Source organism: Bradyrhizobium sp. RP6, assembly GCF_003837805.1.
In the GTDB taxonomy this organism is placed as follows: domain Bacteria; phylum Pseudomonadota; class Alphaproteobacteria; order Rhizobiales; family Xanthobacteraceae; genus Bradyrhizobium.
On sequence record NZ_RQIT01000031.1, the window covers coordinates 1 to 57,671 of the forward strand.

The 57,671-nt window shown below is 58.1% G+C and carries 45 protein-coding genes and 9 pseudogenes (1 of these 54 running past the window's edge); 45 read left to right on the forward strand and 9 right to left on the reverse strand.

The features are described from left to right. Positions 1 to 161: 161 nt before the first annotated feature. Both EHH60_RS33650 and gmd read right to left on the reverse strand, forming a co-directional pair. Positions 162 to 1,106, reverse strand: a complete 945-nt coding sequence (locus EHH60_RS33650) for a GDP-L-fucose synthase family protein (RefSeq protein ID WP_124163586.1) — start codon at positions 1,104 to 1,106, stop codon at positions 162 to 164. Further along, a complete protein-coding gene (gene gmd / locus EHH60_RS33655; protein WP_124163587.1) occupies positions 1,087 to 2,172 on the reverse strand; it encodes a GDP-mannose 4,6-dehydratase in 1,086 nt (361 codons plus the stop codon). Before gmd ends, EHH60_RS33650 begins: the two co-directional genes overlap by 20 nt. A 1,238-nt stretch (positions 2,173 to 3,410) precedes the next feature. On the opposite strand from gmd, the gene glmS reads away from it, so the two are divergent. The 3 genes and pseudogenes from glmS to EHH60_RS33670 all read left to right on the forward strand — a co-directional run. After that, positions 3,411 to 5,237, forward strand: a complete 1,827-nt coding sequence (gene glmS, locus EHH60_RS33660) for a glutamine--fructose-6-phosphate transaminase (isomerizing) (RefSeq protein ID WP_124163588.1) — start codon at positions 3,411 to 3,413, stop codon at positions 5,235 to 5,237. A 611-nt stretch (positions 5,238 to 5,848) separates the two neighbouring features. Then, complete coding sequence (locus EHH60_RS33665; RefSeq protein ID WP_124163589.1) at positions 5,849 to 6,673, forward strand: Effector protein NopP; 825 nt, start codon at positions 5,849 to 5,851, stop codon at positions 6,671 to 6,673. Positions 6,674 to 6,709: 36 nt separating this feature from the next. Then, positions 6,710 to 7,156: pseudogene (locus tag EHH60_RS33670) on the forward strand (kinase/pyrophosphorylase); the annotation flags it as partial. 793 nt (positions 7,157 to 7,949) lie between these two features. Here the strand turns inward: EHH60_RS33670 and EHH60_RS33675 are convergent. From EHH60_RS33675 to dctA, 4 genes are all read right to left on the reverse strand, one after another. Further along, positions 7,950 to 8,336: a response regulator transcription factor gene (locus tag EHH60_RS33675; protein ID WP_199752367.1), complete on the reverse strand. Its 387-nt coding sequence runs from the start codon at positions 8,334 to 8,336 to the stop codon at positions 7,950 to 7,952. An 87-nt stretch (positions 8,337 to 8,423) separates the two neighbouring features. Next, positions 8,424 to 9,107 carry a response regulator transcription factor gene (locus EHH60_RS33680; protein ID WP_124163590.1) on the reverse strand — a complete coding sequence of 228 codons (684 nt, stop codon included), beginning with the start codon at positions 9,105 to 9,107 and terminating at the stop codon, positions 8,424 to 8,426. Further along, complete coding sequence (locus EHH60_RS33685) at positions 9,104 to 11,776, reverse strand: PAS domain S-box protein (RefSeq protein ID WP_124163591.1); 2,673 nt, start codon at positions 11,774 to 11,776, stop codon at positions 9,104 to 9,106. Before EHH60_RS33685 ends, EHH60_RS33680 begins: the two co-directional genes overlap by 4 nt. A gap of 819 nt (positions 11,777 to 12,595) precedes the next feature. Then, positions 12,596 to 13,918 (reverse strand): C4-dicarboxylate transporter DctA, encoded by a 1,323-nt coding sequence (gene dctA, locus EHH60_RS33690; protein ID WP_050996256.1) that lies wholly within the window; start codon positions 13,916 to 13,918, stop codon positions 12,596 to 12,598. Positions 13,919 to 15,043: 1,125 nt separating this feature from the next. Here dctA and EHH60_RS33695 point away from each other — a divergent pair. From EHH60_RS33695 to EHH60_RS33850, 32 genes and pseudogenes are all read left to right on the forward strand, one after another. Further along, positions 15,044 to 15,724, forward strand: a pseudogene (locus EHH60_RS33695) (molybdate ABC transporter permease subunit). A gap of 80 nt (positions 15,725 to 15,804) precedes the next feature. After that, a pseudogene (locus tag EHH60_RS38725) lies at positions 15,805 to 17,065 on the forward strand (serine hydrolase domain-containing protein). Positions 17,066 to 17,863: 798 nt separating this feature from the next. Beyond that, positions 17,864 to 18,964 (forward strand): hydrogenase small subunit, encoded by a 1,101-nt coding sequence (locus EHH60_RS33705; protein ID WP_124163592.1) that lies wholly within the window; start codon positions 17,864 to 17,866, stop codon positions 18,962 to 18,964. 12 nt (positions 18,965 to 18,976) lie between these two features. Continuing rightward, a complete protein-coding gene (locus EHH60_RS33710; protein ID WP_124163593.1) occupies positions 18,977 to 20,767 on the forward strand; it encodes a nickel-dependent hydrogenase large subunit in 1,791 nt (596 codons plus the stop codon). Between the two features lie 4 nt (positions 20,768 to 20,771). Further along, positions 20,772 to 21,467, forward strand: a complete 696-nt coding sequence (gene cybH, locus EHH60_RS33715; protein WP_199752369.1) for a Ni/Fe-hydrogenase, b-type cytochrome subunit — start codon at positions 20,772 to 20,774, stop codon at positions 21,465 to 21,467. Positions 21,468 to 21,497: 30 nt separating this feature from the next. Next, positions 21,498 to 22,082, forward strand: coding sequence for a HyaD/HybD family hydrogenase maturation endopeptidase (locus EHH60_RS33720; RefSeq protein WP_124163595.1), 585 nt, complete (start codon positions 21,498 to 21,500; stop codon positions 22,080 to 22,082). Positions 22,083 to 22,098: 16 nt separating this feature from the next. Then, positions 22,099 to 22,389, forward strand: a complete 291-nt coding sequence (locus tag EHH60_RS33725) for a HypC/HybG/HupF family hydrogenase formation chaperone (RefSeq protein ID WP_036031272.1) — start codon at positions 22,099 to 22,101, stop codon at positions 22,387 to 22,389. A gap of 186 nt (positions 22,390 to 22,575) precedes the next feature. After that, on the forward strand, positions 22,576 to 23,010 hold the full coding sequence (locus tag EHH60_RS33730) for a hypothetical protein (RefSeq protein ID WP_036031275.1): 435 nt from the start codon (positions 22,576 to 22,578) through the stop codon (positions 23,008 to 23,010). Beyond that, positions 23,007 to 23,864 (forward strand): hydrogenase expression/formation protein, encoded by an 858-nt coding sequence (locus tag EHH60_RS33735; protein ID WP_199752371.1) that lies wholly within the window; start codon positions 23,007 to 23,009, stop codon positions 23,862 to 23,864. The genes EHH60_RS33730 and EHH60_RS33735 overlap by 4 nt, the downstream gene beginning before the upstream one ends. Before the next feature lie 85 nt (positions 23,865 to 23,949). Next, entirely contained in the window at positions 23,950 to 25,041 is a 1,092-nt protein-coding gene (locus tag EHH60_RS37295; RefSeq protein ID WP_158626802.1) for a hypothetical protein, read from the forward strand. Beyond that, the gene (gene hypA / locus EHH60_RS33750; protein WP_036031281.1) at positions 25,034 to 25,375 is read left to right on the forward strand and encodes a hydrogenase maturation nickel metallochaperone HypA; all 342 of its coding nucleotides are present in this window, start codon (positions 25,034 to 25,036) and stop codon (positions 25,373 to 25,375) included. Before EHH60_RS37295 ends, hypA begins: the two co-directional genes overlap by 8 nt. Positions 25,376 to 25,447: 72 nt before the next feature. Beyond that, positions 25,448 to 25,621, forward strand: a complete 174-nt coding sequence (locus EHH60_RS38885; RefSeq protein ID WP_158626803.1) for a hypothetical protein — start codon at positions 25,448 to 25,450, stop codon at positions 25,619 to 25,621. 11 nt (positions 25,622 to 25,632) lie between these two features. Then, positions 25,633 to 26,322 carry a hydrogenase nickel incorporation protein HypB gene (gene hypB, locus EHH60_RS33755; protein ID WP_124163597.1) on the forward strand — a complete coding sequence of 230 codons (690 nt, stop codon included), beginning with the start codon at positions 25,633 to 25,635 and terminating at the stop codon, positions 26,320 to 26,322. Beyond that, the gene (gene hypF, locus EHH60_RS33760; RefSeq protein WP_036031286.1) at positions 26,319 to 28,574 is read left to right on the forward strand and encodes a carbamoyltransferase HypF; all 2,256 of its coding nucleotides are present in this window, start codon (positions 26,319 to 26,321) and stop codon (positions 28,572 to 28,574) included. The genes hypB and hypF overlap by 4 nt, the downstream gene beginning before the upstream one ends. A gap of 1 nt (position 28,575) precedes the next feature. Further along, positions 28,576 to 28,812, forward strand: coding sequence for a HypC/HybG/HupF family hydrogenase formation chaperone (locus EHH60_RS33765; RefSeq protein WP_074448267.1), 237 nt, complete (start codon positions 28,576 to 28,578; stop codon positions 28,810 to 28,812). Beyond that, positions 28,809 to 29,951 (forward strand): hydrogenase formation protein HypD, encoded by a 1,143-nt coding sequence (hypD, locus tag EHH60_RS33770; protein ID WP_199752373.1) that lies wholly within the window; start codon positions 28,809 to 28,811, stop codon positions 29,949 to 29,951. Before EHH60_RS33765 ends, hypD begins: the two co-directional genes overlap by 4 nt. Then, positions 29,948 to 30,994 (forward strand): hydrogenase expression/formation protein HypE, encoded by a 1,047-nt coding sequence (gene hypE / locus EHH60_RS33775; protein ID WP_124163599.1) that lies wholly within the window; start codon positions 29,948 to 29,950, stop codon positions 30,992 to 30,994. Before hypD ends, hypE begins: the two co-directional genes overlap by 4 nt. Before the next feature lie 381 nt (positions 30,995 to 31,375). Further along, positions 31,376 to 32,483 (forward strand): annotated as a pseudogene (ald, locus tag EHH60_RS33780) (alanine dehydrogenase). A gap of 733 nt (positions 32,484 to 33,216) precedes the next feature. After that, entirely contained in the window at positions 33,217 to 33,420 is a 204-nt protein-coding gene (locus tag EHH60_RS33785; RefSeq protein WP_036014930.1) for a 4Fe-4S binding protein, read from the forward strand. A 328-nt stretch (positions 33,421 to 33,748) separates the two neighbouring features. Next, on the forward strand, positions 33,749 to 34,381 hold the full coding sequence (locus EHH60_RS33790) for a cupin domain-containing protein (protein WP_124163600.1): 633 nt from the start codon (positions 33,749 to 33,751) through the stop codon (positions 34,379 to 34,381). Positions 34,382 to 34,413: 32 nt separating this feature from the next. After that, a pseudogene (sufC, locus tag EHH60_RS33795) lies at positions 34,414 to 34,728 on the forward strand (Fe-S cluster assembly ATPase SufC); the annotation flags it as partial. A 59-nt stretch (positions 34,729 to 34,787) separates the two neighbouring features. Next, a pseudogene (locus EHH60_RS38890) lies at positions 34,788 to 35,444 on the forward strand (aminotransferase class V-fold PLP-dependent enzyme). A gap of 316 nt (positions 35,445 to 35,760) precedes the next feature. Next, complete coding sequence (gene nifD, locus EHH60_RS33805) at positions 35,761 to 37,263, forward strand: nitrogenase molybdenum-iron protein alpha chain (protein WP_124163601.1); 1,503 nt, start codon at positions 35,761 to 35,763, stop codon at positions 37,261 to 37,263. A gap of 65 nt (positions 37,264 to 37,328) precedes the next feature. Further along, the gene (nifK, locus tag EHH60_RS33810; protein ID WP_124163602.1) at positions 37,329 to 38,885 is read left to right on the forward strand and encodes a nitrogenase molybdenum-iron protein subunit beta; all 1,557 of its coding nucleotides are present in this window, start codon (positions 37,329 to 37,331) and stop codon (positions 38,883 to 38,885) included. 94 nt (positions 38,886 to 38,979) lie between these two features. Next, a complete protein-coding gene (nifE, locus tag EHH60_RS33815) occupies positions 38,980 to 40,623 on the forward strand; it encodes a nitrogenase iron-molybdenum cofactor biosynthesis protein NifE (protein WP_124163603.1) in 1,644 nt (547 codons plus the stop codon). Positions 40,624 to 40,632: 9 nt separating this feature from the next. Then, a complete protein-coding gene (gene nifN, locus EHH60_RS33820; RefSeq protein ID WP_124163604.1) occupies positions 40,633 to 42,042 on the forward strand; it encodes a nitrogenase iron-molybdenum cofactor biosynthesis protein NifN in 1,410 nt (469 codons plus the stop codon). Next, entirely contained in the window at positions 42,039 to 42,434 is a 396-nt protein-coding gene (nifX, locus tag EHH60_RS33825) for a nitrogen fixation protein NifX (protein WP_124163605.1), read from the forward strand. The genes nifN and nifX overlap by 4 nt, the downstream gene beginning before the upstream one ends. Positions 42,435 to 42,440: 6 nt before the next feature. Continuing rightward, the gene (locus EHH60_RS33830; protein ID WP_036032024.1) at positions 42,441 to 42,905 is read left to right on the forward strand and encodes a NifX-associated nitrogen fixation protein; all 465 of its coding nucleotides are present in this window, start codon (positions 42,441 to 42,443) and stop codon (positions 42,903 to 42,905) included. Between the two features lie 12 nt (positions 42,906 to 42,917). Continuing rightward, on the forward strand, positions 42,918 to 43,118 hold the full coding sequence (locus EHH60_RS33835) for a CCE_0567 family metalloprotein (protein WP_036014914.1): 201 nt from the start codon (positions 42,918 to 42,920) through the stop codon (positions 43,116 to 43,118). Positions 43,119 to 43,129: 11 nt separating this feature from the next. Then, complete coding sequence (gene fdxB / locus EHH60_RS33840) at positions 43,130 to 43,429, forward strand: ferredoxin III, nif-specific (RefSeq protein ID WP_124163606.1); 300 nt, start codon at positions 43,130 to 43,132, stop codon at positions 43,427 to 43,429. Continuing rightward, positions 43,426 to 43,781, forward strand: a pseudogene (locus EHH60_RS38895) (hypothetical protein). The gene fdxB and the pseudogene EHH60_RS38895 overlap by 4 nt, the downstream one beginning before the upstream one ends. 909 nt (positions 43,782 to 44,690) lie before the next feature. Then, complete coding sequence (locus EHH60_RS33850) at positions 44,691 to 45,566, forward strand: hypothetical protein (protein WP_036014963.1); 876 nt, start codon at positions 44,691 to 44,693, stop codon at positions 45,564 to 45,566. A 1,151-nt stretch (positions 45,567 to 46,717) separates the two neighbouring features. Here the strand turns inward: EHH60_RS33850 and EHH60_RS33860 are convergent. Next, a pseudogene (locus EHH60_RS33860) lies at positions 46,718 to 47,567 on the reverse strand (transposase family protein); the annotation flags it as partial. A gap of 805 nt (positions 47,568 to 48,372) precedes the next feature. Here EHH60_RS33860 and EHH60_RS33865 point away from each other — a divergent pair. Next, positions 48,373 to 48,768 (forward strand): Rieske (2Fe-2S) protein, encoded by a 396-nt coding sequence (locus tag EHH60_RS33865; protein WP_036031949.1) that lies wholly within the window; start codon positions 48,373 to 48,375, stop codon positions 48,766 to 48,768. Between the two features lie 8 nt (positions 48,769 to 48,776). On the opposite strand, the gene EHH60_RS33870 is transcribed toward EHH60_RS33865, so the two are convergent. Further along, on the reverse strand, positions 48,777 to 49,367 hold the full coding sequence (locus tag EHH60_RS33870) for a hypothetical protein (protein WP_036031952.1): 591 nt from the start codon (positions 49,365 to 49,367) through the stop codon (positions 48,777 to 48,779). A gap of 244 nt (positions 49,368 to 49,611) precedes the next feature. On the opposite strand from EHH60_RS33870, the gene EHH60_RS33875 reads away from it, so the two are divergent. The 9 genes from EHH60_RS33875 to EHH60_RS33925 all read left to right on the forward strand — a co-directional run bounded on the left by EHH60_RS33875 (position 49,612) and on the right by EHH60_RS33925 (position 57,096). Next, positions 49,612 to 49,932: a HesB/IscA family protein gene (locus EHH60_RS33875; protein ID WP_036031955.1), complete on the forward strand. Its 321-nt coding sequence runs from the start codon at positions 49,612 to 49,614 to the stop codon at positions 49,930 to 49,932. A gap of 323 nt (positions 49,933 to 50,255) precedes the next feature. Next, positions 50,256 to 51,428 carry a cysteine desulfurase NifS gene (gene nifS / locus EHH60_RS33880; protein WP_124163607.1) on the forward strand — a complete coding sequence of 391 codons (1,173 nt, stop codon included), beginning with the start codon at positions 50,256 to 50,258 and terminating at the stop codon, positions 51,426 to 51,428. A 5-nt stretch (positions 51,429 to 51,433) separates the two neighbouring features. Next, positions 51,434 to 51,655, forward strand: coding sequence for a putative nitrogen fixation protein NifT (gene nifT / locus EHH60_RS33885; protein ID WP_036031961.1), 222 nt, complete (start codon positions 51,434 to 51,436; stop codon positions 51,653 to 51,655). 690 nt (positions 51,656 to 52,345) lie between these two features. Further along, entirely contained in the window at positions 52,346 to 53,899 is a 1,554-nt protein-coding gene (nifB, locus tag EHH60_RS33890; protein WP_199752381.1) for a nitrogenase cofactor biosynthesis protein NifB, read from the forward strand. Between the two features lie 10 nt (positions 53,900 to 53,909). After that, the gene (locus tag EHH60_RS33895; RefSeq protein WP_036031964.1) at positions 53,910 to 54,134 is read left to right on the forward strand and encodes a 4Fe-4S binding protein; all 225 of its coding nucleotides are present in this window, start codon (positions 53,910 to 53,912) and stop codon (positions 54,132 to 54,134) included. A gap of 338 nt (positions 54,135 to 54,472) precedes the next feature. After that, complete coding sequence (locus tag EHH60_RS33900; protein WP_036031967.1) at positions 54,473 to 54,787, forward strand: nitrogen fixation protein NifZ; 315 nt, start codon at positions 54,473 to 54,475, stop codon at positions 54,785 to 54,787. Continuing rightward, positions 54,784 to 55,023, forward strand: coding sequence for a nitrogen fixation protein NifZ (locus EHH60_RS33905; protein WP_124163608.1), 240 nt, complete (start codon positions 54,784 to 54,786; stop codon positions 55,021 to 55,023). The genes EHH60_RS33900 and EHH60_RS33905 overlap by 4 nt, the downstream gene beginning before the upstream one ends. A gap of 14 nt (positions 55,024 to 55,037) precedes the next feature. Next, entirely contained in the window at positions 55,038 to 55,397 is a 360-nt protein-coding gene (locus EHH60_RS33910; protein WP_124163609.1) for a DUF3024 domain-containing protein, read from the forward strand. Positions 55,398 to 56,727: 1,330 nt separating this feature from the next. Further along, positions 56,728 to 57,096, forward strand: coding sequence for a (2Fe-2S) ferredoxin domain-containing protein (locus EHH60_RS33925; protein ID WP_124163611.1), 369 nt, complete (start codon positions 56,728 to 56,730; stop codon positions 57,094 to 57,096). Between the two features lie 419 nt (positions 57,097 to 57,515). Here the strand turns inward: EHH60_RS33925 and EHH60_RS33930 are convergent. Further along, positions 57,516 to 57,671: pseudogene (locus EHH60_RS33930) on the reverse strand (OmpW/AlkL family protein); it runs 587 nt beyond the window's last position.

Genomic DNA, 57,671 nt, shown 5'->3' on the forward strand with positions numbered 1-57,671 from the left:
GCGGCACATTGCCGGAACGGCGTGGTCGACCAAATGCTACATGAACATGCGACCGCTCTATCAGCCACAACTCTCTGAAACCGGAGCCGTCGCCTGATCAAAAGTGCGAAAGATTCTGGACAGTACCCCTTTTCGAGAACAAGCCGATCACTCTTGTGCCGTCAATCGCTCTCAGCGCGAAAGGCCCGGTATGCCAGCTGAATGCCGTCCTTGAGCGAGGTGGTGGCGCGCCAGCCGAGCCCGGACAGCCGACTGACGTCGAGCAGCTTGCGCGGCGTTCCGTCCGGGCGCGACGTGTCGAAGCTGATCTCTCCGCGAAAGCCGACGGCGGCCGCAACCATGAGTGATAACTCGGCGATGCTGATGTCCTCCCCGGTGCCGATATTGACCGGTTCTGGCGAGGAATAGGTCTTCATCAAATGGATGCAGGCGTCAGCGAGATCGTCGACGTAGAGAAATTCGCGGCGCGGCTTGCCGGTACCCCACACCACGACGTTGCTGCGGCCCGCAATCTTGGCCTCGTGGAAGCGGCGGATCAGCGCGGCCATGACGTGGCTGTATTGTGGGTGATAATTGTCGCCTGGGCCGTATAGATTGGTCGGCATCACGCTGATGAAATCGGCGCCGTACTGGCTGCGATAGGCCTCGGCCATCTTGATGCCCGCGATCTTGGCGATTGCATAGGGCTCGTTGGTCGGTTCCAGGGGGCCGGTCAGCATCGAATCCTCTCGCAGCGGCTGCGGCGCCAAGCGTGGATAGATGCAGGAGGAGCCGAAGAACATCAGCTTCTCGCATCTGTTGGCATGGGCCGCCTGGATCACGTTGCTCGATATTGCGAGGTTGTCGTGGAGAAACTCGGCGCGCAGCGTGTTGTTGGCGACGATGCCGCCGACCTTGGCAGCGGCGAGGAACACGGCCTGCGGCCTCTTCGCTCCAAACCAGGCAGTCACCGCGGCTTGGTCGCGCAGGTCAACCTCGCTTCGCGACACCGTCAAGAGATGGACGTGCTCGCGTGCCAGCCGGCGCATCAGCGCTGCGCCGACCATGCCGCGATGGCCGCCGACGAAAACCGTCTTGCCTTTCAGCTCAAACGCCGCGCTTGCCATTTGCTGCGTCCTGTCTGGCTTGGACGAGATCGCTGGCGACCATTTCCTTCACCATTTGCGAGAACGACGTTTTCGGCGCCCAGCCGAGTTTCGCGCGCGCCTTGCTGGCGTCCCCGATCAGGAGATCGACCTCGGTCGGACGGAAATAGGTCGGATCGACCTGTACCAGGGTCTTGCCAGAAGCCTTATCGACGCCGACCTCCTCGACGCCCTTGCCATGCCATTCGATGCTGCGCCCGACCTCGGCAAACGCCAGCTCGACGAACTCGCGGACAGACCGCGTCTGGCCGGTCGCAAGCACGAAGTCACCGGGCTCGTCCACCTGCAGGATCCTGTGCATGCCTTCGACGTAGTCGCGGGCATGGCCCCAGTCGCGCTTGGCGTCGAGATTTCCGAGATAGAGCTTGTTCTCGAGGCCGACCTCGATGCCGGCGACTGCGCGGGTGATCTTGCGGGTCACGAAAGTCTCGCCGCGGATGGGACTCTCATGGTTGAACAGGATGCCGTTGCTCGCGAACATACCGTAGGCCTCACGGTAGTTCACCGTAATCCAGTAGCCATAGAGCTTGGCGACGCCATAGGGCGAACGCGGATAAAATGGCGTGGTTTCCTTCTGTGGCACCTCTTGCACGAGGCCGTAAAGCTCGGAGGTTGAGGCTTGGTAGAAGCGCGTCTCCTTTTCCATGCCGAGGATGCGGATAGCTTCCAACAGGCGCAGCACACCGATCGCGTCGGCATTGGCGGTGTATTCCGGGCACTCGAAACCGACCTGGACGTGGCTCTGTGCGGCCAGATTATAGATTTCGGTCGGCCGAATTTGCTGCACAAGCCGGATCAGGTTGGACGAATCGGTCATGTCTCCATAGTGCATTAGGAACGGCACATCGGCGGCGTGCGGGTCCTTGTAGAGATGATCGACGCGCGCGGTGTTGAAGGAGGACGACCGGCGCTTGACCCCATGCACGGTGTAGCCGAGACCTAGCAAATGCTGGGCGAGATATGCGCCATCTTGCCCGGTGACGCCGGTGATCATCGCCACGCGCCGGTTTGGATTGTGAGCCGCCATGATCTCGCTTCGTTGCGCCGGAAAGAGTTCGCTCTGAAGAACCGTTGCCTAGTCGCTTCCCGAAAATCGAGATGCGCACGCGCGCTACAATCTTAACTAAAGGAGCGCGATCGTTAGCCCCTGTCATACACCTCATGAAGAAATACACACCATATACATTGATTTATAGGTGGACTGACTTATTCCGACACATCGATCTTAAGAGATGAAAATCAGGCCACGTCGCAACGGCGATGATCCGAGGCAGGTGAGATGAATTGTAAGCGCCGGTACGCCCGCCCGGGCGCGCTTGCCGCCTGGCTATGTCGCCAACGAGACAGATGCCGTCCATCTGTGAGCCTTATCGATCCTCACGAGCATGTATGGATCCGCGCGCTCTCATCGGGGCGCAGAGGAGCGGCGGGGTTGCGGCTTCCGAATAGAAGAACCCGTCTTATCTGTCGGCATAAAATTATAATCCACGCCGTTCCCTAATATCAGGTTTGCAGTAGGCGATGCACAGCCGACGCAAGACAAAGGACTGGCAAACGTTGGTATAGACCGTCGAACGTTTCGATATCGAAAGTTTACGTTAGTACAATGGAGCTTCGACGCCGATCTTTTAATCTTGACCGAACGTAAGTTGCCTCAGTCCGAGTATGACAAGTCTCTTAAAGTCCGCGCCGGAAATTTGTTCCCGGGAGAACTGGATAATTCAAGCTAGAGCCGCTGCGCAGGTATATCACCAGCGGACCATGTAGAGGATGTGGGCAGCGTTCTTTTTTCTGCCTGAAATGGAGAGAAGCCGAGACGAAACGTGACCCCTATCGAGGAGTCGATCCTGAGCATCGACGCAGTTGTTGCCGGATCAACTTCATCCGGTAGGCCAGTATCGCTGCTCATTTCTTTTTGGAGACTTAGAAGTGAGAGTCGTGAGATGGCTCATCAGTAAGGGGGAGGCTGTTTGTGCCAAGCTGGATGTCGCCCTGCATGCGCAACTGCACGTTTGGCTCTCGTCGAGGCGGTCACGGTGTTGGCGATCCCGTCGCAGCGTCATTCGACTAGATAGCCAAAGGGTGGAATGAAGCCGACGAACAATGATGGCTGAAAGAGATCTAAATCACGCGGGCGAATGGGGATGCGATAAAGACGGCCGCGGAAGATTCCGAACAACCCGTTGTTATCGGGCAAGCGAGTTCTATCACGGGCTCCTATAGCGCGGACGCCGGACTCCTCGAACTTGGGCTGCATGGATTAATATGTGTGGAATTATTGGCATTTTGGGACGTGGTCCGGTCGTTGGGCAGTTAGTTGCGTCGCTCAGGCGACTGGAATATCGAGGCTACGACTCAGCGGGTCTCGCGACTCTAGAAGGTCTCCGTATCGAGCGCCGCCGCGCTCAAGGTAAGCTGAGAAACCTTGAGGAGCAGTTGAGCTACAGTCCCCCTGCAGGTCAAAGCGGCATCGGTCACACCCGCTGGGCGACTCATGGAAAGCCGACCGAGAGCAATGCTCATCCGCATGCGACGGAAAATGTCGCGGTCGTGCATAACGGGATCATTGAGAATTTCCGCGAGCTGCGAGCGGAGCTGGAACGAAATGGAGCCGAGTTTTACTCAGAGACGGACACCGAGGTTGTGGTGCATCTCGTCGAATTCTACCTCAAAAATGGCTACTCACCGCAGGATGCGGTGCAGGCGTCGTTGCCGCGCTTGCGCGGTGCCTTCGCGTTGGCATTCCTTTTCAAGGGGCACGACGACCTTTTGATCGGTGCGTGCAAAGGGTCGCCCCTTGCGATCGGACATGGTAACGGTGAAGTGTACTTAGGATCTGATGCGCTCGCGCTCGCGCCTTTGACCGATACCATTACTTATCTTGAGGACGGTGACTGGGTCGTGCTTACACGCGCGACGTGCGTGATCTATGGTACAGACGGCTCTGTCGTCCCACGAGAAACATCAAAGTCTGATGTATCGTCTCTCCTTGCGGACAAGGCGAATTATCGCCACTTCATGGCTAAGGAAATCCACGAGCAGCCGACAGTTGTCGGCAAGACATTGGCGCATTATCTCGATCTGGCGGCCAAACGGGTAGCGCTGCCGTTCGCGTTGCCGTTCGACTTCAATTCCATTGAGCGCATTTCAATTACTGCGTGCGGCACGGCAAGCTACGCCGGCCACATCGCGAAATACTGGTTCGAGCGGCTGTCGCGTTTGTCTGTCGAGATAGATGTAGCCTCTGAGTTCCGCTACCGGGAGGCGCCTCTGCGCCGGGGCGATCTTGCGATCGTCATCTCGCAATCGGGCGAGACCGCCGACACACTAGCTGCGTTGCGATACGCCAAGGGCCAGGGCCTGCACACGATATCTGTCGTTAATGTCCCGACGTCGACGATTGCGCGCGAGAGCGAATCCGTTCTGCCGACGCTGGCGGGGGCAGAAATCGGCGTCGCTTCCACCAAGGCATTCCTCTGCCAGCTGATGGTACTGGCGGTGCTTGCCATCGCAGCAGGGAGAGAGCGAGGCAAGCTGTCTGAAATCGATGAATCGAAGCTCGTGCAAGAGCTCATCGAGATGCCGCGGTTGATTGCTGCGGCCTTGTTGGTCGAGCCGCAGATTGAGAAGCTCGCGCGCTATATCGCCGGCGCTAGGGCCGCACTCTACCTCGGTCGTGGCACATCGGCGCCTCTGGCGTTGGAGGGCGCGCTCAAGCTGAAGGAAATTTCCTACATCCACTCAGAAGGTTATGCCGCCGGCGAGCTCAAGCACGGGCCGATCGCACTCGTCGATGAGGCTATGCCTGTGGTGGTGATCGCGCCTTACGACGGCGTTTTCGAGAAGACCATTTCGAACATGCAAGAAGTGGCGGCTCGGGGCGGCAAGATCATCCTGATCACCGATGCGAAGGGCGCTTCGGAAGCGACGGTGGACACGCTCGTGACCATCGTTCTGCCGACAATGGTCGCAAGCTTTACGCCGATGGTCTATGCCATTCCGGTCCAGCTCTTGGCTTACCATACCGGCGTCGTAAGCGGCGCGGACGTCGATCAGCCGCGTAATCTCGCAAAATCGGTCACTGTGGAATGAGGCTGCAGTGTTGGGTATCGAGATGGATCTCGACGAGTTCCCAATCCGAAGTCGCTGGTAGCTGCCGTGCGGTCGTGCAACCTCAACCGATACTACCGTCAGCCCGCCTTGGTGTAGTAGGACTGGTCACCCTAGCGGCGGCGCGGGATGCCTCTGGGCTTGCAATGTGCTGGCGAAGCCGTTCAGGAGGCGTTGCAATCCGCCACAGGATGCCAAGAGTTCCAGGCTTGTTGGCCTAATGATGCTCCAAGCCGTATCTGGGATTGAACGGTCGCGATGCAGTCGTCATGAAGCACGCGCTCTACAATGCCGTTCTGCATAGTATCGCGATCTATGGGAAGGATCTGATTGGCGTCCGCAGGTGAATGGTCAATCGACCGTTCCCAATGGAGGCGGATCCTCGCACTGCTCGCTTCTCATCCGACCTAGTGAATGGCAGTGGGCGAGCGCGCCGCCGTTCCATTAGAAGCAGGTCCTGTGTCCGCTAACGTGAGGGCGGCCAACAGCATCACGTCAGGTTTTGGTAAGCCCGAGTCCCTATCTGCGCCGCATGGCCTAGCAAGCCTGAACTAGACGTGGAAACTGCATGTCCGACCGGAGTACCAATTGCCATGTATAATCGGATCAATGGCTCGTCTTATTTCACATCCTCTCCCCTTGACGAGGCTGATGAGCAAAACGACGCAGACACTTTCGCGGATGCGTTTCGGCAACTGCGCTTAGCCCCGCCAAACTCCAGCGGTACTTCGACTTCGGCAGCACGGCCCTATTGGCTTGATTCAAGCCCGCCTGTCGTAGAGATCGATAAGAGGTCGTTCAGAAAAGCAGCAGAGGGCTATCACAGCGACGAAATCAGGAAAATCGCCGATAACCCACAAGAATATTCGGACTTCGTCTCTCAGAAAGCGGCGCGAACTGCAGAGGTTGCTGAGGAGTATGGAACAACTCAAGATTCTGTAAATGCGCGATACTTCAGCTATCAATTAGGAAACAAGAGTGTCGGTCTTCTTCGAATGGAAGGGGGCGACAGCATGACGAATTTTGACGTGGAAAAGTGGCAGGAGCTGTTTCCCGGGCGACCTGGGACGACCGCCACTGTAGATCTCCAGGTCGTTCATCCTCTTGTCGAGAACGCCGGCGATATTCTGCTCGAGCATCAACTTGGAATGGCCGGTGAACGGCCACTGCTGAATTTGCGTCCGGCTAATCCGGAGGCAAGAGCCCGTGCTGCAAAGATGGGGTTCGTCGAGGTTGACGCCGATAACATGGTTCTCGACCCAGTGAAGTCAGACAAGTGGGTGAGGAATGGCGACGGCAAGTGGCAGCGAGAAGGCACCGCTTCGCGGTATCTTCGCAAAGCTGACGACAGCCAAGACCGTAAAGTCGAGATGCCAGCGAGTGCTTCAACATACGATTATGAGGATGATTTCATGTGACCATGGAATTGCCGGCATTTGGCCTCGTGGAAGAAATCGATGGCGCGCGCGGTTGCGGCCCAATACGCCAACGTGACGCCGGTCGAGCACGTCTATCCGCTGGTGCGCAGTCAGAAGCAGCTCGACCGCGTGCTCGATGAGATCGAGGAAGCGCCCGGGATCGTGCTGTTCACCCTGCTCGAGAAGGATCTGGTCGCGAGACTCGAGGATAAGTGCAAGCAGATCAACGTTCTGAGCCTGTCGATCATCGGTCCGGTGATGCAGCTGTTTGAAGCCTATCTGGGCGCGGCGACCACCGGCCGAGTCGGTGCCCAGCACGTGCTCAATGCGGAATATTTCAAGCGCATCGACGCCTTGAACTACACGATGATTCACGACGATGGTCAGCACGTCGAAGGTCTCGACGAGGCCGACGTGGTGCTGGTCGGCGTGTCCCGCACCTCTCTAGCCTGCTCCGCACTTCTCTGCGGCGGCGGCGGCGTTTAGCTCAGAGTTCCTCGTTTGACTCAGAATGCTCTCTCCTCAGTTCTCCTTTGGCTTAGCAGTTGCTGATTGTTCGCGCCTGGGAAGTAGGGCTTCTTGTACAAGCCTATTGCTGAGAATGCTCGCCTGCGGCGACGACCTGTTGTGACCCCGGGGCCGGCCGTTTGGCCGGCACGTGTGGCGCCGAGCACGTTGGACGGCTGGGACCACAACTCTTCCGCAGATGAAGCTCGCGAAGAAATAACGGCGTGGGCGCCTGACGATAGTCAGTCGCAACAATGTACAGCGAAGCGGCCGCCCAACGGACAAGCCGGGCCCCGCAAGCGTCAACGGACGTAACGATGCGGTGAGCACGAGCATAGTGCAGAACGCTCTCACCAGAAAAGGGATGCCCAATACATGGGGGGGCTGCTGAGCGAAGCTCCGTTGTCATCGTCACCGCTGTGGGGCTGCACAGCCAATCTCGTGCTTGCCGGGCCATCTCGGCACTCTGCAATGGAATATATAGCCTCGCTCCAGATGGAGCTAAGAAGTGCTTTAGCGCAACGACGGCTCTGGGTCAGCCTTACGATGAGCGTTGGCGTGGAATCAGTCGAGTTGGCGTGCCAGCGTCTCTCGCAGGATAGACTGTTCTGCAGCCTCCCATGTCCGTAAAGCGTGGACGGGCAAGAAATTGCTGGCCGCTAGCATATTTATAGTAAGCCCGGGTTCGGACTGCGAAGACGTTGCCAGGTGGCGTGATTGTCGCCCACGAGCGTTTAGATCGGACATGAACTCAAGCTGCAGGTTGGAATCAGATATCGCCTCGGGCGCCAGATGCCTTCAGTGCGCTGTCGAGGCACTTAAGTAACTCTTGTCCGCCAAATGGTTTGGCGAGGAAGCCAATTGCTCCCGCGTCCAGGGCTGACGTGCGCACACGCTCGCTGGGGAAAGCGGTAATGAAAATGAAAGGTGCTTCGTAACCACGCGTCCGCATCTGTTCCAGCAGCTCCAGCCCGCTCATAGTCGACATCTGCACATCGGTAATGACACAGGATATCTCGTTCAACTGCGGCGACTGCAGGAGCGCCTCGGCCGAAGCAAATATCTGCACGACGTAGCCACGCGATTTTAAGAGGTTCCCTGTCGCCGCACGGACTGAGGCGTCGTCGTCAACGACGGAAATCAAAGGCGTGGACAAGATGAGCCCTCCTGACGCGGGAACAGCGGCTGCCAAAGCACTAGCCACCTTCGGCGAAAGATGGGCTGGAGAGATGAAGCTGTAAAATCATACTTGCGTTTGTTCGGGACGATTTGCGCGGAGCCCCAGCGTCTCGCTCATTCTGATCAGCTCGGCGAGCGACCGGGCACGCATCTTTTTCATGACGTGACCCCGGTAGATCTTGACGGTAATCTCGGCGAGCCCAAGTTCGGCGGCTACCTGCTTGTTCATCAGGCCGGCCGTGACCAGTTTCATCACCGCCTGCTCTCGCGGGCTTAAGGTCTCAAATAAAGACTGCAGGTTCGCGACGGTCCGCTGAGCTTCCCGTCTTTTGCGATCGCGTTCGGTCGCCGCAACCACAGCATCAAGCAGTTCCTGATCGCGGAAGGGCTTGCTGAGAAAATCGACCGCACCTCCCTTCATGGCCCTGACGGTCATGGGAATGTCGCCATGACCGGTGATGAAAATGATGGGGATTTGTATGTTCAACCTGGCCAGCTCGGTCTGGTAGTCAAGGCCGCTCAGGCCCGGCAGCCGGACATCAAGAACTAGACAGCTTGGGACGTCCGGAATTGTGCTCTGCAGCATTTCCCGGGCCGATCCGAACGCAACGGCCTCCAATCCTACCTGTTTAAAGAGATTAGTAAGCGAGCGGCGCACTGAGATGTCATCCTCAACGACAAAGACGATCGCCTTCGTCGAGGCCTCGGCACTGCTACCCTCACTTGGCGAGTCAAATGGTCCTGTCACTGGATGGCCTCCTTATGCACGGGCAGGACAAACTGGAAGGTCGCGCCCGGTTCATCTTTCTGAAGAAACGATAGCCGCCCTCCGTGAGCTTCCACGATAGAACGGCAGATCGAAAGTCCCATTCCAAGGCCACTCGACTTGGTGGTGAAGAAGGGATCCAAGACGTGGTCAGCGTCCTTCTCAGCGATCCCGACGCCGCAATCGGCCACGGCAAGCTGCACGCGCCCCAGATCGTCCTTGGATGATTTAATCAGAAGTTCGCGCGGCCGGTCTGTAATTGCGTCCATCGCCTCGATTCCGTTCATTACCAGATTGATGATCACCTGTTGTAGCTGAATTCGATCACCCAGGATCCTAGGCAGCACGGCCGTCAACTCGGTTCGCAACGTCACCCGGTGGCTCACCAGCTCTCGTGTTATCAGCGCAATGACGTCCCTGACGACATCATTAATGTCGAGCGGCACCATCTCAATCTCGCCTTTCTTCGCGAGTGCGCGAACACTACGGATCACCTCGCTTGCCCGGATCGCGTCTTCGATGATCCATTCCACTGAAGAGCGCGCTTCGGCAAGATCAGGAGCTTCGCGAGCCATCCATCCGATGCACGCATCGGCGTTGGTGAGAATAGCGGCGAGTGGCTGGTTTATCTCGTGCGCGATGGAGGTTGTCAGTTCTCCTAACGTCGTTACGCGCGTCACATGGGCAAGCTCCGCCTGTGCCTTTCGCAGGTCTTGTTCGGCCTGATCGGCGCGAATAATGGCCGTGATGTCAGTGCTGACGCCACGGTAACCCAGAAAATTGCCGTTTCCGTCGAAGAAAGGTTTGCCACTCGTGCGCACGTAGATCGGAGATCCCGTCCTATTCACCGTGCGGTAGACCAGATCCCGAAACGGCTGATGCGCCTGCAACGTCGCCCGGTGCTGCCGCCACTTTTCGGGCTCGTCTTCGACGTCGCACGCAATCTCCCAGCGAAGCAGGTCTATCAATCCTGTGGCCAAAATTCCTGCAGTGCTGGTGTGCTCGGATAAGCGAGTGACCCGATGATCTGGACCGGTCTCCCAGAGCCAGTCGGAAGCTGTCTCGGCGTAGTCGCGAAAGCGCTGTTCGCTTTCGCGCAGCGCGACAAGTGTGTTTTCCAGGCGTTCCCTAGCTGCGTGTTGATCGGTGACATCCATATGTGTTCCAATCAGCTCGCTGACCTTACCATCGCTAGCGACGACAACATGCGCAACGGAGTGTATACGCCGTATCCCGCCATCTGGCAGAAGAACACGGAAATCATACTCGAACCGCTCCTGCTCCTTTTCTCTCGCCTGGCGCTGCACCTCCTGTAACCGCGGCAAGTCTTCCGGATGGATGCGCGAGCGAATGGTCTCTATCGATACCGGCTCTTGCGGGTTAAAGCCAAACAGTCGATCAACTTCCGCGGAGCGATAAACGAAATCTAGACCGTGGACGTCCCAAGACCAGCTGCCTGTGTGGGTGAGATGCTGGGCCTCGGCCAGATAGGCCTCGCTGCGACGCAACTGCTGTTCTGCTCTCCTCGCTGCCGTAATATCGGTAGCTGCCCCAACAAACTCGATTTCACCAGAAGCGGTTCTCGTAAGCCGTGCCTTCGCATGGATGTGCTTCACAGAGCCGTCTGGTAGCCGCAATCGATATTCGTGCTCGAAATCGCTCAACTCCCGCATCGCTCCATCGATAACCTGTTTAACCGAAGCCCGATCATCTGGGTGAGTGCGATCAACGACAAGCTGCGGCGAGGGAGTCGTTTGAGGATCCAATTGGAAAATCCGAAATGTTTCCTTTGACCAGAACGCCTCGCCAGTGGTGGCGTTCCAGCTGAAGCTGCCTGTATGACTCAACTCCTGCGCTTGAGCCAAATGCGCTTCGCTCCGCTGCAGGGCAAGTTCGGTCTGCTTTCGCTCCGTGACATCTTCGCAGGCGATAAGGACAATAGGCCGGTCGTCGGCCCAAAGCATGGCCTTGGCGTTTTCACGTACCCACAATACGGAGCCGTCCTTCCTGACTTTCTGGACGTCCCACATGCGCGATTGTCCAATATCCTCAAGGCACGCCCGAATGCATTTGTGAACGAATGCGCGATCCTCCTCAAGAAATATGCAGAGCACGGAGTGGCCGATCAGTTCTGCAGGAGCATAGCCGAGTTGGGTCGCGCCGAATGTATTGACGTTAAGGACAGTGCCGGCTTCGTCGACCATGAAGTACATGGCCGGATTGTGCTCGAAGATTGCTCGCCACCGTTTTTCACGATCCTCCAAATCCGCCGCACTCCGCTGAAGCTTGACCGCAGCCACACGCGCAGCCTCTCTTTCCTGGCGGAGCTTTCCGATCAAGTACGTTCCTACGATTGACACAATAAAGAATGCGACAACCACTGGAAGATCGCGGGGGTCATCGATTTGTAGGCTGAACGCCGGCGGCGCAAAGTAGTATGCGAGAGCAGCGATTGCCATGATGCAAAGCGCGGATGACGCGATGAAGCTGCCCATCAACGAAAATAGCAAGACTACTAACAAATAGGCGAACGCCGTCGCGGCGAAATGGGCATTAAGGTACACGCAACTCAGTGTAACAGCGGCTAAGGTTATGCCGCCGAAGGTCAACTGAGGGGCTGAACGTTTAAGACTGCTGATCTGGATAGACATTTTGAGACCGTCCGGCCTGTTCTCCGGCGGGAGAGCTATAGCATTTTAGGCAAAAATGGGGCAATCCTCGACGCTTGGATCGAGCGTGTCCGAGATTGATCACCTGCGGCCGAACTCAGCACGCGCGGGGAAAAAACGCATCATAAACGTACGTATAGTTGTCCTAAATCTTTCGATGAGGCGTCGCTGACCCTGCGGCAGTCGAAGCTGAAACCTCTGCTTTGCTCCCCTGCCGATAGCCTTGCCGGCAGTCGCTCGAGCCTGCGAGCCGATGCACCCCCTTTACGCCCGCGGACGAGGACAGCGGTTTTTGTTCAGCCGAGAGGTTGAAGCGAAACGATCAGGCGGGTCTCCGGACCGGCAACGAACAGAAACAAGCGGGCGAACCACTCATCTCGCCGGCACAGTCGGTTCTGCGGAGGAAAGCGCAACGTTCATGTGCCGAGACAGGAAGGCCAAGTTGCGCGAACCACCTGGCGATTAGGCCATCACGCCTAGCTGCGGAGGAGTCGTCTCCAATTGGTTTCGGTGGAATCGAGCGCCGACATGACACCGAACCGACGGTGTGGACGACTCGCCGCATTCAGATGGACGGTAGCCGTGACCACCCAAGGAGGCGCCTTGAAGAAGCCCCTAGTTCTTTGATCGCGTGCTTTTCAGGGGCAGCTGCCTGGCGGCGACGCGGAGCAAGAGCTGTGCACTGGAGAGCGCACGAGACAGTGCCGGCTCGCCTTAAGTCGGCTTGGCCGATTCGAAGTACGAGAAATGTGTCTCTTGCATTCAATTCGTGTTCGGATGGTGGCGGTTAAGATCCGGGACCTACTTCATTGTGCTTGTAGGGTCGATAGTGGTCGAAACTGTGGGCTGGTTGAGCCGAGCCTGCAGCGTTCCGTGCTCTAGCTCGTCTTCCCACCAGGATACGAACACGGCTGCGATGCCATTGCCGATGATGTTCGTCAGGGCGCGCACCTCGCTCATGAACTTGTCGATCGAAAATACGATTGCCATGCCCGGCACAAGCGCTGGGTTTACCACCGACAATGTCGCAGCGAGGGTGATGAAGCCAGCGCCGGTGACGCCGCTCGCTCCCTTCGACGTTAGCATTGCCACGAGCAAGATCGTGAGCTGCTGGTTAAAGGAGAGATCGACCCCGAGTGCCTGGGCAATGAACAAGGTTGCAAGTGTCATGTAGATGTTGGTGCCGTCGAGGTTGAAGGAATAGCCAGTTGGCACCACCAGTCCGACGACCGTCTTCGAGCAGCCCAGCCGCTCGAGCTTCTCCATCAATTGCGGCAGCGCGCTTTCGGAGGATGACGTACCGAGCACGATCAGAATCTCGTCTTTGATATAGACAAGAAACTTGAAAATCGAAAAACCGACGAGGCGCGCGATCAGGCCGAGCACCACCACAACAAACAGCGCGGCTGTTGCGTAAAACAGCGCGATCAGACCGATCAAATTACCGAGTGCTGCCGGCCCAAACTTGCCGACCGTGAACGCCATGGCGCCGAAGGCGCCGACCGGGGCCGCTTTCATTACAATAGCGATTACGCCGAACACTGCGTGCGCGACGTCGTCAATCATGCCGCGCAGCCGCTCCCCACGTTTTCCCAGAGCCATCAGAGAAAAGCCGAAAAGGATCGCGAACAGTAGAACCTGCAGAACATCCCCGCGAGCGAAGGCGCCGACCACGCTATCGGGAATGATGTTGAGAAAAAAGTCGACGGTCTTCGAAGCTTCCGCCTGCTTGACGTAATTGGCGACCGCCGCAGCATCCGGCTTGACCGCAAGGCCATGGCCGATTTGGACGAGATTGCCCATAACAAGGCCCAACAGCAAGGCAAAGCTGGACACGATCTCGAAATAGAACAGCGCCTTCACGCCGACGCACCCCACTTTCTTCGCATCCTGAATATGCGCAATACCAGATGTGACGGTGCAGAAAATAATCGGCGCGATCACCATCTTGATGAGCTTGATGAACCCGTCACCGAGGGCCTTAATCCAGTCGTTGGTGGCTAGAGATGGCCAGAGGCAGCCGACCACGGCGCCCATAAAGATCGCGATCAGCACCTGAACGTAGAGTATCTTATACCAAGCTTGCGACGCGCGTGCAGGCGCCGCAGTTGCCATGGTGGTCATGACGCTTCCTTCCCGAATATACTCGAATGTGAGCCGCCGCGCTTCAGAGGCGGCAGCGTCATACGAGACTCATCATTTTAGCCGTGTCCGATTGAAGACGGTTCCGGGAGCCGGCGCGTCCTTCCAAAGGCAGGCGTGTAGTTACGTTGTCCATTCTCGTTAAGCAAGATATGCACCAGATGCCTAAGCGGCGGCCGATTGATCAGTCGTGGACAAGTCGTCTGCCTGGGCGGGATTGGCTGAGTCGAGCGCGGACCGCATTCGCAAGGTCGAAAAAATAATTGCAGCGTAGCGCGCATTGGCGGAGTTACGTCTCGACTGGGAGCCTTAGCGTGCTCGATATGCACACAGTGCTGAGATCGATGCAACAACACGTGGCATCGGTAAAATCGATAGTTTGGATTGCACGCATTTGCCGGATGGAAGCGCGGCTTGGAAAACAAGATTGTTCGTAAAAGCCATTGATGTAGGAACTACCGGCAAAGCTCGATGTGCACGGGGGCGTTTGTCTCCAGGCCTGTGCTGACGATCCGCATTGGCCAGGGCGGTCACGAGGCCGGCTTCGCTCACGGCCCCTCGCGCCTTTTGCGCCGTCGCAGAAGCAGCTTACAACGAGTTATCGGCTACCCGTTCCTGTTGCTGCCAAACGACGGGCTTCCTGCGGTCCGCTCCACTACCGGCGCGGCGAGCCGTCGACCAACCACACAGGGATCTCTTCGGCTGACAATTTCTAACGCTTCCTTGCAGGGCCGTCGCTGTCTGCTCGGAAACAAAGGTGCCGGAAACCTAACAGAGTGTTAGGTCCACTCCAAAGTGACGTCGCCGTCCACGCGAATTTCTCTCGCTGAGCATAGAGCTGCCACTGTTCGTACCCGGCACAGGAATTGCTGATGACAAATGAGAAGTTGCCGCCGTCATATGAACCGAAGCGGACCTGCCACAGGAGTTGTCGATGAGGCTTGCAATGCCGCTCTTGCTTGCACAAACGAAGCGCGTGAATTTGGCGGCCGCCACGAGCTGCCGCGCGACCAACGGGCGATTCGCGCCACCGCGCCGCGTGAGCCGCACGTGCAGGCCATCACTGTCAGGATACGTCGGCCCGCGCTCCCTGGCGGGCTGACGCAGATGGATGTGGTTTGGGCAGAGATTTCGCAATCCCTTGCGCTCACGATTGAGCTCGCCAGCTTGACGACCGTGATCCTTCTCTTGATTGGTGTGCCCCTGGCTTGGTGGCTAGCGCGCTCAAAGACCTTTGCGAGCGAGGCGGTGGCCACGTTGATCGCCCTGCCGCTGGTGCTGCCGCCAACGGCTCTCGGCTTTTGCGTCCTCGTTTTGCTCGGCCCCCACGGACCGGGTGGCGTTCTCGCCTCTTTCTGGGGCGAGCGCACGCTGGCCTTTACTTTCGCCGGAATCGTGGTCGGATCGGTCCTCTCGGCGCTGCCGTTAGTCGTGTAGCCGATCCGTAACGCCTTTGTTGCGATAGGCGATTTCCCCTTGGAGACGACCGGGCGCGTTTCGCCGTTGTATGCCTTCATCCCCATCACCGCGCCACTGGCGCGATTGGAATTTGTTAAAGCCGCCGTGGTTGGCTTTTCTCATACGATCGGCACATTCGGCGTCGTGATGATGATCGGCGGCAATATTCCTGGGCGCACTAAGGTGTTGTCGGCCTACGTCGTAGACTACGTCCAAGCGTCGCGCTGGCGTGAGGCAAGTGTGATTGCTGGTGGTATGGTGATGTTCGCCTTTACGACAATCTTCACTTTAGCGCTCATCGACAGACACTGTGCCAGGAGGGGCACCTAATCGTCTTAGGACTGCCGCCCGACATCCTAATGCGGGCGGCAGTCTTGCAAACTGGGCCCATCCATCCTTCCGAGGGTACAATGAACAAGCTTGCTATAGCCACGGCAGCTGCTGCATTCGCTCTCAATTCGGTGCACTCCGCGCCTCTGCCCGAAGCAGCGGCCGATGAGGTCGGCGTTTCTCAGCAGCGCCTTGCCAAGCTAGACGAGTTCTTCGCTCGCGAGATTGCAAGCAAACGCGTGCCGGGCGCGGTGATTGCAATCGCGAGAGACGGCAAGCTGATTCACTACAAAGCGTACGGCCAACTCGACCCCGTAAAAGGAAGCCCGATGCGGCTCGATGCGCTCTTCGCGCTTGCTTCTATGACCAAACCGATGGTGGCCGTTGCTGGGCTCATCCTTATGGAGGAAGGTCGCCTTCCTCTACACGCCAAGCTTACGGATTACTACCCGGAATTCGCAAACATGAAGGTGGCAGTGCCACAGCATGACGGATCATTAATATTTCAAACGCAGAGTTCTGCGATCTACATCCACGATCTTTATCGCCACACAACCGGACTCACCTACGGTGCGCCCGACAGCTCAGACCAAGTGGCGCGTCTCTATCCCGGTTTCGCCGACCCGCCCCTAAGGGGCGATAAGCAGGCTTTCATCGAAGCGATTACCAAGCTGCCGCTAGCGCACCAACCGGGGACGGAATTCGAATACGGCTTCTCGACCGATGTGCTGGGAGCTGTCATTGAACAGGGTCAGCGAACAGCGATTGGGCGACTATCTCATCCGCAATCTATGGAAGCCCATCAAAATACAAGATGCCACTTTCCGTTTGTCGGAATGGCAACGCGAGCGCCTCGCGCGTCCATTTTTCGGAGGACCCGCTGACGGGAAAGCCGCAAGACATCGAACTCCTCGAAAGCCAGACGAAGTTTGACCGCGGGGGAGCATGCGCATTTGCGACAGTCGGTGACTACGTGCGCTTTGGACAAATGCTGCTCAACGGCGGGGAGCTCGATGGGCAGCGGATTCTTGGTCCGAGGACGGTGCGCCACATGATCTCCAACCACCTCGGGCCAGGAATCAAAATAAAGTCGCCAATGTGGAAGCGCACCGTGCCGGCTTCGGGTTCGGGCTTGGAGTGGCTGTACGGCTAGCCGGGGGGCTTTCAGCGGTTCCGGGCAATCCAGGAGAGTTCACCTGGACCGGCGCCTACGGCACACAATTTTTCTGCGACCCAAAAGAGCGTCTGGTCGTGGTGGTCGGAACGGCGGCGCCCGGGGAAATCCGGAAGTACTACCGCGAACAAGTCCAGTATATCGTCTATGCCGCGATACTCCGATGATTTCACTTTCCCTCGAAAAGCTCGATGATCCGTTTTGGGTAGCAGACAGGCAGTGTTGCTAATACGGATCGATGTCGACTGAATGTAGGCGCCGTTGCCTTCTATCCGCGTCGGATGGATCGCACCAATGCTTCAAGACACGATCGCCTCCGCTGTCGCGAAGAAGCTCCTGCAAGCGGGTGAGTGTCGCGATGCGCCGCGACGTCGCGCCTTGCCACCGATTGGCTTGTGCGATGAACGCTCCTAGATGATATTAAACGTCCGGTCTCTTGCCCACAGCGCCGTTGCGATGAGGTGCGAGGAGGCGCTTTTACCAAAATCAGATCGAGTTGACCAGCTCCCAAAGCAACGTCAGCGGGGCGCATCGCGGCTCGGTCCATTGCGGCCTCTCTTCCTCGCTCGACGGCCGCTTTTGGACGGGCTGCCTGTGCAGTCGCGATCATGAGAGCTTGAACGCCTCGTTGGTCAGCAATCGGCAGGCCTGATTGGGAGCGGGCAGTGCGGTGCCCGTCCACTGCGCCAATTCTATTCGACAATCGGGCTGACGAGTGTCGCGATTGTAGGTTAGTCCCCGTGCAGTGGTGAACCTTCCTGCTGATTTGTTCAAGTGCTCACATCTTCAAAACTGAACACCATCAGCATGACAGATCCATGGCAAAGGGGCTGGCACGTGGCCGGGTTCACAATTGCGCAAATTTCGGCGGTCGCTTGATGTCTTAAGTGTTTCGCTTCGCTGGCCTGGTTCTTGCTAAACGTCAGTAATTCGTAACGGCCACGACTACTCACTTGGAAGGTTTCATGGATGATGCAACGGAAACGTTCTACAGCGTGATCAGACGTCAGGGTATCACGCGCCGTAGTTTCCACAAATTCTGTAGTGTGACGGCCGCGAGCTTGGGACTTGGTTCGCTCACCGCAAGCAATATTGCCCATGCCCTCGAAACCAAACCGCGTGTGCCCGTCATCTGGTTGCACGGGCTCGAGTGTACCTGTTGCTCGGAAAGCTTTATCCGCTCGGCCCATCCCTTGATTAAAGACGCGCTGCTGTCGATGATTTCGCTCGACTATGACGATACGATCATGGCGGCGGCTGGACACCAGGCTGAGGCCATCCTGGAAGAAACCCGTGCCAAGTACAAAGGCAGGTATGTGCTCGCAGTCGAAGGCAATCCGCCGTTGAAGGAGGGTGGCATGTTCTGCATTGACGGCGGCAAACCGTTCGTTGAGAAGCTCAGGTGGATGGCAGAAGGGGCCATGGCAATCATCGCTTGGGGCACGTGTGCGTCCTGGGGATGCGTGCAAGCGGCCAAGCCCAATCCGACTGGCGCGGCGCCAATCGATAAGGTGATCACCGACAAGCCCATCATCAAGGTGCCCGGGTGTCCTCCTATCGCAGAGATCATGAGTGGTCTCGTGACGTTCATCGTCACGTTCGGAAAGCTTCCGGAGCTCGATCGCCAAGGACGTCCAAGTATGTTTTATTCCGAGCGCATTCACGACAAGTGCTATCGGCGTTCCCATTTCGACGCTGGCCAATTCGTCGAAGAGTGGGACGATAGGTACGCCCGCAAGGGCTATTGCCTGTACAAGATGGGCTGCAAGGGGCCAACCACCTACAATGCCTGTTCGGCCGTTCGGTGGAACGGCGGCGTTTCATTTCCCGTTCAATCCGGTCACGGCTGCCTCGGCTGTTCTGAGGACGGCTTCTGGGACAAAGGGTCATTTTACGACCGACTTACAACCATCAAGCAGTTCGGCATTGAGGAGAACGCCGACAAGATCGGCATGGCCGCTGCCGGGGTGCTCGGGCTAACGGTTGCTGCCCATGCGGCGGTCACCGCCGTGAAGCGGTTGACCCACAAGCCGGATCGCGCGGCCGGTAAAGGCAAACCGAGTTGAGGAGATACGACGGTGGCCGTCCAGACGCCGAACGGGTTCAGTCTCGATCGTTCCGGCAGGCGAATCGTCATCGATCCGCTGACGCGGATCGAAGGCCACCTGCGCGTCGAAGCCAATCTCGATTCCGACAATGTAATCCGCAATGCGGTCTCAAGCGGGACAATGTGGCGTGGCATCGAAGTCATCCTGCGCGGGCGCGATCCGCGCGACGCCTGGGCGTTCACCGAGCGGATCTGCGGGGTCTGCACCGGCACCCATGCGCTCGCCTCCGTGCGCGCGGTTGAAAATGCACTAGGAATCGTGATTCCGGAGAATGCCAATTCGATCCGTAACATCATGCAGTTGTGCTTGCTCGTGCATGATCACCTCGTACATTTCTATCACTTGCATGCGTTGGATTGGGTCGACGTGGTTTCCGCGCTCAACGCCGATCCCAAGTCGACCTCCGCACTGGCGCAGTCTATCTCGCCTTGGCCGCTGTCATCCCCCGGCTATTTCAGAGATTTTCAGATCCGGCTCAACAAATTCTTCGGGTCAGGGCAACTCGGTCCGTTCAAGAATGGCTATTGGGGGCATCCGGCCTACAAGCTACCACCGGAAGCAAACCTGATGGCGGTAGCTCATTATATGGAAGCGCTCGACTTCCAGAAGGAGATTGTCAAGATCCAAGCTATCTATGGTGGCAAGAACCCGCATCCGAACTGGCTGGTCGGCGGCGTACCCTGCGCGATCAACATCGACAGAATCGGTGCGGTGGGCGCGATCAATATGGAACGACTGAATATCGTGTCCTCGATCATCGCCCGCTCGATCGAGTTTGTCGAGCAGGTCTATCTACCCGACATTGCTGCAATCTGCTCGTTCTATAAGGACTGGCTCCACGGCGGTGGTCTTTCGAGCAAAAGCGTGATGTCCTATGGCGACATCCCCGAAAACGCCAATGACTGTTCTGCGAAAAGTCTCAAGCTGCCGCGCGGGGTCATTCTTAATGGCAATCTCAAGGAGATACTGCCGATCGACCATGGTGATCCCGAGCAGATCCAGGAATTCGTCGCGCATTCATGGTATAAATACCCCAGCGATTGCGGTGGGCTGCATCCCTGGGACGGCATTACCGAGCCGAGTTTTAAACTGGGGCCAGAATTCAAAGGCAGCAAGACAGATATCAAGGAACTCGACGAAGGCGGCAAGTATTCCTGGATCAAAGCGCCGCGCTGGCGCGGCCACGCCGTCGAGGTCGGGCCGTTGGCGCGATACATCATTGGTTATGCGCAAGGGAAAGCCGAGTTCAAGGATCCCGCCGAGAGACTGCTCAAGCGGCTCAATCTGCCTCTGACTGCGCTGTTCTCGACCCTTGGCCGTACAGCGGCGCGGGCGCTCGAATGCCAGTGGGCGGCGCATCAGATGCGTTATTTTCAGGATAAGCTCGTAGTCCAGCTCAAGGCAGGCAATACGGCAACTGCCGACGTTAGCAGGTGGCGCCCGGAAAGCTGGCGTAAGGAGGCCAAGGGTTACGGGTTCACTGAGGCGCCTCGCGGTGCACTCGGCCACTGGATCAAGATCAAGGACGCTAAGATCGACAATTATCAATGTGTCGTTCCGACGACGTGGAACGGTTCTCCTCGGGATTCCAAAGGCAATATTGGCGCTTTTGAAGCTTCGCTGATCGGTACCCCGATGGCCGATCCGCAGCGGCCCCTGGAGATCTTGCGCACGATCCATTCCTTTGACCCGTGCTTGGCTTGCTCGACCCACGTGATGAGTCCTGAGGGCCAAGAAATGGCTTCAGTTAAAGTGCGTTAGGTCCATGCTGGATAGGGGGAAGCTCCTCACCGCCGACGATGCGGCACCGACTGATCGCAGCATTGGCGGTGGCGTCGCCCACGTTTATGCGCCGGTGCGACTGTGGCATTGGGCTAACGCGGCGGCCATTCTGGTACTAAGTTTAACCGGCTACCTTATTGGGACCGGCACACCAGCGATGAAGGGAGAGGCAAGCGGCAATTTCCTGTTCGGCTATATCCGCTTTGCCCATTTCGCGGCGGGATATGTGGCCAGCGTTGGCTTTCTTCTGCGCATCTACTGGGCCTTGATGGGAAATGCGCATGCCATCCAGATCTTTTGCGTGCCGCTCTGGCGCGGGTGCTTCTGGCGGGAGGTGTATCAGGAGATACTCTGGTATGCGTTCCTTACAGGGGATCCTGACAGGCGCCCCGGGCACGATCGCCTTGCTCAGCTCGCAATGTTCTTCATGTTTACACAGACGATCACGTTCATGGTCGTCACTGGCTTTGCACTTTATGGGCAAGGTGCCGGTACTGACAGCTGGCAGTACAAGGTGTTCGGCTGGCTGTTTTCAATCTGGCCGAACAGTCAGGACGTCCACACCTTGCATCATCTCGGCCTGTGGGTCATCGTGATGTTTGCGCTGGTCCACATCTACGCGGTGATCCGGGAAGACATCATATCGCGGCGCAGCTTCTTTTCCAAAAAGATCGGCTGAGCGCGGGTTTGGCGATTGACCGGGAAGCGAATGCTCAATCCGAAAGACAAAAAACGAATCCTCGTGCTCGGCATCGGCAATATCTTGTGGGCCGATGAGGGCTTCGGCGTGCGAGTGGTCGAAGAGCTTCATAGCCGCTACGCCGTCGATAATAATGTCACCGTCCTCGATGGCGGCACCCAGGGACTCTACCTCGTCAGTTTTCTTGAACAGGCCGATTGCGTGGTCGTGTTCGATGCCATCGACTATGGATTGCCGCCCGGCCAGTTGGAGCTTGTACGAGATGACGAAGTGCCAAAGTTTACTGGTGCCAAGAAAGTGAGCCTGCATCAGACCGGTTTTCAGGAGGTCTTGAGCGCGGCCGATTTTCTTGGCCGCCGCCCGCGAGAGCTCGCTCTCATCGGCTGTCAGCCACTGGACCTGGAGACTTGGGGCGGTCCTCTGACCGCGCCGGTGCGCTTTCAGATTGGGCCTGCGATTGAACTGGCTTGTAAGCTCCTAGCGCAGTGGGGCTCGCCGGCAAAACCGCGGGGCGCGCCGCTGCCTGCATCAGAACGGCTGTTGGCGAACAATATTGACCATGCGAATTATGAGATGAGGGCGCAGCCCGTCTAGCGGCCTGAGACTGACAATGTGCCTTGGCTTGCCAATGACGATTGCCGAGACCGACGGTATCACGGCGCTGTGCGAGTATGGCAATGAACAGCGGCGCGTCTCGGTCATGCTGCTCGCCGATGTACCGGTCGGCGCCAAGGTGCTCGTTCATATCGACAGCGCGGTGCGGGTTTTGGACGACAATGAAGCAAGGCTGATCTCGGAAGCACTTGACGGGCTTGAGGCCAGCCTCAACGGCCAGGACATCGATCGATTCTTTGCGGACTTGATCGGTCACGAGCCACAATTGCCGGAGCACTTACGCTAGCCGTTCCGCTCACTTGCGCCGACTGAAGGGATCTCACAATTCGAATTCCAATCGCACGTAACGTTTGCCTGGAAAATATCAGGCGTTTCGCCGTTGCTCCGAGCGCGAGTTGCGGCCAGAGCATGATTGGCATGCGCCTTGCTAACCGCCTGCTAGCAGAAGCGAACAATATGAGAAAGGCGTCTGATGAAATTGCAGCCGGAGCAGCATGGTTCAGCGCGACCCCCTCCGTTCGACGTGGAGGGCGTCAGCGTCGATGCGCGCCTAGCCGTGCACGCTCAAGCGACGGTGACTGTGATGCCGCTGTCCGCGGCCGAACTCCGGATCATCCAGCTCGCGTTCTTCCTTCCTAAAGTTGTCAAGAAGTTTCGACAAGGCACGCAAGGCGCAGTGGTGTCCCGCATCGTTAATGGCACACGAGTCGGCAGGCTCGGCCGACGTAGACCGTCGACGCCGAGCCTATGCGCTAGGCACGATGAACTCTGCCTGGTCGGCAAGAGATCGGGCCGTTTGCTCGCGATCAACCGCATCTCCGTACCGATCATTCGGGCACACGCCGCCAGCACTTGGGTCGGCAAGTGCATTGCCTCTCGGTACAGGCAGTGGAACATCGCATCATGAAAACGGCGATCCCCACTGTATCCGGCGGCGCTGAGCGGGCGACGAGCGACCTCGCCACTGGCCCTGCGAGTCTCGATGTATTCCATACCGGCCCCATGAGTGTGCTCGCCCGCCGCGCCTGGGGCGATGCGGACGAGCGTGGAAGGAACTATCCGAACGCCACCTTGCTGTTAGCAAACGCCGCTGCTGCCGTTCGCGGTCAGAGAAGCGGTGCTCGGACACAACTTTACGGGCTCGCAAATCTCAGCGATGGCGAACGCAAGTTGATTGACGAATTGCTCGGAGAAGGTGAGGTGGCCGGCGTGGTTGCGCTGCCAGATGGCTCTTTGGCGCAAATCCGGGAGTCCGTGCTCGCGGGAATCTGGCGCGTGCGCATCGGCGCGGAGCCTGCGCATGAATATGTTGAGGTCGGGTCGATTCCGCAGATTGTGCGGCGTGCCGCAACTGACTTGACGTCCGCCGATCTTGTGATCCGCACGCCGCCGAATGGCGCGATGAACGTTCAACCGGTGCTGGCCGAAATACGCGAGCGGGCGAGGGTCTGGCGATTAGGCATGCACGCCTATGTCATCAATCTGACGTCACTGCCAATGAGCATTATCGACTTGGCATTCCTACAGCAAAGCTTCGGCAATGGACCGGTCCAACTCATGTTGCACGGCTACAGCACCTGCCGAGTGCAGGCGACCGGGATCAGGAATGTCTGGTCCGTGCAGTTCTTCAATTCTACGGACGACATCATCCTTGATACGCTGGAGGTCGGCGGCGTGCCGATTGTTGCGTTGGCTGCTGATGAGGATTTCCAGGACTCAGCCGAGCGCATGCAGGAAATTATCGAGGCGTATTTCACATGAAGACGTCGGCGCATCGGGTGCGATCCCGCAGACGGCGCATGCGCATGGACTATAGCTTGCGCGGGACGATGGCGGAGTGTTGCGCATGAGCCTTGTTGCCCGCAACAAAATCGATGTACGCATATTGCTAGCTGCCGACGTAGTCGCCTCGGTCGAGATCCTGCCGCGAGTCCGGCCGCCGCTGGCGCGCGCGTTCGCCGGAAAGGAGCCCTCGACAGTGCTCAACGTGCTGCCGCGGCTTTTCGCGTTGTGTGTCGCTGCGCAGCAAACTGCATTATTGTCTGCCATCGAGACGGCCCGCGACGAAGTGATCACCCGCGCAACAAGGCAGCAGCGTATTGCACTTATCGTTACTGAGCGCATCGCGGATTTGGCACGGAGCCTTTTTGTCGGACATCTTACGTTAGATGTCGCCAGTGCGGCGGCAATCCGCTCCCTGATGTCGGAATTGTCAGCGTTTGTCCGCTCCGCACAGCCAACCTGGAGCTCCGCTCAACGCGAAGCGACCGCGCGGATTGTCGCTGCGCTGGCCGCGCTCGGTCTATATGAGGGGGAGGCGCTGAGGTCTGGTAGCCCGCTGGCGCTTCGCGTTACGGCGCTTAATGACGTCGACGTGAAGTCAATTCCGGCGGGGCACTCATTCTTGTCTGTTGCTGACGACCCCAACATCACGAAACGGCTGCTCGGGGATGACTCGACGTTCTGCTATTCTCCCGATGTTGACGGACATGTGCCCGAGACGGGTCCATGGGCGCGCCAGATCAGCCGGGATGGGGTCCCGCTGGGACCCTTCGGTGCGGCCGAGCGGCTGATGGCCAGACTTAATGAAATCCTGCGGCTATGTGCCTGGCTCAAGGCCGGCGCTCAGATTGGAGCCGCGGAGCATGGGATTATCGAAAGATATAAGCTAGGGCCGCGCCGTGCAGCGGCCGCGGTCGAATGCGCCAGGGGCCGTCTCTACCACGCGGTTGAACTCGATGCTCAGGGCAGAATATCCCGCTTCGAATTCCTTGCGCCGACGGAGTGGAATTTCCACCGGCGCGGACCGCTTGTTCGGAACCTGCAAGGCGCGGTGCTGACGGCTCGAAGACGCGAAGATGCAGTCCATGCGGTGATTGCATCGCTCGATCCGTGCGTCGCGTTCACCCTCAACCTTAGCGAAGTTCGCGATGCATGAAATGGCGATTTGTCTTGGCATCATTCAGATCGTCGAGGAGAAGGTACACGAGCGATCCTCTTCGCGGGTGCGGAGCATCTGTCTGGAGATGGGAGCGCTGAGTCATGCGGCGCCTGAAGCGATCAGGTTCTGCTTTGCTGCCGCTGCAACGCGGACCGTTGCCGAGGGCGCGGCTCTTAATATCGTCGAACTGCCCGGCGTTGCCTGGTGCATGAGCTGTTCGAAGAGCGTCGAAATTGCTCGGCGCGGTGAGTGCTGCCCTTGCTGCGGCAGCTATCACTTGCAGGTGACCGCGGGCGAACAGATGCGCGTGAAAGAGTTGGAGATCGATTGATGTGTACCATTTGCGGCTGCCACCAAGGGACGCCGTCCACAAAACGCGCCGAGGCGAATGATGCGGAGAGCCATGAGCGATCCCTTCAGGACGATCGCGATTGCCATTCTGCCCTTCCGCCGGGCGACCGACGGCCGCCGCAGTCAAACCACGCTGGTGATCGCTATAAGCGCTGTCCTCGCTCAGCCAATCACCAGGCGCATAACGCGCAGGCGCTTCCGAGCGGCGTCGATCCGCCTGATTTGAGGGGCTGTGGCATGACCAGAACGCGGCTCGTTGAGATTGAGCGCGATATCCTGGACAAGAATAATGGAATTGCGGCGAACAATCGCGCGCTCTTCATAGCCGATGACCTGCTTGTATTTAATCTTTTGTCCAGCCCCGGTGCCGGTAAAACGACACTGCTCGTCCGCGCGGTGTCCGAGCTCAAGTGCAGCCGGTGGGTCGGGGTCATCGAAGGGGACCAGCAGACCTCGAACGATGCCAAACGTATTCAGGCCGCCGGCGTGCCAGCCGTTCAAATCAATACCGGCAAGAATTGTCATCTCGACGCTGCAATGATTGGCGACGCTTATCGCCGCCTGCCGCTGCTCTCGGGCGGTATTCTCTTCATCGAGAACGTGGGTAATCTGATCTGTCCCGCTGCCTTCGATCTTGGCGAAACCTGCAAGATCGTAGTGTTCTCGATTACTGAAGGTGAAGACAAGCCGCTCAAATATCCTGATGTGTTTGCCGCTTCGTCGCTCATGGTGATTAACAAGATTGATCTAGCGTCGCTGCTCGAATTCGACGTGGGCAAGGCCATCGAATACGCCAGACGGGTCAACCCAAAGATCGACGTGATTGTAGTTTCGGCTCGGACTGGCGAAGGCTTTGCCGCGCTCTACGCCTGGATCGATAGACAGGCGGGCCGTCAGAGGCGCGCCTTCGAGGACAAAGGGCGATGAGCGCCGCAGCCACCTGCGACCGAACACGGCTGCGCGTGGTCGTGAGTGGGGCAGTGCAAGGGGTCGGCTTTCGTCCTTACGTCTATGGACTTGCCGTTCGGTACGGATTGGCGGGGTTTGTCATCAATGGCCCTGAGGGCGTCATCATCGAGGTTGAGGGCCACCGTGCCTCGGAGTTTGTCGCCACGTTGCCGCTCGAGGCGCCTCCATTGGCACGCATAGTCGACATCTGCGTTCGCGAGACTACGGCGCTCGCGGCGAAGGGCTTTTCGATCGGGACGAGCGAAGCCGGCAAATTGTCAACGCAGATCGTCGCTGACGCCGCGGTCTGCCAGCAATGCCTCAAAGAGCTATTCGATCCAGAAAATCGGCATTACCTTTATCCCTTCATCAGTTGCTGCCATTGCGGTCCACGCTACACCATCGCCGAACGGCTTCCGTACGATCGCCGCAACACTGTGATGAGGGCTTTTAGTTTGTGCGCCGCGTGCGCGGCTGACTATGCCGATCCGGCAAGCCGCAGGTTTCACGCGGAGGCGATCGCGTGCCCAGCATGCGGTCCTCGGCTTAGCCATGGGATCAGCGATATTGTCGCGGCAATCGCGCGGGGGCAGATCGTGGCGATAAAGGGGCTGGGCGGATACCAGCTTCTTTGCGATGCGCGTAATCAGGACGCCGTGCAGCGTTTGCGCAGGAGAAAGCACCGCCTTCAGAAGCCGTTCGCGGTTTTGGTCGATTCCGTCGAGCGCGTCAGCGAGATCGCGGCGGCGAACGCGCCCGAGCTAGCGCTGCTAGAATCCGTAGCACGTCCGATCGTCCTCCTGCCATCACGCAACAATCTGGCGCCCGCCATAGCACCTGGTTTATCGCGAGTGGGTGTCATGCTGCCCGTACTGCCGCTGCATCACCTCATCTTCCATGCGCTTCGCTCGCCAGGTACACGTGCGGGGTCTAGCCCCGTCATCGTGGCCACCAGTGCCAATATTTGCGGCGAACCGCTGCTGATTGATAACGCGCAGGCATTGCGGCGGCTCAACGGAATCGCCGATCTTGTCGTGACCCATGATCGCGATATCTTGACGCGTGCTGATGATTCCGTGGTTTCGGTGGTGGCTGGCCGGCCGCAATTCCTTCGTCGTGCCCGTGGCTATGTTCCCGAGCCGATCCGCCTTGCGAGAGCCGTCCCGCCCGTGCTCGCCGTTGGCGGCGAACTGAAATCGACCGTCACCATCACCCGGGACAACCAAGCGTTCGTCTCTCAGCATATTGGCGATCTAAATACGGCCGAAGGCATCCGTGCGTTTGAGAGGACGATCCGACACCTAACATCGAGCCTTGACGTGGAACCTGTCGCTTTCGCCCATGATCTGCATCCCGATATGGCTTCTACCCGCTTTGCGCAAGAAAATGCTCGCGCGCTGATCGCGGTCCAGCATCACCACGCACACGCTGCCGCAGTGATCGCCGAGCATGGCCATGTGGGACCAGCGCTTGCCCTGGTGCTCGATGGCCATGGCTTCGGCTCCGACGGCGGTAACTGGGGTGGCGAACTATTGTTGTGCGAAGGGACGTGGTCCCGACGCATCGGGCACTTAGCGCCCATGCAGATGCCTGGTGGAGATCGTGCAGCCCGCGAGCCGTGGCGCATGGCGGGCGCAGTATTACACGGGCTCGGCAGGGGTAACGAAATCGGGCAGCGCTTTGCGGCGCAACGGCAAGCCGGGTGTGTGTCGGACTTGCTCGATCAGCCGGGCGGGACCACCACGACCAGTGCGGGACGGTTGTTCGACGCAGCAGCGGCGCTGCTGGGGATTGCGCATTTGCAGAGCTATGACGGCGAAGCAGCGATGAAGCTCGAAGCGCTGGTGCGGCGGGCAGCGATTCTCGAAGCCGGCTGGACGATCGATGGCGGCGTGCTGTCGCTTCGTCCGCTATTTTCGCGGTTGATTGCTGATGACATCGATGCCGCAGGCGGAGCTGGGCTGTTTCATGGCACTTTCGTCGCCGCCTGCGTCGACTGGGTCACGCGCGCCGCGCGGACAACCGGCGTCAATACCGTCGTTCTGAGCGGCGGCTGCTTCCTGAACGCGGTGCTGGCGGACGAGATCCCGCGCGGTTGCAGCGCTGCCGGTCTTTCACCGTTGGTGCCGCGGCGGCTGCCGCCCAGTGATGGCGGTTTGAGCCTTGGTCAAGCCTGGATTGCCGCTCTACAGATTGCTCAACAGTCGTCCGCCAGGGGAGGAACTGCCTGACATGTGTCTTTCGGTTCCGGCGAAGATCGCGAAAATTCTACCCGACGACATGGCTCTCGTGTCGATCGATGGCCTCAGCCTGGAGATATCGATTGCCCTCGTCGACGAGCTCGATGTCGGCGATTACGTCCTCGTCCATGTCGGCTACGCGCTCGCCAAGATCGATCCGACAGAAGCCAAACGCACGCTGGAGCTCCTGCAGGAGCTGGGCAGCGCCGCGCAGGAATGCCGGTCATGAAATATTCTGATGAATTTCGCGACAAGATCATCGCGCAGGGACTTGCGCGTGCGATTGACGCTGAGGTCAGTTCGCAAAGAGCCTATCGGTTCATGGAATTTTGCGGCGGACACACTCATGCGATCTCCCGCTATGGCCTCGAGGATCTGCTGCCCGCGAACGTCCGGATGATCCACGGCCCCGGTTGTCCCGTCTGCGTTCTGCCCGCAAGCCGAATCGACATGGCGATCCGGCTCGTCGACCGACCAGAGGTCACTCTCTGCGTCTACGGCGACTTGATGCGCGCGCCCGGGTCGCAAGGACAGTCCCTGTTGCGAGCCAAAGCGCTGGGCGCTGACATTCGGATGGTCTACTCGACGCTCGACGCTATCCGGCTCGCCGAACAGATGCCGGGCCGCGAGGTGGTCTTCTTTGCCATCGGATTTGAGACCACGACACCCCCAACGGCGAACATGATCCGGATTGCCGAGAGCAAGCGGATGGAGGGCCTGAGCGTGTTCTGCAATCACGTGCTTACACCCTCTGCGATGCACAGCATTCTCGAGAACCCGAAGATCCGCAACACCGGCGGCGTCCCAATTGACGGCTTCATCGGGCCTGCACATGTCAGCACCATTATCGGTACGCAGCCTTACGAGCCGCTGGCAGAACAGTTCGAGAAGCCGATCGTGGTTGCGGGATTTGAACCCCTCGACGTGCTGCAAGCTATATTGATGCTGGTGCGGCAAGTGAATCAACACCGCTATGAGGTAGAAAACCAATACAGCCGTGCAGTGACACGCGAAGGCAATCGGCGCGCCAAGGGCGAGGTGTCGCAGGTATTCGAACTGCGTGATCAGTTTGAATGGCGGGGGCTTGGACTCGTACCCAACAGCGGACTGAAGCTGAAGCGGTCGTATGCAAAATTCGACGCCGAGACGCGTTTTGCGATCCACGACATGCCTGTCGCAGACAATCCGGCGTGCGAGTGCTGTGCGATCCTGCGTGGCGCCAAACGGCCGGTCGATTGCAAGTTGTTTGGAAACATCTGCACTCCGGAAACGCCCATAGGGGCCTGCATGGTGTCATCAGAAGGGGCTTGCGCGGCGTACTGGACCTATGGCCGAGTTCGCGATGAACGGGTGAGGCAGAGGTCATGAGCGTGAAAGCCTATCCACGCAAGCTCGACGTAAAGAACGGGCGCGTTGAACTTTCCCACGGATCTGGGGGCCGTGCCATGGCACAGCTGATCTCCGACCTTTTTCACCAAGCCTTCGGTAATGAATGGCTCGCCCGCTGCAATGATCAGTCGGCGTTTGACGTTTCGGCAGGCAGAATGGTGATGACGACCGACGGCTATGTGGTTACACCACTGTTCTTTCCCGGCGGTAATATCGGGTCATTGGCTGTGCACGGCACGATTAATGATGTGGCGATGTCCGGTGCGCGTCCCCTCTATCTGTCAGCCAGCTTTATCATCGAGGAGGGTTTCCGGTTTTCGGATCTGAAGACGATCGCGGATTCGATGGGCGCGGCAGCACGCGGGGCCGGCGTTTACATCATTGCCGGGGACACCAAGGTCGTCGAGCGCGGCAAGGCAGACGGTCTGTTCATCTCCGTGGCCGGGATCGGGCTTGTGGCCGATGGGCTGGATCTGTCCGCCGACAAGGTAAGGGTCGGGGATCGTGTGCTGGTGTCCGGAAGCCTCGGCGACCATGGGGTGGCGATCATGTCAAAACGTCAGAACGTCGCTTTTCAGACCGAAATCGTCTCGGACTCAGCAGCGTTGCATAATCTCGTAGCGGTCATGATTGCCGCCGGCGGTGGCGGCATCCGGGTGATGCGCGACCCCACGCGCGGCGGGCTAGCTGCGGCTCTCAATGAGATTGCACATCAATCCGACCTTGGGTTCCATCTGCAGGAATCAACCATTCCTGTGAAGCCTGCGGTTGCGGCTACTTGCGAGCTGCTTGGACTCGAGCCGATCCATGTCGCCAACGAGGGCAAGCTGGTTGCGATCGTCGCGCCTGATTCGGCCGATGCCGTGCTTGCTGCCATGAAAGCGCACCCGCTCGCGACCGATGCAGCTGATATTGGTGAGGCGGTGGCTGACGATCACAAGTTTGTGCAGATGACCACCGGTTTCGGCGGTCGACGCGTCGTCGACTGGCTGTGGGGCGAACAATTGCCTCGGATCTGTTGAACAGGGTACGCAGTGTCGATTTTCTGGAAGCCATCAGTGGTCATTGGCCATCAACTCCTGGAGCGCTATCGCTTGATAGGCAATCCTGCCAAACACGCGAAACGCCATCTTTACTGCTTTCGAACTTCGGCAGGCTGTGATTTCGGTCGTTAGCTTCTCTGCGAGCCGAGACCGCAATTCGGAACTATTTATCGCCTATCGCTCAGTGTCGACGGTTAAGCTCAGCGAGCAAGGTCACACGATCCGCTCGGCACGCGTGGGTTTGAAATCCTGCGAAGCCTGTCAAATATCGCTGAATTCCTGCGCCATTTCGGTCGGTTGCGTCGCGATATCGCTGCTCGCTTCCGATAAGAAAGGCCGCGTCAGGCAGGGAGTTATCAAATGAAGGTCGGAGTCCCAAAAGAAATCAAGGCGCATGAATATCGCGTGGGCCTTACTCCTGGAGCTGCCCGCGAATACGTGGCAGCGGGCCACAGCGTGATGATCGAGACCGATGCGGGCGCTGGCATTGGTGCAACCGATGACGATTATCGCAATGCTGGCGCAACGATTCTAACTTCCGCCGTTGAGGTATTCGCCTTGACCGAGATGATCGTAAAGGTCAAGGAGCCTCAGCCGTCCGAATGGTCTCAGCTGCGTGAGAATCACATCCTCTTCACTTATCTGCATCTGGCTCCCGACCTGGACCAGGCTACCGGCCTCCTGGAATCAGGATGCACTGCGATCGCCTATGAGACTGTAACTGATGCGCATGGTGGTCTTCCACTGCTGGCGCCGATGAGCGAGGTCGCGGGTAGGCTTGCGATCGAAGCGGCGGGTAGCGCCCTAAAGCGGAGTACAGGCGGACGAGGCTGCTGATCGGTGGGGTGCCCGGTGTTCAGCCTGCCCGAATCGTGGTGATCGGAGGTGGCGTCGTCGGTACGCACGCGGCACGCATGGCGGTCGGTCTGGGCGCAGAAGTGACCATCATCGATCGTTCGATAATCCGGCTCCGCGAGCTGGACGAGCTATTCGAAGGACGCGTTCGCACCAGATTTTCAACTCGAGTCTGTAGAGGAAGAGGTATTTGCGGCGGATGTGGTGATTGGTGCCGTGCTCGTTCCAGGTGCGAGCGCGCCGAAGCTGGTCCGCCGGAGCATGCTGAGCTCGATGCGCAAGAGGGCGGTACTCGTGGACGTCGCTATCGATCAGGGCGGCTGCTTTGAGACATCACACCCAACCACTCACGCGGATCAAACTTACGAAGTAGATGGCATCATTCATTAGTGTGGCCAATATGCCCGGCGCCGTTCCGCTGACCTCGAGTCAAGCACTGAATAACGCAACTCTGCCGTTTGGTTTGGCTCTGGCCAACAAGGGTTTTTCCGCCGTGCTCGAAAATCCCCATTTGCGCGCAGGCCTCAACGTCCATCGGGGCCGGCTAACTTACAAAGCGGTGGCCGAAAGCCTCGGGCTGCCCTTCTCACCGATCGAACAGGCTGCGGCCTGATCCCAAAGGCCCTCATGGGCGTTTCCTCCGTGACTAAGCCACCCTTTGGGGTGGCTTTTTTTCGGCTACACCCATCGACTGACGCCGCCGGCATCTATTTTGAGCGCGGAGCGTAGGTAGGATCACCAAACGAACACCTGGCTTCAGTCGCCCGCACGAGGGGGAGACAGTGTACTTTTGCCCCATACAGCGGATGTGAATGCCGGTTCTGCCCGCAATACGGGGCAACTGAAAATGCGTTCCGCGGGCCCTGAGAGGGACGCGCATCACGGGTGTGACTGTATCTGGAGCGACCGCCGTGACCTTCTGACTGGCTGTGGCGAGGCGGACTGGTGAGGACCTGCCGGTTGCTGCCCGTGATGCTGTCGCGTAAGCCGCGGCTGTCCCGGTGAGTGGAATTAACAAGATGCGCTCTGGTTTGGACCCGCGGAGAACTTCGTGATGCCGCGCGACGCATCGATCTTAGCCGCGGCACGAAGGCGTTGGGGAGGATCTCAGATCGTCCCCCCTGAGTCTGGAGAAGGTGGTTCACCTGATCTGACTGCTGTGAATCAACCATGCGCAAATCAAAGCATCGAGATCAAGCCGCCACGCCCCTTGTAGGATTTGCGACAGCGTGTCGAGGCGGCGATTTGCGTTATCGAAATTACTCCAGACGAATCAAGCTCAAACTGTCTGGCACAAGACTTGATAGCAAGAAACTGTCCCGCACCTTGCTTATGGAATCGCAGTGATGGCTTACAAGATAATCGCATCCCAGTGCACCGTCTGCGGTGCGTGTGAGTTCGAGTGTCCCAATGCTGCGATCAGCCTGAAGAACGACATATATGTGATCAATCCGTCCCAGTGTACCCAATGTGAAGGGCATTTTGACGCGCCACAATGCGCGGTCGTTTGCCCGGTGCCCGATACCTGCGTGCCGGCAAAGGTAGGGTAGCCGACGAGAGGAGCTCCCGCACGAACATAATGAACACGCTCTCGACACCGCCGCCTTTCCTAACCGTCTCCTGTTTTTCTCACTTGCTAGCCGCGAGCTCGTGGTGACTCACGCGAGCCGCTCGCAGAGCTTGCGGCGGAACGAGCGCACCGCCCCGAGACCCCGGCAAAGGGACAGGAGTGAGCTTTAGTTTTTCTAAATTTTTCTGGCAAAATTTCATCACGACTAAATACAGCAGTCACCGCATTGCTGAAATGCGTCAGCTTTTTACCTTGACTGAAGCCGCGGGCTCGATGCCCGAGGCTGAGATGATGCATGGGAGAGCGACATGGATGGTCGCGGCGATAGCAACGGCCCCAAGGACGCTTCCACGATCGAAGCTGACGATGCGGTCGACCAGCGCCTGGGTGAAACCGTGCGGCTGCTGCGGCAGCGCGCCGGCCTTTCGATCCAGGACGTCGCCAACAAGACCGGCCTGTCGACCGGCATGATCAGCCAGCTCGAACGCGCACGCGCGATGCCCTCGATCCGCACCCTGCGCCTGCTCGGCATCGCGCTCGATGTCCCCATCTCCTATTTCTTCGAAAGCAGCGATCCCGCCGACGGGCAGCGCTACATCGTGCGCAAGACCAACCGGCGGCTGCTGCGGCTCACCGCCAGCGGCGTCGTCAAGGAAGCGTTGACCCCGGAAGGCAAGGGCCAGCTCGAGCTCTACGAGCTCACGCTCAATCCCGGCGCCTCCTCCGGCACCGACTTCCTGCAGCACACCGGCGAGAAGGCGGGCTACATCCTCTCGGGCGGCCTGCGGCTGTGGCTCGACAACCAGGCCCATGTGCTGGAAGCCGGCGACAGCTTTCGTTTTCCGAGCGTCGTGCCGCACATGTTCGACAACCCGACCCAGCAGGTGGCGCGCGTGATCTGGGTGACGACGCTGCGCCAGACCGATTCGCCTGCGGTTTGAGGCGCGCCAAGGGGTGTTCCGTATCCCGTTGAGTTTCCGGCGTGACTACAATGAACTTCCTGCGGGCCGCACTGAACGCCCGACGCAAGGCGCGCGGCGAGCAGGAATTCTACACCCGCGAATTTCTGAAATGAGACGGTTGGCTTAACTTCGCCCAGGACATGCTCAAGCGCGGCTTCAATGTCGGCTTCTTCGGTCGCGAGAAGAAGCGCAACGAAGTTTTGCAGATGGCGCTGTTCGAGCCGAGCCTGTGCGGCCTGGACGAGATCGATGCTGGCCTCGACATCGACGCGCTGCGTATCGTCGCCAACGCAATCAACGGCTTGCGTTCGCCGGGTCGACGGCTCGCAAGGAATGCGTCCATCTGAACGCCGACTTCTGCGAGATCAATTGCGATTTCTAAGTCATGACGGGTCACAAACTGTACAGTCCGACTGGGGTCGGGGTACTTTACGGCAAGTCTGAGCACTGGCCTCGATGTCGCCCTTCAACCGGAAGATGATTCGCGAGGTTGCGTTCCAGTGTCATTTACGGCGATCCGCCACACCAGGTCAAAGCGGGTACGCCGCCGATCGTCGAAGCCCATCGGTTTAGGCGCCGCTGTCGATTACATCAATTCAATAGGCAAGGTGCAGAACCACACGCACGAGAAAATACTGCTCGGTTACCCGGAGGAGTCTCAGGCCATCAACTTCGTGCGCATGATCGGGACTCCGGCCGAGAAGGGCCGATCATTTCGTTTGAAGTGAAGGGAACACATGCGCATGATATTACCGCCATGCTCGACCGCGCCGGTGTAGCCGTTCGGACGGGGGCGCACTGTGCGATGCCGCTGCTCAAGTGTTTCAGCCTGCTGGCGACGTGCCGTGTGTCCCTTGGACTTTACAATACACCGCGACTGCAGTGCTCTGCGATTGAAGGCGGAAGTCGGCCGCAAGCGGGCTGGCCGACATCACCTGCTGCGATGATGATGACGTGCACGATCCCATGCTGCAGAGCTCAACGCGAGCTGCGTCGCCTCGTTTACGCTCGCCAGGTCACGCGAGCAGTTGCCACGGCCTGATAAGGGCACGCACGGGCACATCGATCTCTTCGCAGCATCTGTAGGTTTCAGTAAGTATAGAAGCATTGGCAAGCCTGTCAGAACTGGGCAGGAATTTCAGGCAGAGCCCGCCTTGTTCCATTTCGAACGGGGCCACACCAAGAGTTCTCTGCGAAAGCGGGATGTCGGATTCGCAACAACGCCCGTGTCACCGCACGAGGCGCGCTAAGTAGCTTTGATTGTTACGGTCTTGGTGCTCACGAGACGCTGGCATGCTGGTTGCAAAAGTCTTGGTCAAGAAGCCGCCCTCGCAACAGCTAACCTTGAAGGACATCAGATGAGCCTCGCCACGACCCAGAGCATCGCAGAAATCAGGGCTCGCAACAAAGAGCTGATCGAGGAGGTGCTGAAGGTCTATCCGGAGAAAACCGCGAAACGGCGTGCCAAGCACCTCAATGTTCACCAGGCCGGAAAGTCAGACTGCGGCGTGAAGTCCAACATCAAATCCATACCTGGCGTGATGACGATCAGAGGCTGCGCCTATGCAGGCTCAAAGGGGGTGGTCTGGGGACCAATCAAGGACATGGTTCATATCAGCCATGGCCCCGTCGGCTGCGGTCAGTATTCGTGGGGTTCGCGTCGCAACTATTACGTTGGCACCACAGGTATCGATAGCTTCGTGACCCTGCAGTTCACCTCCGACTTCCAGGAAAAGGACATCGTATTCGGCGGCGACAAAAAACTGGTCAAAATTCTTGATGAAATCCAAGAGCTGTTTCCACTCAACAACGGCATCACGATCCAATCGGAATGCCCGATCGGATTGATCGGTGACGATATCGAAGCCGTCTCACGAGCGAAATCCAAGGAATATGGCGGCAAGACCATCGTGCCGGTCCGTTGTGAGGGCTTCCGGGGCGTGTCGCAGTCACTGGGCCATCACATTGCGAACGATGCGGTGCGAGATTGGATTTTCGGGCATCTCGAGGGCGATGGCAAACCCAAGTTCGAGCCGACGCCGTACGATGTTGCGATTATCGGAGACTACAATATCGGGGGCGACGCCTGGTCATCACGAATTCTGCTGGAGGAGATGGGCCTGCGGGTAATCGCGCAGTGGTCCGGCGATGGCTCACTGGCTGAGCTCGAAGCAACGCCGAAGGCAAAGCTCAACATTCTGCATTGCTACCGTTCGATGAACTATATCTCACGCCACATGGAAGAGAAGTTCGGTATCCCGTGGTGCGAGTACAATTTCTTCGGACCATTAAAGATCGCAGAGTCCTTGCGCAAGATTGCGGGTTATTTCGACGACAAGATCAAGGAAGGGGCCGAGCGGGTAATCGAGAAGTATCAGCCGCTCGTGAACGCGGTGATCGCAAAATATCGGCCTCGCTTGGAGGGCAAGACGGTGATGCTGTACGTCGGCGGGCTCCGTCCGCGTCATGTGATTGGCGCATATGAGGACCTGGGGATGGAAGTCATTGGCACCGGATACGAGTTCGGTCACAACGATGACTATCAGCGGACAGCTCAGCACTACGTGAAGGACAGCACGCTTATCTACGATGACGTCAATGGCTACGAGTTCGAGCGCTTCGTCGAAAAGCTCCAGCCTGACCTTGTCGGGTCAGGTATCAAGGAAAAGTACGTTTTTCAAAAGATGGGTGTGCCGTTCCGGCAGATGCACTCTTGGGACTATTCGGGTCCATATCACGGCTATGACGGATTCGCGATCTTTGCGCGCGACATGGACATGGCTATCAACTCGCCGATTTGGAAGAAAACGAAGGCCCCCTGGAAGGAAGCTTCGAGGGCCAAGCTCCAGGCTGCGGAATAAAGCAACTCATCTCGCTTGGGAAAGCCGGGCGATACCAATCTCGACGATAGTGAAGGATTTCACCAATGGCGCAGAGTGCCGAGCACGTGATCGATCATGTCGAACTGTTCCGCGGTCCAGAATACCAGCAGATGCTGGCCAAGAAGAAGATATTCGAGAACCCTCGCGATCCCGCCGAGGTCGAACGTATCAAGGAATGGACGAAAACCGCCGAATATCGCGAAAAAAACTTCGCGCGGGAGGCGCTAGCGGTAAATCCGGCCAAGGCGTGCCAGCCGCTTGGCGCCGTATTCGCCTCTGTTGGCTTTGAGCGCACGTTGCCCTTCGTCCACGGCTCGCAAGGCTGTGTGGCCTATTACCGCAGTCATTTGTCGCGGCACTTCAAGGAGCCTAGCTCCTGTGTCTCTTCGTCAATGACGGAAGACGCTGCCGTATTCGGCGGTCTGAACAACATGACCGACGGGCTGGCGAACAGCTACAACATGTACAAGCCCAAGATGATTGCGGTTTCCACAACCTGCATGGCCGAGGTGATCGGCGATGACCTCAACGCCTTCATCAAGACTTCGAAAGAAAAAGGCTCGGTTCCGGCGGATTTCGACGTGCCGTTCGCCCACACGCCGGCGTTCGTCGGCAGCCACGTCACCGGCTATGACAATGCGCTCAAGGGCATTCTGGAGCATTTTTGGGACGGCAAGGCCGGAACAGCGCCGAAGCTTGAGCGCAAACCGAATGGGGCGATCAACATCATTGGCGGATTCGATGGCTATACCGTTGGGAACCTTCGCGAGATCAAGCGCATCTTGGAATTGATGGGCATCCAGCATACGGTTCTCGCCGACAATTCTGAAGTGTTCGATACTCCGACCGACGGCGAATTCCGGATGTATGATGGTGGTACGACGCTGGAGGATGCGGCGAACGCGATTCATGCCAAGGCGACTATCTCCATGCAACAGTGGTGCACGGAAAAGACGCTGGCATTCGTGGCGGAGCATGGCCAGGACGTCGTATCCTTCAACTACCCGGTGGGCTTATCTGCAACGGATGACTTCATCGTCGCGCTGTCACGCCTCAGCGGCAAGGAGATTCCCGAGCAACTTGCGCGAGAACGTGGCCGCCTGGTGGACGCCATCGCCGACTCCAGCGCGCATGTTCATGGCAAGAAGTTCGCGATCTATGGCGATCCGGATCTTTGCTATGGGTTGGCTGCGTTTCTGCTCGAACTTGGCGCCGAACCGACCCATGTGCTGTCTACCAACGGCAACAAGGCATGGCAGGAAAAAATGCAGGCGCTGCTTGCAAGCTCGCCATTTGGACAGGGCTGCCAAGCCTATCCCGGCCGAGACCTCTGGCACATGCGCTCACTTCTGTTTACTGAGCCCGTCGATTTTCTGATTGGCAACACCTACGGGAAGTACCTGGAGCGTGATACCGGAACGCCACTGATCCGCATCGGCTTTCCGATTTTTGATCGGCATCACCATCACCGCTCCCCCCTATGGGGCTATCAGGGCGGCCTGAATGTGCTGGTGAAGATCCTGGACAAGATCTTCGACGAGATCGACAAAAACACCAACGTTCTTGGCAAAACGGACTACAGCTTCGACATCATTCGCTGATGAGCGACTGCGCGTGCCATCGCCCAGGCAATGGGCGATGGCACGAGCACATGGTCATTGAGTTTGCAATTTGTTCGCCCTGAGAGGAAACAGGATGAGTTCACTAGCGGCCACGGTCCAGAATATCTTCGACGAGCCAGGCTGCGCCAAGAATGGCAGTAAGTCAGAGGCTGAACGCAGGAACGGCTGCACCAAACAGCTGCAGCCGGGTAGTGCTGCCGGCGGCTGTGCTTTCGATGGCGCCAAGGTTGCGTTGCAGCCGTTCACCGACGTGGCTCACTTGGTACATGGTCCGATCGCGTGCGAGGGCAATTCCTGGGACAATCGGGGTGCGGTGTCGTCCGGCTCGGATCTGTGGCGCACCGCATTCACAACCGATTTGAGCGAAACCGATATTGTATTCGGAGGCGAGAAGCGGCTTTGCAAAGCGATCAAGGAGATCATCGACAAGTACGATCCGTGCGCCATCTTCGTTTATCAAACCTGCATCCCAGCGATGATCGGCGACGACATCAACGCAGTCTGCAAGGCGGCATCTCGAAGATTTCTAAAGCCGGTGATCCCGATCAATTCTCCGGGCTTCGTCGGTTCGAAGAATCTCGGCAACAAGCTGGCCGGCGAGGCCTTGCTTGACTATGTGATCGGTACACGAGAACCGGACTACACCACCCCGTACGACATCAATCTCATCGGAGAATACAACCTTTCGGGCGAGCTCTGGCAAGTGAAGCCATTACTAGACGAGCTTGGAGTACGAATTCTCTGCTGCATCTCAGGCGACGGCAAATATCGCGAAGTCGCTTCATCTCATCGCGCACGGGCGGCTATGTTGGTGTGCTCAAAGTCCATGATCAACGTCGCACGCAAAATGGAGCAACGCTACGGGATTCCATTCTTCGAGGGTTCTTTCTACGGTATTCAAGATTCGAGCGAATCGCTACGGCAGATTGCCCGCTTATTGGTTGAACGCGGCGCCCCGACAGATCTGCTCGGGCGCACCGAAGCGTTGATCGCGCGCGAGGAAGCGTGGGCCTGGGGTGCGATCGAGCCGTATAAGCCACGGTTCGGAGGCAAAAAGGCCTTGTTAATGACCGGGGGCGTCAAGTCATGGTCGGTCGTTGCGGCACTCCAGGAAGCCGGGCTTGAGTTAGTCGGCACCAGCGTAAAGAAATCGACCAAGGAAGATAAGGAGCGCATTAAGGAGCTCATGGGGCATGATGCCAACATGATCGAGAATATGACGCCGCGCGAAATGTACGAGATGCTGAAGGGCGCAAAAGCGGACATCATGCTATCGGGCGGCAAGTCGCAGTTCGTCGCGCTGAAAGCGGCGGTGCCTTGGCTCGATATCAACCAGGAGCGTTGCCACGCCTATATGGGCTATGTCGGAATGGTCAAGCTGGTGGAGGAGATCGATAAGTCGCTCTCCAGTCCGATGTGGGAGCAGCTACGTCGACCTGCGCCATGGGAGGCGTTGGCTAAGGCGATGGAGCAGATGCAATCGCCCGCGACCGCGCTCGCCGACCCGGCGCTCGCCGAAAAGTCGCGCCGCGCCAGGAAGATCTGCATCTGCAACAGGGTCGATCTGGGCACGATCGAGGATGCAATCTACGCGCATCGCCTGAGGAGCGTCGAAGCGGTCAGGGAGCATACCAATGCGGTCGGTGGCTGCTGTCAAAGACGTATCGACGAGATCTTGGTGTCCGAGCCATCTGCCATGCGACAGGCCGCAGAGTAGGGAGGCGTCATGGCCATCGTCACGACGCCGACAAAAGCCTGCGCTGTCAACCCGCTGAAGATGAGCCAGCCGATCGGCGGCGCATTCGCCTTCATGGGGCTGGGCGGGGCGATGCCGCTTCTGCACGGCTCCCAGGGGTGCACATCCTTCGGGCTCACGCTCTTTGTCCGGCATTTCAAAGAGGCTGTACCGCTGCAGACCACCGCGATGAGTGAGGTCACGACTGTACTGGGTGGTTATGAGAATCTCGAGCAGGCGATACTGAACATCTACAAGCGAGCTAAGCCAAAGATCATCGGAATCTGCTCGACTGGCGTCACCGAGACCAACGGCGACGATGTGGATGCCTACCTCAAGCTGATCCGGAGCAAGCATCCGCAACTCGCAAAGTTGCCGCTCGTTTACGTCTCGACACCTGATTTCAAGGGTGCGTTCCAGGACGGCTGGGAGAAGGCTGTCGCGCGCATTGTGGAGGTGCTGGTGGATGGGCCAAATGCCAGTCGCCTGAGGGATCCATCGAGGGTGAATGTTCTGCCGGGATGTCACCTCACGCCCGGCGATCTTGATGAACTCCGTGTCATACTGGAGGATTTCGGGTTGTCTCCGTCCTTCCTCCCTGACCTGGCGGGATCGCTCGATGGGCATATCCCCGATGAGTTTACGCCAACGACCGTCGGCGGCATCGACGTCGGCGAAATTGCGAATATGGGCCGCGCCGGGTGGACGATTGCAATCGGCGCGCAGATGCGGCGAGCTGCAGAGGTCATGCAGGCAAAGACCGGCGTGCCTTTTCGTGTCTTCGAGCGGCTGTGTGGCCTTTGTCCGAATGATGAGTTCATGACGTTTTTGAGCGAGATCAGCGGCCGCCCGATACCCTTGAAATATCGACGCCAGCGCAGTCAGCTCGCAGATGCTATGCTGGATGCGCACTTCCATATTGGCGGTCGCAAACTTGCAATCGGTGCCGAGCCAGATCTTCTGCTCGATTTGTCCGGCATGCTGAGCGACATGGGCACGCAGGTGACCGTTGCCGTGACGACGACTCAGTCGGAGGTGATCGAGCGGATCAAGACCAATGAAGTGATCATTGGCGATCTCGCAGATCTGGAAGACCTTGCCAAAGAGAGGCATTGTGACCTGCTGATCACGCATTCGCATGGAAGGCAAGCGGCGGCGCGGCTGAAGGTGCCGTTCTATCGCGCAGGTTTTCCGATATTCGATCGACTTGGCGCGGGACACCAGCTATCGGTAGGCTACCGTGGTACGCGGAATGTGATCTTCGAAATCGCGAATCTCGTGATTGCGCATCGCGACGAGAACGATCAGCCTACGCCCGATAAGTGGCGGACTGGGCGCGTACTGCCACGATGCGCGGGCCATCGCAGCTCCACCGTCGCGACTGAGAGGTCGGTTGCATGAAAGTTGCGTTTGCCACTCAGGACCTGAGACGCGTCGATGCTCATTTTGGTTGGGCAAAGAATATCGCAATCTACGATGTCGCTCCTGGCGGGCACGTGTTTGTTAAAGCGATCGAGTTTGATGGCGATCTTAAGGAAGACGGCAGCGATGATAAGTTGGCGCCAAAGATCGAGGCTATCAAGGATTGCGCAATCCTTTACGTCGCTGCCATTGGTGGTGCAGCGGCTGCGCGAGTGGTGGCCAACAAAATCCATCCTATCAAGGTGAGCAAACCGGAAAACATTCTAGTGCTCCTAGAAAAACTCGAGCGGGTGCTGAAGGGCACACCACCTCTCTGGCTGCGCAAGGTCATGGCAAAGGACCAGGGGAGAACGTTCGAGTTTGATGAATGAGGTGATATGACCGAAAAAATAGAGCAGCAGGCCAGCCCGGTCGACGCGCCATTCCTCATCGATTTGGTCAAGATTTGGCGTGCTCAGGATACTAACGGAGCCTGGGAAGGGAAGAGCGATCGTGATCTGCTCGAACCCTATATCCTGAACATGGAGAAGCGGCGCGCATTGCCGATTATTGGTGATCCCGATGCCAAGACACTGTGGCGGCTTGAGCTGTTCTTCAATGCAGTTGCGCTGTCAGTAGAGAGGGAGACCGGCGTTATGATTCAGCCGATTCTGAAGCTGCATCATGAAGGCTTCGGGCGCATAGTGCTCATCGCAGGGCGGTTGGTCGCCGTAAACAAGCAGCTGCGCGACGTGCATCGCTTCGGTTTCGACAGTTTCGTCAAGCTGGCTCAGGAGGGGGATAAATATGTCACGGATGGAGTTGACCTGATTCGGAAATTCCCCGACGTGGCGAACTATTGAGGATGCACACTCATGAGCGATCGTGAAACACTGAAGGCCGAACTTAGGAAAGTGTCTGCCAAGGCGATACAGGCCAAGATGGATCTGCACGACCTTTCGGAAGAACTGCCCATCAACTGGACCTCGATCATGGTGGTCGCGCAGAAGGCGTACGATGCTTATGCCGAACTTGAGCGCAAGAGCCTCGCCTTAAAGGCGCTGGAGAATACCTAGAGGGGCAATGCATGTCGTTTCAAACACGAGACGGACGCGACTGGACGCCACAATACTTGATCACGATCGATGCAAAGAAATGCATCGGCTGTGGCCGCTGTTTCAAGGTGTGCGGTCGAGATGTCATGACCTTGAAAGGAATCAACGAGGAAGGCGAACTTATCGAGCTCGACAATGACGACGACGAGGAGATCGAGAAGAAGATCATGGTCCTGGACGATCAGGGTGCCTGCATCGGCTGCGGTGCGTGCGCCAGGGTTTGCCCGGCCGACTGCCAGACCCACGTTTCAGCTGCAGCCGAAACTGCATGAGCGAAGGCAGCTCTCCGCGGCCTTTAAGAGCAGCAGGTCCGGCTCGGTTTAAAGGAGAGCATCTTCAGGAACAGCTGGGCTGCAACGATATCACGTTTGTGGTAGGTCTTCAGGTGCTCATCCGCGTCGAGAACGCGGGCGATATCTTCCTGGAACATCAAATGCGAGAGGACGGCGATCATCCGTTGGTCTTGTCACGTCCTGCCAGGAGAGGCATGGAGCCCGTCTAGCGGAAATGGGTGTTGTCCACGTGGGCCGCAACCATTTAGTGCTTGATCCTAACCAGCACCCCGAAGTGTGGACGAGGAACGAGAACGACAAGTGGAAGCGGGTCGAAAGGCCCACGAGGTAGTCGTCCGTTCTTTTCGCAGGCACGGTGTCAACCCCGATAGTAAACGTGATCCACTGCCGGGTTCATGGTTCTTTCCGCGGTCGTCTCCACAGGGAGCCGCCGCATGATCGCGTTCAAGAGGTCTGCATCTCGACGTGAAGCGTGCGGCGTGTAAAGCCCGCAGGCACGACTTCAAGATGGCCAACACCTTCGTCCCGGCAGGGACGCTTGTTCCGCCGAAGGCGCATCTGGCGCGTTTAAGACTGCCTCATGCGGCGCGCATCTCTGGCCGGAACTCAGTGCCATCGGCGGTCAGGAAGAGACGCCAAAGAGTCTTTAGCTAGGCGCGCAGGATGCCCAACTGCCGGTGCCCGAGCGTGGCGAGCAATTTGCGGCGTTGCATTCGCAGGTTGTGTGGCTCGATCCTGCCCGCTCGAAACAAGCTCGTGGACGTGCGGCGCGCCGGCCGTTCTCGCTGGACAGCGGCGGATGTCGATCCAGTCCCAATCGACGTTGCCGGCGAGCTGAACCGCGCGTGCTTCATATTGACGATCTGGTCCAGCCTGGCCCGGAACAGATTGCCCGATCCCCGTCGTCCTGTGCTTCTTCGGCCGCATCGCCACCTCCGATGCGACGGAATTATGGCTGTCGATTCGAGGGAATCCAGAAAATGAAATTCCAAGACTCCTATGCCCGATGCACCAAGACCGTGCCTTCGCATATCAGTCCACAACGATGAGATGCGGTTCTAGCTCATTTGCTTTAGCCGCTCTTCACTGACGAGGAGTTAGCTTCCTCTCACAAGAGCCGGCGACAGATGCTCAACCTCGGCGCGTCAGCTCGTGGTCAGCTAGACATCTTACCATCCTCGGTAGAGCTCGAGCAACGCGAGCTCTGACCCCCAAACCGTACCGACAGGAGAGCGATCCGATGTATGGCCGAATTGTTGGCTCATCTAGCCAATCCACAAGCGCTACCCAGGCTGATGAAGCAAGGCATTCAGATGACGAGGGCTTTGCGGAAAGGCTTGCAGGCATGGCGCCCGATGCTGGCCCAAGTTCGTCTCAGGCAGCGACACGGCCGTACTCTGTAACTTCCCAACCTCCGATCAAAGAGATCGACAGTGATGAGTTCGGGGAAGAAGTGAAGGCCTTCTATGGCGACGACATCAAGTACATTGCCGAGCGTCCACTGGAGTACTCGGATTTCATATCCACAAAAGCTGAGCGCGCGGCAAACATTGCTAGAACCTATGGTCACACCGACGAAGATACCGACCAGGCGCGATATTACGCCTATCGCTTGGGTGACAAAACTGTCGGGCTTCTGAGGACAGAAGGCGGACTTCGGGTAGGAGGAAGGCGATTCAGCGCCCAGTTTCCCGGTCGCAACGCAGTCACATCCCAAGTAGATCTTCGGGTTACTCATCCGCTCGTTGAGAACGCTGGCGATATTCTACTTGAACATCAGCTTCGGCAAGACGGCGAACAAGCATTGATAATGTCAAAACCTGCGTTCCCAGGCATCGAGTCCCGTCTGGCTCAGATGGGCTTTGTTCCTGTGAGTGATAAGAATCACTGGGTACTTGATCCTCACCAGCATCCCGACAAGTGGACGCATAACGACGAAGGTAAATGGCAACGTGTAGGCAAACCTGAAGGATATCTTGCCGCCGAGAGTAGTGGTGCTCAGGCAAACATCGAGCGAGCTTCGAGTGAAGCAAGTGATGAGACAGAGTCGTCAGGCGATGACACGTCTTGGTACTTCGAGCGCCTCAATCTAGGCCCGGGGTCGGCTGCCGAATAGTTGCTGTTTACGAGGTCGGGCCTGAAAGCGGTGGCTACTCGTGGTCATTGAGTATGTTGCTGCAGGAATGGCTCGCCACTTCAACACGCGCTTGCGTCAGGCGGCGTGATCGCGCCCAGAGTGCTGCCCGATCAGCTCTGGGCCGCTCGCCGCCAACGCGGCTTAGCCCTCAGCTGCCTGCGCTGGCGCTGCGCAGCCCGGTGCTCCCCCACCGCGGTTGGCTAGGGCGGCGGTCTACCGACCAATCCTGCTTGAGTGGGGCATCTTGATACAGTGGGCGACATCGTCAATGCACCAAAGCAGAGCCCGTAAGAGCGGCGACGGCGCTCAAAGAGAGCCATGAAGTGATCATGAATCCGATTGAGAATAAGCAACCTGGAAATGATATGGTCTCTCTGCGGGACGGTCAAACTTGGCCGCGAGCCTGGTCAAGAACCCGAAACCCTGCTGGCCTTCTACGACTTCCCTGCCGAGCATTGCGATCAACTGCGAACGACGAATGAGATAGACTAGCGTTTTTCTTCATGGTGAGACGATTGCGGCGATCATTCGTCTGCCCGTCCGCATCTGGCGCGGTATTGTTCGCAAAGACGTCGATTGCCGCTGCGGGCGGACGTCCGATTCGACGCCAAATAGACTTGGCGCGAATCCCTCTGTTGGCGGCTTGCACCGAGAGCGGTACCTTGTCCAGGATATTGACGGTGTTGTGCACCTAGCAGCGCGGGTGTCGGGTGACGGCAAGCCTTCCAGAAGCCGAGCGCGCCGTCGCCGACGCAATTTCCGGGCCGATCTGCAACCCGCGATTTGCTTGATGTCGATCAGGAGCTCGCGCCTGATGTAACAGTATTGGTAGTGTCATTCATGGCGTATCGCTCTTCTCTCGAGAGGTTTTGGCAGCGTTCGACAACCGCCTCGATACGCAACCTATCTCAGGCCCGTCATCACTCACATTCCCGCATAGTCTAGCGAAGCTCGAAGGTTCGGTCATCTCGGGCATCGGCCAATAAGTCAGCCGCCTTCTTCGACATCGGGAACCGGGAGCCAGGCTCCGCGAGGCGGTTTCTTCGCGATCATATAGGCTGGTGCCGGCGCCTGGGTCACGCCGTCCTCGTTCTTGAACGCATACTTGGTCGTCCGTTAGAAAGCCGATTTCAGCGGTGATGGCCGCTGAGGGCAACAATGATGGTGGTACGCCAAAGAGTACTCAGCCAGGTGAGGATGCGGCGGAAGTTGTGGCCGACGGCGGAGAGGGTGATTGTCGGCGCCGCCGGCGCGGCCTTTGAGGTAACAGCGGCCGAGGTGACCATCGGCCTTCAGTTGTCCTATGACGGGTTCGATGGCGGAGGGGCGGCGCAGCTCGCGTTTGATGATGCCGAAGACCCCGTGCTTTTGGCCGGAGATGAAGGCGCGACGCGGGTGCACCGAAATATCAGGTGCACTGGCATCCCTCCATCGCCGAGGCACTCCACGTCCGAGGCGTTGAAAGAATGCAGCTGCAGCCGCGCTGGCGCTGCCGCTGCGCGCGAATCTGCGTGGCCCTTCCAAGCGGAAGGGTGAACGCGTTCTCGAGCGCAGACTGACCTTCGATCTTGCGGCGGATCTCGTGGATGATCCGGCCCAGCCGGCTGCGCAGGATGCGCAACTGCCGGTGATGCCGCTTGAATTGCTTGCAAGGGCGTAGCCAGAAGCCATCATTGCCGCGCTGTTGGCAATACCAAGATAGGACTGCCGGAGCTCGACCCCGGGCTTGCTCGCCAGGCGGCTGATCCCCTTGATTCCCGGGGGCAGCAGCTTGGTCGGTTGGGAAGGTGATGGCCTTCGCTGCACAGTAGTGTCGACCGTGACCCGCTTGAGGTCCTGATTGGATAAGGTGCCGTCCTCGTGCGCCACCCGCAGGCGGTTGGCCTGCAACACCGCCAGCTTCTCGGCCGCTTGCGCCAGTGGCTCAGGTCCCCAGCGCTCGTGCGGGGAGGCGTGCTGAAAGAACTCTTCGCCGGCGAATTACTGGAAACACGTTCTTCGGCCGCATCGCCACCTTCGTGCGACGACGGAATTATGGCTGGCGACGATTCGACGGAACTGAAAATGAAATTCCAAGGCTCCGATGCCCGGTGCACTAAAACCCCGCATTTGCAAACCGGTCCACAACGACAAAGTGCGATTCTAACTCGTTCGCTTAGCCGTTCTTCACTGACGAGGAAGTATTTTTCGAAAGCTGAAGGCGGTGGTATCGATACTGAGGGAAGGTTCGAGTCGGATTCCTCAGACGATGAGCCTTCATGTTACTTGGAGCGCGCTCTTAGTAGGGCTCTTCCTGGAGTAAAGTGGCTGCAACAGCAGCTGCGGGCCGGAAATGACGGACATTTCGCCGTTCCACGCGCGGGCGCAAGGGCTAGCCTAAAAGGGGCGCACGTTCGCCGCGTGCGCCTCTCGCGGGCGGGGAGCGAGCGTTCACTTTCTGGAAAGGCACTTGCGATGCCGCGATGAATACGGTCGCAGGGCATCGGAACCGGGCCTTCCGCAGCGTGACGATTAGCGAGCAGCAACCAGCCATCGAGTTTAGCGGTCCGGCAAATGGTCCAGAAAGGTCGGAGCGCGAAAGCTGTAGCTGCGCAGCCCGGCAGGAAAGGGCAGCAAGGCTCAATGCTCCTGCGAATTGTTCTGAATTATGCGTGAGTAATGGGGTGAGCTGCAAATGGGCTTGCGCGTTGTTACCGCAGACGCGATCCGCGCCGGCACTTGTACAGTTTTTGCACGTTGATTGCACAACGACAATGAAAAGCGCCTTGCAATAAACGAGCGATGAATGCAGCCAAATTCCATCTATACGATTTGCGGCTTTAACGACATTCCAAGCCGCCAAGCCATGGGATTCCATCTTATGGTCGTCGATGATAATGGCAATCACCGACCGTGGTCCATCATTGTGGTGCGCTGGGGCAAAAAGGTACTTGGCTATGTCAATCAATGCCCTCACAACAGCGTCAATTTGGACTGGGAGCGGAACCAATTCCTGGACCCATACGGTATCCGACTGATGTGCGGCAAGCACGGTTCGACCTTCGAACTCGGCACCGGCCGGTGTGTCGAAGGTCCATGTGAGGGTAGAACGCTCACGCCGATCGCGTTGGCAGTTCTGGATGGTGATATCTGTGTCCTCGGCGTGCGTCTTGTCGAAGACGATGCATCGCCAGACAACTGAAGACCGCCTCAGACCGGGCGGTTCTCGTTGCGGTTTTTCACCGGCTCCATCCTCTTTAGCCCGCCGTCGTAAGAGATCTCCTCATAGGACAGATCGAGATCCTTTGCGGCATCGAGGAGGTAATCAAGCTTGCCGCGCGGATCGAGCTTCTTGATGTCGTCCTTGTTCAGCCCGACCAGGTCCATCATCTCCTTCCAAACGGTGGATTCATCGCAGGGTAAGACGTGGAAGTTAATATCGCCGAACTTCACTCTGTACTTCGCCAGCAAATCGATGTTGTTGCAAAACATGAAGTAGCTTCCGGTTGGGCTTAAGGCGCCGTCAAGGACGGTTGCTACGTCAGCAAGATACGCGAAGGAGTGTAGGTATCCGGCCAGCACTGGAAAAGTGCGTTCTCCGTCCTGCGCGATCGTCAGAACCTGCTCGATCGAATAGTCCGGCGGTCGCTTCTCGTCGGCGACCTGAGTCTGGAACTTCAGTGCGATGTCGCCACGAAAGCCGAACCGGCCCGGCTTGGTAGTCGCGCCTTTGAGTACGGCGTTGAGCAGGCGGCCCTCCTTCTCAAATCTGCCGAGTGCGGTGTTCTCGATTGCAGTCATTAAAATCGTCCTCGATCTAAGCTCTTCACCGACCCGTTGGTCGGTGCCAGATGCGATGCAAATTGCCTGCCGCCGCAGCGTAGCAGCGCAACCTAAGAAGAAAACGTGTCATTGGCTGGCACCGCCTCATGTAAGCAATCCGACACCTGTTCCAAAGCCAACGTGCGAAGGCGCGCATCATTAAGTGTCTGCGCGCTGGCACGTGACTTGCTCTTAGCGACGTTCAAGCTGATGAGGGAAAGACGTGATCAACCTGACCGATAGCGCAGTGAATGCGATCAAGAGTGCGATATCATCGTCCACGCGCCCGTCCGGCGGTCTGCGCGTCATGATTGAAGCAGGCGGCTGCAGTGGATTCAAATACAAGATGGGTCTGGCCGAGGAACCGAAGCCTGACGACACCGTGATCGAATGCGATGGGCTGAAGGTGTTCGTCGATAGCAAGAGCTGCGATCATCTAGTCGGTACGACCATCGATTTCGTCGTGGCGCTGGAGGGCTCTGGATTTACCTTTCACAACCCGAACGCCACCGCAAACTGCTCCTGCGGGAAATCGTTCTGCTGATGAAAAACATTGTTCAGGTGATGAGAAGAAAACATCGAAGCGCGCCGGCCGAGCCAAAACAACTGAGGCAATCGTCGTCCACTACGACAAAGCGGGAGCGTCGCATTCGCGACGCGCTTGAAGATATCATGCCTCATTCTACAACTCCACGGTGGCGGCTGGCAGCTGATCGGCATCGATGGCAGCCTGTTTATGGCTAGGCTGGCCGGTGGCTGTACGTCGTGTAAGCTTTCGAGGGCGAGCGTGGGACGTACAGGCGCGGCTGTTAAAATCCGCGGATTTAGTCGGCAAATCCTCGTTGCTGGTACTGGTGGGGCAGTGGATTGAGCGAAGATCGAGCGCCGATTTACCTCGATAACAATGCAACGACACGGACTGATCCGTCCGTCGTGCAAGCGATGTTGCCGTTCTTCACTGAGAACTTCGGCAATGCCTCATCCAGGCATGCCTTTGGCAACGACGTCGCAGTTGCTGTGAGGCAGGCCCGGCGAAGCCTGAGGGACCTGTTAGGTAACGCATACGATCATGAAATCGTCTTCACCTCGGGAGGGACCGAAGCCAATAATGCCGCGATCCTCTCTGCTCTGGCGACGCAGGAAGAGCGAGACGAAATTGTAACTACTTCGGTTGAGCACTCCGCTGTACTTGCGCTGACTCAGCAATTGGCGGCAAGGGGAGTCAAGACGCACATAGTACCCGTAGATGCTTGCGGCCGGCTCGACATCGAGGCGTTTCGCTGCGCGCTTGGGCCACGCACAGCCATTGCCTCCGTTATGTGGGCCAATAACGAGACCGGAACGCTGTTTCCTGTGGAGTTTCTGGCCGGATTGACCCGTGAGGCGGGCGCGCTGTTTCACACAGATGCGGTCCAGGCAATTGGGAAGCTGCGTTTGAACCTAAAGGAAAGCGCGATCGACATGCTGTCGCTATCCGCGCACAAACTGCACGGCCCCAAGGGGGTCGGCGCGATGTATTTGCGCAAAGGGACTAAATTCCGGCCGCTAATCTGCGGCGGATCACAGGAACGAGGGCGCCGCGGCGGGACCGAGAATGTTCCCGGGATCGTCGGCCTGGGAAAGGCTGCCGGGCTTGCGGCGGAGCGGCTTGAACCCGAGCGCGTTCGCATTGGCGCTTTGCGCGACCGCCTTGAACATGGAGTTTTGCGCAATGGGGAGTGCGTTGTGCTCGGTGACGTCAGCAATCGGTTGGCGAACACGGCCAATATTGCCTTCGACCACCTCGAAGGCGAAGCCATCGCCCACCATCTCGATCGGGCGGGCATAGCCGTGTCGCTCGGATCAGCCTGCAACTCCGGTTCAATGCAGCCATCGCATGTTCTGTGTGCCATGCAGGTGCCGACGTGGCGGATGCACGGCGCCGTGCGCTTTTCTCTGTCGCGTGAGACCTCGTTGGCGGAGGTCGATGAGGTCGTGTGCGCTGTGTCCGACATTGTGGCTCGCATGCGCGCCATCTCCGGCGCCACTGTTAGGGAGTAGACCTTGTGAAGATCATGATCCGCCGGTCTCCGGAGGGCCTGTCCATCTACGTGCCAAAAAAGGATCTCGAAGAGCAAATCGTGGAATCCGAGTACGAGACGCTGTGGGGCGGCTGGATCAAAGTGGCTAATGGCTGGGTGTTCGATTTGCCTGATATGGCGAGCGACACCCGGTTGCCAATCACAATCAATGCGAAAAAGCGGGACGAGACCGGGCACGATCCCTGAAGACACTCCCCGCAGATCGACTTTGTCGTTGCGGCGGCTGCATGGGGCGCTCTCGTTGGTTTGAGGGCCCCGAGTATCGTTCCATATCGTCCTGGCCACGCTGAATGGCGCAGATCCGTTCTGCCGACAACGCCAGACGCATTGGCCGGCTTCTTCGCCAGCAAATTTGCGCCGCCGCAGCGAGTTACGGGCAATGCGGTCAGGGGCGACCCCAGTATATCCAAATTAGCAAACATATCGCTGTCGCAACGGAATTGATGACGCAGACAATCGCTCGCTCAGTTGAGCCGAGGCGGTTACACTCCATCCTGCTCCCGGTCGTTGGGCGTCCAGCAGGATCCGTGGTAGCCACTACTGGCCTTGTCGAGCCCGGATCCCCCCGCGTGTATCGGGCTTGCGAGAGCCGCAACGCGGCAAACGCGTTAGATGGAGCGGCGTTCGGGGGAGCTTAGCGCGAGAATGAATGCGCAAGGCATAAAGCTCTGGGTGAGAATGGCGACGTATCTGTCGTTTTGCTAACAAGCTCATCATGGCTGTTGTTGCATGCGCCAGTGCTAACGTCGCGCCAACTCGATGGCCTGCGGCTGCGATTGCATCATTCTGGCCATGGCATGCAAGTTGCTACCCAGCTTTATGAGGCTCGCTCAAGGATGGTCCTGGGAGAGCGACGATGTCTCCAGGGAAAAGCGAATGAACGCGGTCGTCGGACGCGGAACATATGTCAAAGCTGCAGTAAATCACGGCAAGATGATGCAGCCCACCACCGATCATAAGGGCTGCTGCGCTTCGGCCAAGACCGGGCAGGCGAGCTGCGGCTCGAAGGCCGGCCAAGGCGATCTGCCAACCGAAATCTGGGAAAAGGTCAAAGACCATCCCTGCTATAGCGAAGACGCGCACCATCATTACGCTCGCATGCATGTCGCGGTCGCGCCTGCCTGCAACATCCAGTGCAATTACTGCAACCGAAAATACGACTGCGCCAATGAATCGCGTCCGGGCGTGGTGAGCGAGAAGCTCACCCCTGAGCAGGCGGTGAGAAAAGTGCTCGCGATCGCGACCACCATTCCGCAGATGACAGTGCTTGGCATCGCTGGACCGGGCGATGCTCTGGCTAATCCAGCAAAGACGTTCGAAACGTTCGAGCTGGTCTCCAAGGCGGCTCCCGACATCAAGCTTTGTCTGTCAACCAACGGACTCGCACTGCCGGACTATGTTGATACCATTGTCAGGTCCAAGATTGACCACGTCACGATCACCATCAACATGGTTGATCCCGAAATCGGAGCCAAGATTTATCCGTGGATCTTCTTCAACCACAAGCGATACACGGGCATCGAGGCGGCAAAGATACTCACTGATCGCCAGCTGCAAGGCCTCGAGATGCTTAGCGAGCGGGGTATCTTGTGCAAGATAAACTCGGTGATGATCCCCAACATCAATGATGACCACTTGGTGGAGGTCAACAAGGCGGTCACGTCGCGCGGTGCCTTCCTTCACAATATCATGCCGCTGATCTCCGCACCCGAGCATGGCACAGCATTTGGCCGCAACGGTCAGCGCGGCCCGACGGCGCAAGAATTGAAAGCGCTGCAAGATGCCTGTGAAGGGCAGATAAACATGATGCGGCATTGTCGCCAGTGCCGCGCCGACGCGGTTGGTCTACTCGGGGACGATCGAGGCCCAGAGTTTACCACTGATCAGGTGATGAAAATGGACGTCCAGTATGACTTAGAGATGCGCAAGGCTTATCAGAAAAGAGTAGAGAATGAGCGCGTCTCCAAAGCCGAGGCCTGCCAAAAGGAGCTTGAGAAGCTTTCCGGAGAGATCAGCGCGATCACTCTTCTGGTGGCTGTGGCAACCAAGGGCTCGGGGTTGATCAACGAGCACTTTGGGCATGCAAAAGAATTCCAAATGTACGAGCTTTCTACATCCGGCGCCAAATTCGTTGGCGTACGCCGCGTGGAGGTTTACTGCCAGGGCGGTTATGGCGAGGAAGATAGACTTTCCACCATCGTGCGCGGCATCCGTGACTGCCATGCGGTCTTCGTGGCCAAGATTGGCGGCGGCCCCAAAAGCAATTTGATCAAGGCGGGCATCGAGCCGGTCGATCAATTCGCCTATGAGTTCATTGAGAAGTCGGCGATCGCTTGGTTCAGATCCTATCTCGACAAGGTGAGGCGCGGGGAAGTCCAGCATGGGGAGCGCGGCGACGCCGCGGTTCCGCTTCGGATCTCTGCGGCATAAGGAGGAATGTGTGCCGTTCAAAATCATCGCCTCGCAGTGCACGGGCTGCTCTGCCTGCGAACCCTTATGCCCGAACGTTGCTATATCGGAGAAGGAGGGGAGCTTTGTCATTGAGGCGACGAAATGCACCGAATGCGTCGGCCATTTTGACGAGCCGCAATGTGTAGCCGCCTGTCCGGTCGACAATACCTGCGTGGTTGACACGTCCTTGCCCCGCTATCAAGCGCCAGGCTAAAGCGTGAGATCTCATGAACGGCATGCCAGGACCTAGTGCTGAATCCGTCGCAAGCGTCGCCCTCGGGCTGGCGGCGTTGCAGGCGCGGGCGTTCGTACCCTACGGCGACTGCTCTGCATTGTCCTGCGGTCGTGCTGTTGGGTCGGCAGCACGGCCTGGCGGCATCTCGGAGCTCCGAGGGCGCTTCGTGGTACGAGAGCGGCCTCCAAGGCAGCCCTCCCATCGTCGATGTGATTGACGATACGGCGGGTGGGCACGAAATGATGCAGAGTGTTGCCCGCGTGAGCTAGGCGGCTTCTCGGCATCTCTAGAGGGAGCGGCGCATGAGGAGGGGATAGATGAACAGCATTCTTCGCGACAGCGATATCGTCGAGCTCAGCGGCCCGCCCGTCTTTAGCTTTGGCCAAAAGCTTCGAGCCAATCGCACCATCCGAAATGATGGCACCTATCCCGGCAAGGAGATTGGCGACCTCTTAGTTAAGAAGGGGGAGGTGGGTTACGTCGTCTCGATCGGCACTTTCTTGCAGCAATTCTACATCTACGGTGTGGAATTTCTGGACAGCGGCCACCGCGTTGGCATGAAACGCAAGGAGCTAGAGCCGGTGGAGACCTGTGAGGAGATCGATGATCTGCCGTTACCGGAGGAGTCATGACTCAGCAAGGCGTTCCGAAATATCGACGGGGCCAGCGAGTCAAAGCCGCAGTCGACCTCACCAACGACAGCTCATTTCCGAACGCGGAGCCCGAGGGAGTTTTGCTCGCCGCCGGAGCGACCGGCGAAATCATCAAGGTCGCTATCCACACCGAAGCGAACGTGCCGGTCTATATTGTCGATTTTGGTGAGGAGCTGCTCATCGGCTGTCTTGAAGAAGAAATAACAGTGCTTTGAAGGAGGCTTTCGCCATGAATGCCGCGCTGATGAGGAAAGCAAAGGCGGGGTTGCTGCCTCACCCAAACGAGCTCGATCGCAAACGAATTGAGCGGGGCTTGAGCGCGCGCAAGCGCTATCTTTACGTCTCGCCGAAAGTGGGGCCGGTGAGGGGCGGCTACCTCGTCGAGAGCCCTTGTTGCTCGCACAACATCGACACGGATGGCGCTCTCATCAATGTCGCCCTAATTCTTTATGATACCGTGAGCGGGATCTGGAAGCTATTTCGGAAGAATCATGCCCAGGGAGTCTGGGAATTTTACAGCCTTTACCTCCGCTTGCCTTCTGCAATCGACGACTTGAACGCGGATCCTGACCGTCTGTTCTGGCAATAAGGGACCACCCTTTAATTGAAAAGAAGCCACGATGGCGCTCACCACGAAAGAATTGATCGAAATCGAACGACCGCTTGCTGCGGATGGCGCCGACATGGGTCCGTTTGTTAGGCTGCGGCGCCGTTTGCCGCAGCTTTCTTGGGACCGCTGTCATGCGTCAGAGTTATCGGATCAGCCGTTCCGAGTCGATCTTCATATGCTCGATCGATCGGATCGCTGCGTGCAGATTACGCCCGACCCAACTCGACCGACTAGCGTCCTTTTGGCCAAAAGGAACGGTGTGCGGGCACTGAAATAGCAGAGTTTTAGCTGGATGGAGCGCACACCTATCATCGCAAGAGATGAGCAAGCGGACCTAGGAGACGTGCTTTGTACATCGTGATCCACAAAAAAAGCAGGAGCGCGCTGGATGCCACCGGCGACATGTACTGGTCCAGGAAAGGGAAAAGAAATGTTCCAGGCGAGCGCGGAAGAGGTCTGCTCAATCATAAAAAGTCTCGGCGTCCAAGGCTCGGCTTGAGGCCTGCGCCGAGTGCCCGAAGCCAAGCACGTTATAACCGAGATCGTCGGTCTCTTCGGCCCGTGATCGATAATGTTACCAAAATAGGAATCGTATGAACTCGCAATAAATCGTCATCCACGTCCGCTTCGCCCCGAACGGGAGGGTGATACAAATCAGCGAGCGTCCGGCCAAGCTCACGCCAGACCAGTGGTTTGATGTCCTCAACACCCGTGCCAGCTCGGCTTATCGGCCGCTCACTCGTGGCCGCGGGATTTTTCGGCTGAGCCGGACTGCGGTTGATATCTTCAAGCAGGAAACTGCGAGGCCGAGATGAGCGAACAAAACCTGGCGGGATTTGATGAGTGAATAGGTCCGAGGGTTTTGCCGTCTTTCCGGCCGATGCCATTGAGCTGAACGAGGCCATGGGCTCTTAGCCTGTCGGGGACCGCTGATAGAAGCGAGAAGCGAACGACATTGCCCCTGCTTCGGCAATAATTGCGAGGCGCGCAGTCCAAAGCGAAGGATCGTTGCAGCAGCGAACGTTGCGCATCTGGTGTGCAACTTACCTTAAAGAATTTGGATCGTGAATAAGCGATGAGTGGATAAACAGATCGAGATGACAGGAGAAGAGGTTGGAATTGATCAGGAGGCGGCTTCGGACGCGTAGGTATCTATCGCTCATCTTTGGCGACGACAACCACTATGACGCCCGCTCATTGCGCCTGTTTCGCAAGCGCGGGTGGGAATCATGGGACGTTCAATAGTAAGAGACTGTTGGGCATGATGTGCTCGCACCTCATCCCTTCAGCACTATCAGAGGATAGGCGGATGAACTCAGAAAGAGAAATGGAGCTCCCTCAGGTTTATCGGCATCATGTCTTTGCCTGCAACACGCAGCGTCCGCCAGACCATCCCCACGGCAGTTGCGGCGCCTCAGGCGCGCAAGCCCTGTGGGACCGAATGGGCAAGGCGATCGAAGCGCAAGGCCTCAACGATATTGGTTTCACGATGGCGGGCTGCCTTGGATTTTGTAACTCTGGTCCCTTGCTGGTCGTCTATCCCGGCGGAATCTGGTACCGCGTGACCACGCCTGAGGACGTTGACCAGATCGTCAAATCCCACCTCAAGCAGGGCAAACGTGTCGACCGCCTTGTGATGTGCTCAAGCGAAGTTAGAGGCGTCGTGGCGACCACTTGACCGGACCAGCAAGCATGGACGGCGTGCTCGTCCATGAGCTGCCCGGCCTCTCGGAGCTCGGATCGTCTGAGGGTGACCGTCCAACTCGAGCTCCGGGTCGCTAACAGTGGGTCATTGACATGGGCGCGGCGCACCGCCTCTTGTGAGGCAAATAGGCAAAGTGGCTCCTTTGCAACGCGCGGCGAAGCAGTAATATGATTATAACGCGCCGATCTGTTCGTGTATCGTCACTTACGTGCCGCGCGATCCGTGGCTCACAGCGATAGAAATGCTGCGAATGATTTCCTGCCTCTGGCCAGCTGACGCGTCGATGAGGCGTCAGCCGGCTCCCCACTGCAGACGGTGAGGGCAGGAGATGCGCTTGATGCGCTCGCAGCGTCCGAGTTGATCAAACGGTGTCTCCTTGACCCTGTTCTGCCTCAGAACCTGTAAGCGACGCCGCCGCTGACGAGCCATGGATCGATATTGGCGCGCCCGGTGACAGCAATCGCATTGTTTACGGTCGCGGAGTACTCCGGCCGCAGCCACAGCTTCTTCACGTCAAAATTGAGCCCCCAGTGACGGTCTAGCATGTA

Coding starts and splice junctions, on each gene's coding strand:
- EHH60_RS33650 (WP_124163586.1), bottom strand. CDS start 1,106: ATGGCAAGCGCGGCGTTTGAGCTGAAAGGCAAGACGGTTTTCGTCGGC.
- gmd (WP_124163587.1), bottom strand. CDS start 2,172: ATGGCGGCTCACAATCCAAACCGGCGCGTGGCGATGATCACCGGCGTC.
- glmS (WP_124163588.1), top strand. CDS start 3,411: ATGTGTGGAATTATTGGCATTTTGGGACGTGGTCCGGTCGTTGGGCAG.
- EHH60_RS33665 (WP_124163589.1), top strand. CDS start 5,849: ATGTATAATCGGATCAATGGCTCGTCTTATTTCACATCCTCTCCCCTT.
- EHH60_RS33685 (WP_124163591.1), bottom strand. CDS start 11,776: ATGTCTATCCAGATCAGCAGTCTTAAACGTTCAGCCCCTCAGTTGACC.
- dctA (WP_050996256.1), bottom strand. CDS start 13,918: ATGACCACCATGGCAACTGCGGCGCCTGCACGCGCGTCGCAAGCTTGG.
- EHH60_RS33705 (WP_124163592.1), top strand. CDS start 17,864: ATGGATGATGCAACGGAAACGTTCTACAGCGTGATCAGACGTCAGGGT.
- cybH (WP_199752369.1), top strand. CDS start 20,772: ATGCTGGATAGGGGGAAGCTCCTCACCGCCGACGATGCGGCACCGACT.
- EHH60_RS33720 (WP_124163595.1), top strand. CDS start 21,498: ATGCTCAATCCGAAAGACAAAAAACGAATCCTCGTGCTCGGCATCGGC.
- EHH60_RS33725 (WP_036031272.1), top strand. CDS start 22,099: ATGTGCCTTGGCTTGCCAATGACGATTGCCGAGACCGACGGTATCACG.
- EHH60_RS33730 (WP_036031275.1), top strand. CDS start 22,576: ATGAAATTGCAGCCGGAGCAGCATGGTTCAGCGCGACCCCCTCCGTTC.
- EHH60_RS33735 (WP_199752371.1), top strand. CDS start 23,007: ATGAAAACGGCGATCCCCACTGTATCCGGCGGCGCTGAGCGGGCGACG.
- EHH60_RS37295 (WP_158626802.1), top strand. CDS start 23,950: ATGAGCCTTGTTGCCCGCAACAAAATCGATGTACGCATATTGCTAGCT.
- hypA (WP_036031281.1), top strand. CDS start 25,034: ATGCATGAAATGGCGATTTGTCTTGGCATCATTCAGATCGTCGAGGAG.
- EHH60_RS38885 (WP_158626803.1), top strand. CDS start 25,448: ATGAGCGATCCCTTCAGGACGATCGCGATTGCCATTCTGCCCTTCCGC.
- hypB (WP_124163597.1), top strand. CDS start 25,633: ATGACCAGAACGCGGCTCGTTGAGATTGAGCGCGATATCCTGGACAAG.
- hypF (WP_036031286.1), top strand. CDS start 26,319: ATGAGCGCCGCAGCCACCTGCGACCGAACACGGCTGCGCGTGGTCGTG.
- EHH60_RS33765 (WP_074448267.1), top strand. CDS start 28,576: ATGTGTCTTTCGGTTCCGGCGAAGATCGCGAAAATTCTACCCGACGAC.
- hypD (WP_199752373.1), top strand. CDS start 28,809: ATGAAATATTCTGATGAATTTCGCGACAAGATCATCGCGCAGGGACTT.
- hypE (WP_124163599.1), top strand. CDS start 29,948: ATGAGCGTGAAAGCCTATCCACGCAAGCTCGACGTAAAGAACGGGCGC.
- EHH60_RS33785 (WP_036014930.1), top strand. CDS start 33,217: ATGGCTTACAAGATAATCGCATCCCAGTGCACCGTCTGCGGTGCGTGT.
- EHH60_RS33790 (WP_124163600.1), top strand. CDS start 33,749: ATGGATGGTCGCGGCGATAGCAACGGCCCCAAGGACGCTTCCACGATC.
- nifD (WP_124163601.1), top strand. CDS start 35,761: ATGAGCCTCGCCACGACCCAGAGCATCGCAGAAATCAGGGCTCGCAAC.
- nifK (WP_124163602.1), top strand. CDS start 37,329: ATGGCGCAGAGTGCCGAGCACGTGATCGATCATGTCGAACTGTTCCGC.
- nifE (WP_124163603.1), top strand. CDS start 38,980: ATGAGTTCACTAGCGGCCACGGTCCAGAATATCTTCGACGAGCCAGGC.
- nifN (WP_124163604.1), top strand. CDS start 40,633: ATGGCCATCGTCACGACGCCGACAAAAGCCTGCGCTGTCAACCCGCTG.
- nifX (WP_124163605.1), top strand. CDS start 42,039: ATGAAAGTTGCGTTTGCCACTCAGGACCTGAGACGCGTCGATGCTCAT.
- EHH60_RS33830 (WP_036032024.1), top strand. CDS start 42,441: ATGACCGAAAAAATAGAGCAGCAGGCCAGCCCGGTCGACGCGCCATTC.
- EHH60_RS33835 (WP_036014914.1), top strand. CDS start 42,918: ATGAGCGATCGTGAAACACTGAAGGCCGAACTTAGGAAAGTGTCTGCC.
- fdxB (WP_124163606.1), top strand. CDS start 43,130: ATGTCGTTTCAAACACGAGACGGACGCGACTGGACGCCACAATACTTG.
- EHH60_RS33850 (WP_036014963.1), top strand. CDS start 44,691: ATGTATGGCCGAATTGTTGGCTCATCTAGCCAATCCACAAGCGCTACC.
- EHH60_RS33865 (WP_036031949.1), top strand. CDS start 48,373: ATGCAGCCAAATTCCATCTATACGATTTGCGGCTTTAACGACATTCCA.
- EHH60_RS33870 (WP_036031952.1), bottom strand. CDS start 49,367: ATGACTGCAATCGAGAACACCGCACTCGGCAGATTTGAGAAGGAGGGC.
- nifB (WP_199752381.1), top strand. CDS start 52,346: ATGAACGCGGTCGTCGGACGCGGAACATATGTCAAAGCTGCAGTAAAT.
- EHH60_RS33900 (WP_036031967.1), top strand. CDS start 54,473: ATGAACAGCATTCTTCGCGACAGCGATATCGTCGAGCTCAGCGGCCCG.
- EHH60_RS33905 (WP_124163608.1), top strand. CDS start 54,784: ATGACTCAGCAAGGCGTTCCGAAATATCGACGGGGCCAGCGAGTCAAA.
- EHH60_RS33910 (WP_124163609.1), top strand. CDS start 55,038: ATGAATGCCGCGCTGATGAGGAAAGCAAAGGCGGGGTTGCTGCCTCAC.
- EHH60_RS33925 (WP_124163611.1), top strand. CDS start 56,728: ATGAACTCAGAAAGAGAAATGGAGCTCCCTCAGGTTTATCGGCATCAT.